The 56520-nt window shown below is 71.9% G+C and carries 50 protein-coding genes, 1 pseudogene and 1 riboswitch; of the genes and pseudogenes, 28 read left to right on the top strand and 23 right to left on the bottom strand.

Annotated elements, in window-relative coordinates:
• Positions 1-72 precede the first annotated feature (72 nt).
• The 4 genes from ABT170_RS24525 to ABT170_RS24510 form a co-directional block, all read right to left on the bottom strand.
• On the bottom strand, positions 73-951 hold the full coding sequence (locus tag ABT170_RS24525) for a carbohydrate ABC transporter permease (RefSeq protein ID WP_351870764.1): 879 nt from the start codon (positions 949-951) through the stop codon (positions 73-75).
• Positions 948-1898: a carbohydrate ABC transporter permease gene (locus ABT170_RS24520; RefSeq protein ID WP_329943136.1), complete on the bottom strand. Its 951-nt coding sequence runs from the start codon at positions 1896-1898 to the stop codon at positions 948-950. Before ABT170_RS24520 ends, ABT170_RS24525 begins: the two co-directional genes overlap by 4 nt.
• Before the next feature lie 7 nt (positions 1899-1905).
• Complete coding sequence (locus ABT170_RS24515; RefSeq protein WP_351870761.1) at positions 1906-3246, bottom strand: ABC transporter substrate-binding protein; 1341 nt, start codon at positions 3244-3246, stop codon at positions 1906-1908.
• A gap of 119 nt (positions 3247-3365) precedes the next feature.
• Positions 3366-4367, bottom strand: a complete 1002-nt coding sequence (locus tag ABT170_RS24510) for a LacI family DNA-binding transcriptional regulator (protein WP_329943138.1) — start codon at positions 4365-4367, stop codon at positions 3366-3368.
• Between the two features lie 233 nt (positions 4368-4600).
• Here ABT170_RS24510 and ABT170_RS24505 point away from each other — a divergent pair, with 233 nt between their 5' ends.
• The 6 genes from ABT170_RS24505 to ABT170_RS24480 all read left to right on the top strand — a co-directional run bounded on the left by ABT170_RS24505 (position 4601) and on the right by ABT170_RS24480 (position 14034).
• Entirely contained in the window at positions 4601-5743 is a 1143-nt protein-coding gene (locus tag ABT170_RS24505; protein WP_329943139.1) for a mandelate racemase/muconate lactonizing enzyme family protein, read from the top strand.
• A gap of 89 nt (positions 5744-5832) precedes the next feature.
• Positions 5833-7995 carry a DUF6351 family protein gene (locus tag ABT170_RS24500; RefSeq protein WP_351870757.1) on the top strand — a complete coding sequence of 721 codons (2163 nt, stop codon included), beginning with the start codon at positions 5833-5835 and terminating at the stop codon, positions 7993-7995.
• A gap of 159 nt (positions 7996-8154) precedes the next feature.
• Positions 8155-8353, top strand: a riboswitch (cobalamin riboswitch).
• Positions 8354-8514: 161 nt separating this feature from the next.
• Positions 8515-10839: a 5-methyltetrahydropteroyltriglutamate--homocysteine S-methyltransferase gene (gene metE / locus ABT170_RS24495; protein WP_351870755.1), complete on the top strand. Its 2325-nt coding sequence runs from the start codon at positions 8515-8517 to the stop codon at positions 10837-10839.
• A gap of 210 nt (positions 10840-11049) precedes the next feature.
• Positions 11050-12048, top strand: coding sequence for an ArsR/SmtB family transcription factor (locus tag ABT170_RS24490; RefSeq protein WP_329943142.1), 999 nt, complete (start codon positions 11050-11052; stop codon positions 12046-12048).
• Positions 12049-12225: 177 nt separating this feature from the next.
• A complete protein-coding gene (locus tag ABT170_RS24485; protein ID WP_266928904.1) occupies positions 12226-12942 on the top strand; it encodes a C39 family peptidase in 717 nt (238 codons plus the stop codon).
• A 93-nt stretch (positions 12943-13035) separates the two neighbouring features.
• Positions 13036-14034, top strand: a complete 999-nt coding sequence (locus ABT170_RS24480) for an alpha/beta hydrolase (RefSeq protein WP_351870750.1) — start codon at positions 13036-13038, stop codon at positions 14032-14034.
• Between the two features lie 46 nt (positions 14035-14080).
• Here ABT170_RS24480 and ABT170_RS24475 read toward each other — a convergent pair whose 3' ends face one another.
• A complete protein-coding gene (locus tag ABT170_RS24475; RefSeq protein ID WP_329943145.1) occupies positions 14081-14494 on the bottom strand; it encodes a DUF6083 domain-containing protein in 414 nt (137 codons plus the stop codon).
• Between the two features lie 344 nt (positions 14495-14838).
• On the opposite strand from ABT170_RS24475, the gene ABT170_RS24470 reads away from it, so the two are divergent.
• The 3 genes from ABT170_RS24470 (at position 14839) to ABT170_RS24460 (ending at position 21400) form a co-directional block, all read left to right on the top strand.
• Positions 14839-16011 carry an MDR family NADP-dependent oxidoreductase gene (locus ABT170_RS24470; protein ID WP_351870746.1) on the top strand — a complete coding sequence of 391 codons (1173 nt, stop codon included), beginning with the start codon at positions 14839-14841 and terminating at the stop codon, positions 16009-16011.
• Positions 16012-16085: 74 nt separating this feature from the next.
• On the top strand, positions 16086-16535 hold the full coding sequence (locus ABT170_RS24465) for a MerR family transcriptional regulator (protein ID WP_329943147.1): 450 nt from the start codon (positions 16086-16088) through the stop codon (positions 16533-16535).
• The gene (locus tag ABT170_RS24460) at positions 16532-21400 is read left to right on the top strand and encodes a HEAT repeat domain-containing protein (protein WP_351870742.1); all 4869 of its coding nucleotides are present in this window, start codon (positions 16532-16534) and stop codon (positions 21398-21400) included. The genes ABT170_RS24465 and ABT170_RS24460 overlap by 4 nt, the downstream gene beginning before the upstream one ends.
• 74 nt (positions 21401-21474) lie before the next feature.
• On the opposite strand, the gene ABT170_RS24455 is transcribed toward ABT170_RS24460, so the two are convergent.
• The gene (locus ABT170_RS24455; protein WP_443034291.1) at positions 21475-21975 is read right to left on the bottom strand and encodes a DNA polymerase ligase N-terminal domain-containing protein; all 501 of its coding nucleotides are present in this window, start codon (positions 21973-21975) and stop codon (positions 21475-21477) included.
• A 331-nt stretch (positions 21976-22306) separates the two neighbouring features.
• On the opposite strand from ABT170_RS24455, the gene ABT170_RS24450 reads away from it, so the two are divergent.
• The 3 genes from ABT170_RS24450 (at position 22307) to ABT170_RS24440 (ending at position 24112) form a co-directional block, all read left to right on the top strand.
• Positions 22307-23218, top strand: coding sequence for a glycoside hydrolase family 16 protein (locus tag ABT170_RS24450; RefSeq protein ID WP_351870739.1), 912 nt, complete (start codon positions 22307-22309; stop codon positions 23216-23218).
• Between the two features lie 202 nt (positions 23219-23420).
• Entirely contained in the window at positions 23421-23723 is a 303-nt protein-coding gene (locus ABT170_RS24445) for an ArsR/SmtB family transcription factor (RefSeq protein WP_329943151.1), read from the top strand.
• The gene (locus tag ABT170_RS24440; protein ID WP_329943152.1) at positions 23720-24112 is read left to right on the top strand and encodes a VOC family protein; all 393 of its coding nucleotides are present in this window, start codon (positions 23720-23722) and stop codon (positions 24110-24112) included. Before ABT170_RS24445 ends, ABT170_RS24440 begins: the two co-directional genes overlap by 4 nt.
• A gap of 53 nt (positions 24113-24165) precedes the next feature.
• Here the strand turns inward: ABT170_RS24440 and ABT170_RS24435 are convergent, their stop codons facing one another.
• Together ABT170_RS24435 and ABT170_RS24430 are read right to left on the bottom strand one after the other, a co-directional pair.
• A complete protein-coding gene (locus ABT170_RS24435) occupies positions 24166-25524 on the bottom strand; it encodes a serine/threonine-protein kinase (RefSeq protein WP_351870735.1) in 1359 nt (452 codons plus the stop codon).
• Positions 25525-25815: 291 nt separating this feature from the next.
• Positions 25816-26298, bottom strand: a complete 483-nt coding sequence (locus ABT170_RS24430) for an Lrp/AsnC family transcriptional regulator (protein WP_329943154.1) — start codon at positions 26296-26298, stop codon at positions 25816-25818.
• 228 nt (positions 26299-26526) lie between these two features.
• Between ABT170_RS24430 and ABT170_RS24425 the strand changes: the two genes are divergently transcribed.
• Both ABT170_RS24425 and ABT170_RS24420 read left to right on the top strand, forming a co-directional pair.
• Entirely contained in the window at positions 26527-28029 is a 1503-nt protein-coding gene (locus ABT170_RS24425) for an FUSC family protein (RefSeq protein WP_351870935.1), read from the top strand.
• A gap of 205 nt (positions 28030-28234) precedes the next feature.
• On the top strand, positions 28235-29302 hold the full coding sequence (locus ABT170_RS24420) for a lactonase family protein (RefSeq protein WP_351870732.1): 1068 nt from the start codon (positions 28235-28237) through the stop codon (positions 29300-29302).
• A gap of 132 nt (positions 29303-29434) precedes the next feature.
• Here the strand turns inward: ABT170_RS24420 and ABT170_RS24415 are convergent, their stop codons facing one another.
• From ABT170_RS24415 to ABT170_RS24400, 4 genes are all read right to left on the bottom strand, one after another.
• On the bottom strand, positions 29435-30358 hold the full coding sequence (locus ABT170_RS24415) for a sirohydrochlorin chelatase (protein ID WP_329943156.1): 924 nt from the start codon (positions 30356-30358) through the stop codon (positions 29435-29437).
• A gap of 166 nt (positions 30359-30524) precedes the next feature.
• Complete coding sequence (locus ABT170_RS24410) at positions 30525-31607, bottom strand: N-acetylglucosamine kinase (RefSeq protein WP_329943157.1); 1083 nt, start codon at positions 31605-31607, stop codon at positions 30525-30527.
• Between the two features lie 65 nt (positions 31608-31672).
• The gene (locus ABT170_RS24405) at positions 31673-32350 is read right to left on the bottom strand and encodes a uracil-DNA glycosylase (RefSeq protein ID WP_329943158.1); all 678 of its coding nucleotides are present in this window, start codon (positions 32348-32350) and stop codon (positions 31673-31675) included.
• Positions 32351-32395: 45 nt separating this feature from the next.
• Complete coding sequence (locus ABT170_RS24400) at positions 32396-33481, bottom strand: WD40/YVTN/BNR-like repeat-containing protein (protein ID WP_329943159.1); 1086 nt, start codon at positions 33479-33481, stop codon at positions 32396-32398.
• 280 nt (positions 33482-33761) lie between these two features.
• Between ABT170_RS24400 and ABT170_RS24395 the strand changes: the two genes are divergently transcribed.
• The 6 genes from ABT170_RS24395 (at position 33762) to ABT170_RS24370 (ending at position 39497) form a co-directional block, all read left to right on the top strand.
• A complete protein-coding gene (locus ABT170_RS24395) occupies positions 33762-34475 on the top strand; it encodes a cupin domain-containing protein (protein ID WP_351870727.1) in 714 nt (237 codons plus the stop codon).
• Between the two features lie 101 nt (positions 34476-34576).
• A complete protein-coding gene (locus ABT170_RS24390; protein WP_351870724.1) occupies positions 34577-34981 on the top strand; it encodes a hypothetical protein in 405 nt (134 codons plus the stop codon).
• 114 nt (positions 34982-35095) lie between these two features.
• Positions 35096-36202, top strand: a complete 1107-nt coding sequence (locus ABT170_RS24385; RefSeq protein ID WP_351870721.1) for an NADH:flavin oxidoreductase/NADH oxidase — start codon at positions 35096-35098, stop codon at positions 36200-36202.
• Between the two features lie 221 nt (positions 36203-36423).
• Positions 36424-38130 (top strand): PHP domain-containing protein, encoded by a 1707-nt coding sequence (locus tag ABT170_RS24380; RefSeq protein WP_329943163.1) that lies wholly within the window; start codon positions 36424-36426, stop codon positions 38128-38130.
• A gap of 38 nt (positions 38131-38168) precedes the next feature.
• Positions 38169-38897, top strand: a complete 729-nt coding sequence (locus ABT170_RS24375; RefSeq protein WP_329943164.1) for a class I SAM-dependent methyltransferase — start codon at positions 38169-38171, stop codon at positions 38895-38897.
• A 252-nt stretch (positions 38898-39149) separates the two neighbouring features.
• Complete coding sequence (locus ABT170_RS24370) at positions 39150-39497, top strand: ArsR/SmtB family transcription factor (RefSeq protein WP_329943185.1); 348 nt, start codon at positions 39150-39152, stop codon at positions 39495-39497.
• A gap of 60 nt (positions 39498-39557) precedes the next feature.
• Here ABT170_RS24370 and ABT170_RS24365 read toward each other — a convergent pair whose 3' ends face one another.
• Positions 39558-40943, bottom strand: a complete 1386-nt coding sequence (locus ABT170_RS24365; RefSeq protein ID WP_329943165.1) for an FAD-dependent oxidoreductase — start codon at positions 40941-40943, stop codon at positions 39558-39560.
• Positions 40944-41176: 233 nt separating this feature from the next.
• Complete coding sequence (locus tag ABT170_RS24360) at positions 41177-41863, bottom strand: DUF305 domain-containing protein (protein WP_329943166.1); 687 nt, start codon at positions 41861-41863, stop codon at positions 41177-41179.
• Positions 41864-42021: 158 nt separating this feature from the next.
• Here ABT170_RS24360 and ABT170_RS24355 point away from each other — a divergent pair, with 158 nt between their 5' ends.
• On the top strand, positions 42022-43512 hold the full coding sequence (locus ABT170_RS24355) for an LVIVD repeat-containing protein (protein ID WP_329943167.1): 1491 nt from the start codon (positions 42022-42024) through the stop codon (positions 43510-43512).
• Between the two features lie 158 nt (positions 43513-43670).
• Here the strand turns inward: ABT170_RS24355 and ABT170_RS24350 are convergent, their stop codons facing one another.
• The 5 genes from ABT170_RS24350 to ABT170_RS24330 all read right to left on the bottom strand — a co-directional run bounded on the left by ABT170_RS24350 (position 43671) and on the right by ABT170_RS24330 (position 46840).
• Entirely contained in the window at positions 43671-43991 is a 321-nt protein-coding gene (locus ABT170_RS24350; protein ID WP_329943186.1) for a GNAT family protein, read from the bottom strand.
• Between the two features lie 65 nt (positions 43992-44056).
• Positions 44057-44254: a hypothetical protein gene (locus tag ABT170_RS24345; protein ID WP_329943168.1), complete on the bottom strand. Its 198-nt coding sequence runs from the start codon at positions 44252-44254 to the stop codon at positions 44057-44059.
• A 199-nt stretch (positions 44255-44453) separates the two neighbouring features.
• A complete protein-coding gene (locus ABT170_RS24340; RefSeq protein WP_351870714.1) occupies positions 44454-45161 on the bottom strand; it encodes a phosphatase PAP2 family protein in 708 nt (235 codons plus the stop codon).
• A 33-nt stretch (positions 45162-45194) separates the two neighbouring features.
• Positions 45195-46130 carry a M56 family metallopeptidase gene (locus tag ABT170_RS24335; protein ID WP_329943170.1) on the bottom strand — a complete coding sequence of 312 codons (936 nt, stop codon included), beginning with the start codon at positions 46128-46130 and terminating at the stop codon, positions 45195-45197.
• A gap of 86 nt (positions 46131-46216) precedes the next feature.
• The gene (locus tag ABT170_RS24330) at positions 46217-46840 is read right to left on the bottom strand and encodes a DUF5134 domain-containing protein (protein ID WP_329943171.1); all 624 of its coding nucleotides are present in this window, start codon (positions 46838-46840) and stop codon (positions 46217-46219) included.
• 242 nt (positions 46841-47082) lie between these two features.
• On the opposite strand from ABT170_RS24330, the gene ABT170_RS24325 reads away from it, so the two are divergent.
• Positions 47083-47631, top strand: coding sequence for a GNAT family N-acetyltransferase (locus ABT170_RS24325; protein ID WP_329943172.1), 549 nt, complete (start codon positions 47083-47085; stop codon positions 47629-47631).
• An 88-nt stretch (positions 47632-47719) separates the two neighbouring features.
• Here the strand turns inward: ABT170_RS24325 and ABT170_RS24320 are convergent, their stop codons facing one another.
• Entirely contained in the window at positions 47720-48403 is a 684-nt protein-coding gene (locus ABT170_RS24320) for a glycerophosphodiester phosphodiesterase (protein ID WP_351870709.1), read from the bottom strand.
• A 295-nt stretch (positions 48404-48698) separates the two neighbouring features.
• Between ABT170_RS24320 and ABT170_RS24315 the strand changes: the two genes are divergently transcribed.
• Genes ABT170_RS24315 through ABT170_RS24305 form a run of 3 tightly spaced genes read left to right on the top strand, consistent with a single transcriptional unit; the run spans position 48699 to position 51963 of the window.
• Positions 48699-50096 (top strand): DUF6421 family protein, encoded by a 1398-nt coding sequence (locus ABT170_RS24315; RefSeq protein ID WP_329943174.1) that lies wholly within the window; start codon positions 48699-48701, stop codon positions 50094-50096.
• Between the two features lie 26 nt (positions 50097-50122).
• The gene (locus ABT170_RS24310; protein WP_329943175.1) at positions 50123-50890 is read left to right on the top strand and encodes an SDR family NAD(P)-dependent oxidoreductase; all 768 of its coding nucleotides are present in this window, start codon (positions 50123-50125) and stop codon (positions 50888-50890) included.
• The gene (locus tag ABT170_RS24305) at positions 50869-51963 is read left to right on the top strand and encodes a threonine aldolase family protein (protein ID WP_329943176.1); all 1095 of its coding nucleotides are present in this window, start codon (positions 50869-50871) and stop codon (positions 51961-51963) included. The genes ABT170_RS24310 and ABT170_RS24305 overlap by 22 nt, the downstream gene beginning before the upstream one ends.
• A gap of 134 nt (positions 51964-52097) precedes the next feature.
• Here the strand turns inward: ABT170_RS24305 and ABT170_RS24300 are convergent, their stop codons facing one another.
• From ABT170_RS24300 to ABT170_RS24290, 3 genes are all read right to left on the bottom strand, one after another.
• Positions 52098-53291 carry an MFS transporter gene (locus ABT170_RS24300; RefSeq protein WP_351870704.1) on the bottom strand — a complete coding sequence of 398 codons (1194 nt, stop codon included), beginning with the start codon at positions 53289-53291 and terminating at the stop codon, positions 52098-52100.
• Between the two features lie 86 nt (positions 53292-53377).
• Positions 53378-53998: a TetR/AcrR family transcriptional regulator gene (locus ABT170_RS24295; RefSeq protein ID WP_351870701.1), complete on the bottom strand. Its 621-nt coding sequence runs from the start codon at positions 53996-53998 to the stop codon at positions 53378-53380.
• 268 nt (positions 53999-54266) lie between these two features.
• Positions 54267-54989: a lysophospholipid acyltransferase family protein gene (locus ABT170_RS24290; RefSeq protein WP_329943179.1), complete on the bottom strand. Its 723-nt coding sequence runs from the start codon at positions 54987-54989 to the stop codon at positions 54267-54269.
• 218 nt (positions 54990-55207) lie between these two features.
• Between ABT170_RS24290 and ABT170_RS24285 the strand changes: the two genes are divergently transcribed.
• The 3 genes and pseudogenes from ABT170_RS24285 to ABT170_RS24275 all read left to right on the top strand — a co-directional run.
• Positions 55208-55534 (top strand): TlpA family protein disulfide reductase, encoded by a 327-nt coding sequence (locus ABT170_RS24285; protein WP_351870698.1) that lies wholly within the window; start codon positions 55208-55210, stop codon positions 55532-55534.
• Between the two features lie 196 nt (positions 55535-55730).
• Positions 55731-56237, top strand: coding sequence for a flavin reductase family protein (locus ABT170_RS24280; protein WP_351870695.1), 507 nt, complete (start codon positions 55731-55733; stop codon positions 56235-56237).
• Between the two features lie 202 nt (positions 56238-56439).
• A pseudogene (locus tag ABT170_RS24275) lies at positions 56440-56520 on the top strand (electron transfer flavoprotein subunit beta); the annotation flags it as partial.

The following is a 56520-nucleotide window of genomic DNA, read 5'->3' as shown; positions in this document are numbered from 1 at the left end:
GATGTTCCGGATGATTCGGAGCGGAAGGTGTGGTGCGGGTGCTGCGGGACCGGCTGCCGGTCCCGGCGGAACTCAGCCCTTGACTCCGGTGAAGCCGAGTCCGGCGACGATGTACTTCTGGCAGACGACGAAGACGAGCACCGGCGGGGCGACGGCGAGCACCATCGCGGCGATCAGCTGGTCCTGCGGGGCCTGTGTGGCGAGCTGGGCGAGAGCGACGCTGATCGGCTGCTTCTCGGGGTCGGTGATGGCCACCAGCGGCCAGATGAAGTCCTTCCAGGAGTGCATCACCGCGAGCAGACTGATCACGGCGATCACCGGCTTGCTCATGGGCAGCACGATCTTGGTCAGCAGTTGCCAGGTGCTCGCCCCGTCGACCCGCGCCGCGTCGAACAGCTCCTTGGGCAGCGCGTCGAAGAACTGTTTGGCGAGCAGCACCGTGAAGGCGTTCGTCCCGGCCGGCAACCAGATCGCCCAGTAGGTGTCGCCCAGGTTGAGGTGCAGGAACGGCACATCGATCACGGTCATGAAGAGGCTGACCATGTTCACCGTGTACGGCACGAACATCGTGGCGAGGATCGCCCCGTAGATGACCTTGCCGAATTTCGGCCTGAGCACCGACAGGGCGAAGCCCGCCGTGGCCGAGACGAAGAGCTGGACGAACCATGATCCGCCGACCACCAGGAAGGTGTTCATCAGATAGCGGCCGACGCTCAGATCGGTGTACGCCGTCGAGAAGTTGCCCAGGGCCGGCCGGTCGGGCCAGAGGGCCAGGGGCTGGGTGGTGAGCTCGGTGGGCGGTGAGACCGCGCCCTTGACCATCCAGTACAGCGGTCCGATGCCGATGAGCAGCAGCAGGATCAGGGTGAGTACCTGGATGGAGCGCACTGCGGCGCGCACGCCGGGGCGCTGGCGGTCGCTGGTGGAGACGAAGGTGGTGAGCGTGGTCATGACGTGCTCCAGCTGCGGGTTGCCCGCAGATAGACCCCGGAGAGCAGGGCGAGGGCGAGCACCATCAGGAAGGAGAGCGCGGCGGCCTGGCCGTACTCGCCGTCCTGGAAGGCGTAGCGGAAGATCAGCAGCAGGACCGTGAGGGTGGAGTTGTCGGGTCCGCCGCCGGTGAAGACGTACGGCTCGGTGAAGACCTGCACCGTGTTGATCAGCTGGACGAGCAGCAACAGGCCGATGACCGACCTCAGCTGGGGGAGCATCACATGCCAGATCCGCCGCCAGATCCCGGCACCGTCCACCTCGGCGGCCTCGTAGAGTTCGCCGGGGATGCCGACCATCGCCGCGAGGTAGATCAGGACGGCGCCGCCCATGCCTGCCCAGGTGGACTCCAGGACCAGCGAGAGCATGGCGCTGTCGGAGGACTCCAGCCATGAGTACGGGCCGAGCCCGACCTTGCCGAGGACGTTGTTGAAGAGCCCGCTCCCGGGATCGTAGAACCACTTCCAGAGGAGGATCGCCACCACCGGCGGGATGACCACCGGCAGATACACCAGGAAGCGGTAGACGCCCGCGCCGCGCCGCACCGTCGACATGATCGCGGCCAGGACCAGCGGCGCCGGGAAGCCGATCAGCAGGCCGAGGCCCACGAAGAACAGGGTGTTCCCGACAGCGGTGGCGAGCAGCGGATCGTCGAACAGGGCACGGAAGTTGTCCAGGCCGACCCAGACCGCGGGATCGACCAGGTTGGTCTTCTGGAAGCTGATCAGCAGGCTGCGCACGATCGGCCACCAGGCGAAGAGCCCGAAGACCAGCAGTGCGGGAACGAGGAACAGCCAGGCCGTGAGCTGCTTGCGGGCGCCGGTGCCGCGCCGCCGCCGCGGCGGGGTCCGCGGCGCGGGTTCCTTGGACGCGGCGGCCGGGTGCCGGGAGGGAGTGAGCAGGGCCATGGGCCGGCTACTTCTGGTCCGCGGCGAGCTTGGCATTGACGTCCTTCTCGGCCGAGGCCAGGAGGGAGTCGATGTCCGCGTCGCGCTTGGTGAGGACCGCCTGGACCACCGGGTCGAGCGCGGTGTACAGCGTCTGCGCCTGGAACGGCGGCTCCGGCTTCAGCTTCAGCGTGGCGAGACCGTCGGTGTACGGCTTGAAGTTCTGGAGCTTCACATTGACGTACGGCTTGATCGCGGCGTCGATCTCGGTCTGCCGCGCCTGGTCGAAGACCGGCAGCGTCGGCACGCCCACCGCGGACTTCGGGTCGGCGGAGAGCGCCTTGGCCTGCTCGGCGGCCATGTCGGTGCTGTACTGCGGCTTGGCGTAGGCGAAGGTCAGCCAGTCGACCGCGGCTGCCGCGTGCTTCTTGTCGGCGGACTTGGGGACCATGTAGATGTCGCCGCCGGTGAGTGTCGCGTTGCCGCCGGACTGCGGCATCGGGGCCACTCCGAAGGCGTCGGTGTTCTCCATGCCGAACTGCATCTTCGCCAGTCGGTACGTCCCCGGGCTGCCCATGAACATGCCGACCTGCCCGGCCGCGAACTGCTTGATCACGTCGTTCTGGTTGTTGAGGAGGGTCTTGCCGAGCGAGTCGTCCTTCCAGCGCATGTCCTTGAGCAGCTCCAGCGCCTTCTTCGTCGGCTCCCCGGTGAGCGTGGCGGTGTAGGTGCCGCCCTCCGCCTTCTGCAGCTCGCCGCCGAAGGCGTACGACAGCATCGTCAGCTGCCAGCCGCCCTGGTTGTCCTTCGACTCGTGGACGAAGCCCGCCCTGCCGGTACTGTCGCTGATCTTCTTGGCGGCGGTACGGACCTGTGCCCAGGTGGCCGGCGGCCGGTCGGGGTCGAGGCCGGCCTTCTCGAAGAGCTCGCGGTTGTAGACCAGGCCCTGGGCGTAAGGATTCTGCGGGACGCCGTACACATCGCCGGCACTGTCCGTGAGCGGCTGGAGGACCTGGGGGTTGAACTCCTTGAAGTGCTCCCACTCCTTGAGCTGCCCGGTGATCGGCTGTACCTGCTTCTGCTGGATGAGCCGCTGCGGCTCGGTCAGCGGCACCTTGATGACGTCCTCGACATTGCCGCCGGACAGCTTCGCGGAGAACGTCAGCGGGTCGAAGACCGTGGTCGAACCCTTGACCTTGATGCCCGGGTTGGCCTTCTCGAAGTCGGCCACCTGCTTCTTGAATAGGGCGACCCCCGGCTTGTCGGTGGCCGGCGGCATGCCCTGCACCCGCAGCACGAGATCGCCTTCCCCGCCGGCGCTGCTCGGGGTGAGGGACGAACAGCCCGCGAGGGTCGCGGTCAGCGCCATGCAGCCAAGTATGGCTGCAGAGCGGGAGTTTCTGGGCATAACGGCTCCAAGAAGGGCAGGAGTGGGCTCGGTGCAGTGCAAGGGGGTGTTCGGCGCGCCGGGGTGGCGCGCGTCGTGGATCAGTGGGCGGGTGCGGGGCCCGTCGAGGCGCGGGGGATCAGGCGGGAGCCGATCTCGACGACGGGGGATGGGGTGCCGGGGCCTCCGCCGGTACGGCCCGTCGCGCTCGCGATCGTCTCGATCAGGAGGTCCCCCGCGCGTGTGGCGATCTCCTCGGGGTCGATCCTGATCGTGGTCAGGCTGGGGGTGGAGACGGAGGCGAGCAGTGTGTCGTCGATGCCGATGACGCTGACGTCGCGCGGCACGTTCATGCCCAGATTGGCCATCTGGTGCAGCACGCCGAGGGCGACCAGGTCATTGTGGGCGATCACGGCCGTCGCCTCGTGGGCGGCGACGAGGGTGGCGGCGTGCACGCCCGTCTCGAACCGCGGCTCGTACGGTCCCAGCTCGGACAGGGACAGGTCGAGGGCCTCGAAGGACTCCTGGATGGACTTGCCGCGGCTCAGCTCGGCGCGGGACGCGTTGATGAACACGCAGCGCCGATGGCCGTACGCCTTCAGCAGCTCGGCGGCCTGCGCGATGCCGGCGGACAGGGAGATCCGGACCTCGGGGATGCCCGGCACATGCCGGTTCACCACCACCAGCGGCATCCGGCCCGCGAGTTCATGGAGCCGGTCCTCGGTGAGGGTGGAGGCCCACAGGATCAGGCCGTCGACCCGCTTCGACACGGCCGCGATGGCGGCCAGCTCGTCCGCCTCGCGCTCGTCGCTGTCGGCCACCAGGACCGTATAGCCCAGATGCCGGGCGCGGGCCTGCATCGCCTTGATGATCGGCGGGAAGAACGGGTTGGCGATGTCCGGGACGATCAGGCCGAGCGTTCCGGTGCCTCCGCCGCGCAGTGAACGGGCAGCCGGGTTGGGGGAGTAGCCGAGCTTGGCCGCGGCGTCGAGGATGCGCTGCCGTGTCGTCGGCTGCACCTGGTCGGGTGCGGTGAACGCACGGGACACCGTCGACACCGAGACACCCGCGGCGCTCGCCACCTCCCGGATCGTTACTGCCACGGACGGCCTCCTCGTCGTCTTGAGCCGGTGACCCGGCCGTCTCGCATCTGGATCCTGCGATTGCGGTTGATGTTTGCGAACGTTCCCACAGCATGTCAAGAGATGTGTCAGGACTATTTCATCCAGGAAAACCTTCTGTATGCATGGGTCTTGCGCTCCGGTTCGACTGCCGTCGATGATGTGCCCTCAAGAACGGCACTGAAATCGCGGGAACGTTTTCATAGAGGAGTGGAATGAAGATCACCGGCCTGGAAGTGCTGACTCTTCCCGACCACGGCGACAGCATGATGCTGGTCGTGGTCGACACCGACGAGGGCATCCACGGCCTGGGCGAGGTCGGCATCAGGTCGCGCCAACGGGCGGTCGCGGGCGGTCTGGAGCACCTCGCGGAGCTGATCGTCGGCGAGGACCCGAGGCGTATCGAGCACCTCTGGCAGGTGATGTTCCGGCGCGGGTTCTTCCCCGCCGACCGCATACTCGGCGCCGCCATCGCCGCGGTCGACGTGGCCCTCTGGGACATCCGCGGCAAGGCGCTCGGCGTACCGGTGCACGAACTGCTCGGCGGCCGGGTGCGTGATCACGTACCCGCCTATGTGCATGTCGGCGACGGCTACGACGACCGCGAGTGGTTCCTGGACCGCTGCCGCGACCTGGTCGCGCAGGGCTGGCGTCATCTGCGGTTCGCCTCGCCGCACGACGCCGACGGCACGCTCGACGCCCGCCGCTGCCTGCGCGACTCGGTCGGCCTCTTCCACCAGGTGCGCGACGCGGTCGGCGATGAGGTGGAGCTGATCCTCGACGTCCACACGCGCCTGGATCCGCCGGAGGCGCTGACCCTGTGCCGGGAGATCGAGGCGGCCCGGCCGTTCTTCGTCGAGGACCCGCTGCGCTGTGAGAACCCGGACAGCTACCGCATGCTGCGGGCCCGCACCGGGGTGCCGCTGGCCGCGGGTGAACAGTACGGCTCCAAATGGGAGTTCAGGACGCTGATCGAGGACGACCTCATCGACTACGCCCGCGTGGACGTGGGCGTGGCCGCCGGCCTGACCGAGGCGAAGAAGATCGCGGCGATGGCGGAGACCCACCACATCAAGCTCGCCACCCACAACCCGCTCGGCCCGGTCACCGCGGCCTCCTCGCTCCAGCTCAACCTGGCCTGCCCCAACGCGGCCATCCAGGAGCACCAGACCGACCCCGAGCCCGCCATCGCCGCACTCTTCACCGCGCGGCCGACGATCCTGCCGGGGCGGGTGGAGCTGAGCGAACTGCCCGGCATCGGCGTCGACATCGACCGGGCGGCGGCGCGCCGGTACCAGGCACACGCGGCCGAGCGCCCGCACCTGCGTACGACGGACGGGGCGTTCACCAACTGGTAGCCCCGGGCAGGGCCGGGCAGAGCCGGCCGCAGCCCGCGTACGCACAGCACACACGATTTCCCACCCCAGGAAGTGAGGCGAGTTCCGTCATGTCGTTCACAGGAGCCGCGAGACCGGTCCGGATGGGCCTGGCCGGCGTGGCGTTCATGGGCGTGCTGGTCGGCGCGTCCGCGACGCCGGCCGGCAGCCAGGAACGCGCGAGCGAGAAGCTGCAGGTGACGGCCGTGTCGTCCCGGCCCGACGTGGTGTCGGGGGACGACGCCCTGATACGTGTCGTGGCGCCCGCGTCCGCGGCGGCCGGCAGCATCCGGGTCGCGGTGGACGGCCGGGACGTGACATCCAGCTTCCGGCCGTCCGGCGACAACGCGCTGATGGGCGTGGTCAAGGAGCTGTCCAAGGGCGAGAACAGGCTCACGGCCACGGCTCAGGGCGCGGACAGCGGAGAGCTGACCCTGAAGAACCACCCCATCACGGGGCCGGTGTTCTCCGGGCCGCACGAGCAGCCGTTCATCTGTGACACGGCCGAGTTCAAGACGGTCACCGGTGCCACCCTCGGGCAGCCGGCCGACGCGAACTGCTCGGTCGAGACCCGCGTCGACTACATGTACCGCACCACGGCCGGCACGTTCGCCGCCCTGCCCGACGTGAACGACCGTCCCGCCGACCTGGCGACCGCCACGACGAGCGCGGGCAGGAAGGTGCCGTACATCGTCCGCGTCGAGACCGGCACCATCAACCGCGGCATCTACGAGACGGCCGTGCTGCACGACCCGCTGTCCCCCGCCCCCGACCCGCTGGAGCGCGGGCCGGGCTGGAACGGACGCCTCGTGTACGGATTCGGCGGGGGCTGCAACGGCGGCTGGTACGTCCAGGGCCGCAAGACCGTCGGCATCATGAACGACACGTATCTGAGCAAGGGCTACGGCGTCGCCTCGTCCTCGCTGAACGTCTTCGGCAACAACTGCAACGACCTGCTGGCCGCCGAGACCATGAGCATGGTCAAGGAACGCTTCGTGGAGACGTACGGCGAGCCGGCCTTCACCATCGGGAACGGCTGCTCCGGCGGCTCGTACCAGACCCACCAGATCGCCGACAACTACCCGGGCCTGCTGGACGGCATCCTCTCCGGCTGCAGCTTCCCCGACGTCGGCTTCGGGACGATCCAGACGCTCAGCGACGCCCAGCTCCTGAACCACTACTTCAAGAATGTCGCGCCGGACGCGTTCACCAAGGAGCAGCAGAGGGCGGTCTCCGGGTTCGGCATGTGGGAGAGCATCGGCAGCCTGGCGCGGGCCGCCGGCCGGATCGACCCCACGGTGTACTGCCCGGCCCAGCTGCCCGTGGCGCAGCGCTACCACCCCCTCACCAACCCGGACGGTGCCCGCTGTGATGTGTACAGCCACGCCGTGAACGTCTACGGCGAGGTACCGGAGACCGGGAAGGCGCGCAGGCCGCTCGACAACACCGGTATCCAGTACGGACTTCAGGCCCTGAACAACGGGACCATCGACATGGACCGGTTCATCGACCTCAACCGGCGCATCGGCGGCCTCGACGACGACGCCAAGCCCACCGCGCAGCGCACCGCCGCCGATCTCAAGGCGGTTCGGCTCGCCTACCGCACCGGCCGCATGCTGAACGGCGGTGCCGGCCTGGCCGACATCCCGATCATCGACTACCGCGACTACACGGACGACGCCGCGACCGGCGACATGCACATGCGCTTCCATTCCTTCTCCACCCGGGCGCGCCTGGACAAGGCCAACGGCACCCACGCCAACCAGGTCATGCTCACCCGCTCCAGCGGACACGGGTTCACCCTCGCCGGGATGGTGGCCGACATGGACCAGTGGCTCACCGCCATCAAGGGGGACCCCGGCACCGACGCCCCCATCGAGAGGATCGCCCGCAACCGGCCGCAGGGACTCACGGACGCCTGCTGGACCCGTGGCATCGGGGCGAAGAAGATCTCGGAACCCCAGGTGGAGGGCATCGGCAACACCGAGTGCAACACCCTCTACCCGGTGTGGACCTCGCCGCGGATGGTCGCCGGAGCCGATGTGGCCAACGACATCGTCAAGTGCCGCAAGCGTCCCGTGGTCCGCACCGACTACCAGGTGCCGGTGACCGACGCCCAGCTCAAGGAGCTGACGGGGATCTTCCCGTACGGGGTCTGCGACTGGTCCGTTCCCGGGGCGGGCCAGCAGGCCCCCATGGGTACCTGGCTCTCCTTCGACGCGGTGACCGGATAGCGACGGGCGAGCACCGAAGGCTGTCCCGACGGGGCCCGGTGTCCGCTCCCGCTCCACCGTGCCCGTCATCTCCCCGCACACCCCCGCCCGTCACGTGTCCCGGTATCCGGGCGGGGGTGTGCGGGCGCCGCCCGTCGCTTAGGGTGGCGGACGCAGCTGGTTCGCCCCCGTCCGCCAGGCGGGACGCGTCGTAAGAGGGAACCCGGTGGGAATCCGGGACTGCCCCGCAGCGGTGAGTGGGAACGAACGCCGTCATACGCACTGGATCCGGCCGGATCCGGGAAGCGACGGCCAGTAGGGATCTGCCCCGGCAGATGTGCCCGCGAGTCCGAAGACCTGCCCGTTGCCCGTACGCGACCGATCGCGTGCGGAGATCCCGGTGACCTCGTGGGCGGGTCGGCGTACATATCGAGCGGCACGTGCGGGAGAACTCCCCGACGTGGTCCGCCCGGTCGGTCGTCCCTTCGCGTCCGCGTCCCGTCACCGGGATCCAGGACACATCTCGCGAAGGAGAGTTCTGTGACAGCGAAGCCCGCAGCCGCGGCAGCACGGGCCACCGTGTACGGCTACCCCCGCCAGGGACAGAACCGTGAACTGAAGAAGGCCGTCGAGGGGTACTGGAAGGGCCGCGTGAGCGCGGACGCCCTCCGGGAGACCGCGGTGGATCTGCGCCGGTCGAACTGGCAGCAGCTGGCCGACGCCGGCATCCACGAAGTGCCGTCCGGCGACTTCTCGTACTACGACCATGTGCTGGACACCAGCGTCATGGTCGGAGCGGTCCCCGAACGGCACCGCGCGGTCGCCGAGGAGGACGCGCTGGACGGCTATTTCGCGATGGCCCGCGGCACCCAGGACATCGCACCGCTGGAAATGACCAAGTGGTTCGACACCAACTACCACTATCTGGTCCCCGAGCTGGGCCCGGACACGGTGTTCACGGCGCACTCCGCCAAGCAGGTCGCCGAGCTGAAGGAAGCCCTCGCGCTCGGACACACCGCCCGCCCGGTCCTCGTCGGCCCCGTCACCTACCTGCTGCTCGCCAAGCCCGCGCCGGGCGTGTCCGGGGACTTCGAGCCCCTGACCCTGCTGGACCGGCTGCTGCCGGTGTACGCCGAGGTGCTCGCCGATCTGCGGGCGGCCGGCGCCGAGTGGGTCCAGGTCGACGAACCCGCTCTCGTCCAGGACCGCACCCCCGCCGAGCTGAACGCCGCCACCCGTGCCTACCGCGAACTCGGTGCCGCCACCGACCGGCCGAAGCTGCTGGTCGCCTCGTACTTCGGGCGGCTCGGTGAGGCACTGGGCGTGCTGGCCAAGGCGCCGGTGGAAGGACTGGCCCTCGACTTCACCGAATCGGGCGGCGCCAACCTCGAAGACCTCGCGGCGGCCGGCGGACTGCCCGGCAAGCGCCTGGTCGCGGGCGTCGTCGACGGACGCAACATCTGGATCAACGACTACGAGAAGTCCCTCGCGACCCTCGGCACCCTCCTCGGCCTCGCCGGCCGGGTGGACGTCTCCGCCTCCTGCTCCCTCCTGCACGTACCGCTGGACGCCACCGCCGAGCGCGACATCGACCCGCAGATCGCCCGTTGGCTCGCCTTCGCCCGGCAGAAGACGCGGGAGATCGCCGTCCTGGCGCGTGGGCTCGCCCGGGGCACCGACACCATCGCCGCCGCACTCGCGGCGAACCGCGCCGACCTCGCCTCCCGCGCCGGATCGGCACTGACCAGGGACCCCGCGGTGCGGGCCCGCACCGCCGCCATCACCGCCGCGGACGGACGGCGCTCGCAGCCCTACCAGGAGCGGACCGCCGCCCAGCGCGCGCACCTCGGGCTCCCGCCGCTGCCGACGACGACCATCGGCTCGTTCCCCCAGACGAATGAGCTGCGCGCCGCTCGCGCCGACCTGCGGGCCGGGCGGATCGACACCGCCGGGTACGAGGAACGGATCAGGGACGAGATCCGGGAAGTCCTCTCCTTCCAGGAGAAGGCGGGGCTCGACGTCCTGGTGCACGGCGAGCCCGAACGCAACGACATGGTGCAGTACTTCGCCGAACGGCTCACCGGCTACCTCGCGACCCAGCACGGCTGGGTCCAGTCGTACGGCACCCGCTACGTCCGGCCGCCGGTGCTCGCGGGCGACATCTCCAGGCCGGAGCCGATGACGGTCCGGTGGACGGCGTACGCCCAGTCGCTGACCGCCCGTCCCGTCAAGGGCATGCTCACCGGCCCGGTCACCATGCTCGCCTGGTCCTTCGTCCGCGACGACCAGCCGCTCGGCGAGACCGCCCGGCAGGTCGCCCTCGCCCTGCGCGACGAGGTCGGCGACCTGGAGGCCGCGGGCACCTCGGTGATCCAGGTCGATGAGCCCGCCCTGCGCGAGACACTGCCGCTGCGCGCCGCCGACCGTGACGCCTACCTGGCCTGGGCCACCGAGGCGTTCCGCCTCACCACGAGCGGTGTACGTCCGGACACCCAGATCCACACCCACATGTGCTACGCCGAGTTCGGTGACATCGTCGAGGCCATCGACGACCTCGACGCCGATGTCATCAGCCTGGAAGCGGCCCGCTCCCACATGCAGGTCGCCCGCGAACTGGCCGCGCACGGCTACCCCCGTGAAGCCGGACCCGGCGTCTACGACATCCACTCCCCGCGCGTCCCGAGCACGGAGGAGGCCGCGGCCCTCCTCCGTACAGGACTTGAGGCCATCCCGGCCGGCCGGCTGTGGGTCAACCCCGACTGCGGCCTGAAGACCCGCGGCTGGCCCGAGACCCGTGCCTCCCTGGAGAACCTCGTCGCCGCCGCCCGCGAGGTCCGCGCGGAGCTGGCCACCGGGAACGGCTGATCCCGCGGAGCCGGGGCGGACACCCGTCGTGTCCGCCCCGGCCCTGCCGCGCCCGCGCTCATCCGCTCCCGCCCGTGCGGCGACCGAACGGCGGTACGCTGCGGGGTGCGGCGGCGTGTCCGGACAACTCCCCGCCTCCGCACGGGGATTGAACCGATGGAAATGACCGCGGTCGGTATCGGCACACCTTCACCTCACGATGGAGCGACCATGCTGCGGGTGCACTTCACGTCCGAGGATCTGGCCCGGGTCCGCGTGGCCCCGGGACCGGACTTCCTCTGGGAGATCAGCAACAGCGTGCAGACCCTGCAACGACGCGACGGGGAAAGGGTCTTCGGCGCCTGGCGCCGCTGGGCCCGGCCACGCCTGTCGGGCGGACGCCGGCTGCTGTCCAGTCTGCTGCCGCCGCGCGGCTACTCACCGGACTTCCTCACCCCCACCTCCGGCGACCGCACCACCATGCAGGCAGCGGTCGACACCCTGATGAGCACTCCGCGCACGCGCCTGCGCGCCGAGCTGGCACAGCTGTCCTCCTCGCACCGGCTCCCGGACTGGACGAGCTCCCTGGCCGGAGGGGACCGCGAAGCCCTCCGTCGGCTCGGTGACGCTCTGCACGCCTACCGGCTGGAGGCACTCGAACCGCACTGGCAGCGCGTGCACGCCCATATCGACGCCGACCGCGCCCTCCGCCTGCACAGCCTGCTGGACGGCGGCACCGAGGGACTGCTCACCGGCCTCGGCCCGCACTTCCGCTGGCGCCCGCCCGTACTGGAGGTCACCTACCCCGTCGATCAGCAACTGCGCCTGGGCGGCAGGGGACTTGTCCTCCAGCCGTCGTTCTTCTGCTGGCCCACACCGATCACGCTCGCGGACGGGGACCTGCCGCCCGTGCTCGTCCACCCCATCCACCACACCGCCGACTGGGCCGGGAGCGCCTCCGACGACCGCGCCACGACAGGCACCGGTCCGCTGGGGCCGCTGCTCGGTCACACCCGGGCGGGGGTTCTGCGCGCGGCCCGCACCGGCTGCTCCACGGTCCAGGCCGCCCGGCTGCTCGATGTGACGCATCCGGCCGTCAGCCAGCACCTCAATGTGCTGCGCGCGGCGGGGCTGATCACCACCGTCCGCAGGGCGGGACGGGCCTTCCACGTCGCGACGGCGGAGGGCCGGGCCCTGCTGGCCACCGAGGAGCGCGCGGTCCGACCGTAGCCCGGCGGGGCCGGGCCGGGCCGTGTCGAGCCGCGGCGGGCCCGGCCGTAAGCCTGGGCTTACGGCGCTTGTGCCCGCGGAGGGTGAGGAACCACGCTGGTCGCGCAGTCGCACACGGCCGGGTGATCCCCGAAGCCGTTTCTTCCCGTAAGGGCCTGTCCCCCTCCAGGAGCCCCCATGCGTAAGAGACTTGTGTCCCTCACGGCCGCCGCGGCCGTCGTCGGAGCCCTCCTTCTTCCCGGTACGGCGGCCCATGCCTCGTCCGCGCCGGGCATCCCGGCCGTGTCCGTGCTCGCCCATGGCACGAAGGCCGGCACGGCCGTCGTCAGTGGGTACGACCGGCCGGGCAGCCGGCTGAGCGTCGACTCCGGACGCACCCGGAGCGCGCACTGGCTGCAGATCGACTACCAGGTCCAGGAGACCGGTTACTGGTGCGGTCCGGCAGCCACCCGCATCGCCCTCTCCGCCCGCACCGCCCCGCCGGCCCAGGGGGAACTCGCCCGGCAGCTCGGCACCACCGAGGCGGGCACCGACCACATCGGCCAGGTGACCGGCGTACTCAACGCGAACCTCGGCGGCGGCTGGTACGAGACCAAGGAAATGCCGAACGACCCGCCCACCCAGGCGCAGCGGGACCTGCTCTGGTCCGACATCGTGTTCGACATCGACCGCAACTACCCGTTGGTGGCCAACATCGTCGCGCCGCCGGGCAATCAGCCGCCCGGGTACCCCTCGGACCAGACGATCTACCACTACTTCACCGTCTTCGGCTACGACGAGGTGGACCGCACCGTCCTCATAGCCGACCCCGCCTCGTTCGGCGGCAACCAGATCTACTGGATCTCCTTCGACCAGCTCGCCACGCTGATCCCTCCGAAGGGGTACTCCGCCTGACTCCCGGCCGAGGACTCTCCCGCACCCGGTGTTCCGGTGCCCCTGCGTCCGGTGAGCGTGATCTCCCCATAACTTCCACTCCAGGAGAACAAGTTGAGTCATCACAGTCCCCACAGCCCCACCCGCAGAAGTGTCATCAGGGCCATCGGCGGAATCACCGCGGCGACGGCCCTGGGCGCGGGCGGGGTCCTGGCGTCGGCCTCCGCGGCCAGTGCGGCGGGCGACGGCTTCGGGCTGCGGATCGTGGACCACAACGAGAACGATCCCCGCATGTGGTACTACCGCTTCGCGACCGACGCGATCGGCTGGGATCCCGGAGTCAACGTCCTGCTTCCCGACGGGTATCACACCGGTGGGCGCCGCTACCCGGTCCTGTACCTCTTCCACGGCGGCGGTACGGACCAGGACTTCATCACCTTCGACCGTATGGGCATCCGTGCCTGGACCGCCGGAAAGCCGGTCATCGTCGTGATGCCCGACGGCGGCCACGCGGGCTGGTACTCCAACCCGGTGAGCTCCAACGTCGGCCCCCGGAACTGGGAGACGTTCCATATCGCGCAGTTGCTCCCGTGGATCGACGCCAACTTCCGCACCTATGCCGAGTACGACGGCCGCGCGGTCTCCGGATTCTCGATGGGCGGCTTCGGCGCGCTGAAGTACGCGGCCAAGTACTACGGTCACTTCGCCTCGGTGAGCGCCCACTCCGGGCCCGCCAGCCTGCGCCGTGACGCGGGTCTCGTCACGCACTGGGCCAATGTCTCCTCCGCGGCCGTGGAACTGGGCGGCGGCACGGTCTACGGCGCGCCGCTGTGGGACGAGGCCAGGGTCAGCGCCGACAACCCCGTGCAGCGCATCGAGAGCTACCGGAACAAGCGGGTCTTCCTGGTCGCGGGCACCAGCCCCGATCCGGTCAACTGGTTCGACCGGATCAACGAGACGCAGGTGCTCGCAGGGCAGCGGGAGTTCCGGGGCGGACTCGGCGCTGCCGGTATCCCGCACGAGTGGCACGAGGTCCCCGGTGGGCACGTCGTCCGCCCCGATCTGTTCCAGCGGGACCTGGACGGCATCGTCGCCCGGCTCCGCAAGGCCTAGGAAAGCCGCTCGCGCTCGTCGGTGACGGGCGCGGGCGGCCCCGGCCTCAGCCCGCGTCCGGCAGGTTGAAGAGCCGCTGCGCCCGGCGCACGTTCTCCTGCCGCAGCGCGGTCGCCCATGGCCAGAGGTCATCGGCTTCGAGCCACGGACAGACCATGCGGTGGGCGATCCGGCACCGCGCGCCCGGGACCGGCTCCGCGTCCCAGGTGTTCCAGGCGACGCCGTCCGTGGTGATGAGCCACCGCCGCCGGGGCGGCACGGTGTGGGAGGGGACGGTGATGCCGGGTTCCAGCAGCACCCACGCCCGCGGATGGAGGGTGGGGTAGCGGTCCTGCGGGAGTTCGCACAGCGGGCAGTCGGGCGGTGCCGGCGGAGAGGGAGCGGTGGCTCCCTCGCGTACGGACTGCGGAGCGTCGTCGGGGTGGTACGGGGCGGGCGCGGCGTTCTCGGTGTACCCCATGGTCTTCAGGGTCCGGACCGCGTGGGGGTTTTGGTAGGACGCGATCCGGCCGTGACACAGGGGACGGAAGTCGACCGGAGTGACGCCACACGCCACATGAGGCGTGTACCTGCGCAGCGGTAGCGAACTCCTTGGCCGGTTCCGTACTGGTACTCGCCGGATCGGCCGGTGAGGAGACGGAAATTCCCGTCCGCCGGACAGCCGGACAGCCGGACAGCCGGACACCACCGGGCCGGGGAGGGCGTGGCGCCCGGTGCTTGCCCTTGACGTACGGGTGAGGGTTTACCGTCCAGGTCCCTCCGGGCCGGACGGCCGGAGGAAAGACGGCAGCCGAGGAGACCGCCATGCCCGCCGACCAGCCGATCCTGCCCGCCCAGCCCCCCGCCACCGATACCCCGCACGACTCCGGCTCCCCGCAGGACCGCCCCGCGCCCCATGCCTCCGCCGCCTCACCGGTCGCCCGTACGTCGAGGGAGGTGCGGCTCGTCTCCGTTCCCGAGGGGCTGCCCCGCCCCGAGCACTTCCGGGTCGCGGAGGCGGCGATCCCGCGGCTGGGCGCGGGTGAAGTGCTGGTGCGGAACCGGTACTTCCAGGTCTTCCCGGCACTTCGCACGGTCATCGCCGGGGGTGTGGAGGGCGCCCCCTTCCCCGGTATCCGGCCCGGTGACGCGCTGTTCGGGGCGGCGGTCGGAGAGGTGGTGGCCACGGGCGCGGGAGAGGGGAACGGGCAGGAGGAACCCGGCGGCGACGGTGCGACGGCGGGGGTCCCCCGGATCGGCGCATGGGTGTCGCACTGGCTGGGCTGGAGGGAGTACGCCGTGGTCCCGGCCGGCGGATACACCCTGCTCGGTGACGAACTGCCCGACCCGGCGGCTCATCTCTCCGAAGGACCCCTCGCGTACGCGGCACTCACGCAGGGCGCCGGACTCCGTTCCGGCGAAACGGTGTTCGTGTCCGGTGGGGCCGGTGCGGTCGGCTCGATGGCGGGACAGCTCGCCGGGCTCCTGGGCGCGGGCCGGGTCATCGGAAGCACCGGTTCGGCGGAGAAGGCGCACCGGATGACGGAGAGCCTCGGCTACGACGCGGTCGTCCTGCGGGAGCCCGGTGCCTCGTTCGCCGACCGGCTGGCCGAGGCGGCGCCCGACGGCATCGACGTGTTCATCGACCTGGTCGGGGGCGAACAGCTCCGGGCCGCCGTCACGGTGGCCCGGCCGGGTGCGCGGTTCGTCCTGGTCGGCGCGCTGTCCGGGCAGTTGGCCGAAGGGAGCAGGGGTGACTCGGCCCCGGCCGAGATCGACTTCTTCGAGGTCATCGTCAAGCGGATCACGATGCGGGGCTTCGGCGGACTCGACCTCCAGGAAACCCGCTCGCAGTGGGACCGTGAATTCGGCCGGTGGCTGCGCTCGGGGAGGATCACCTTCCCCCATGTACGCGTCCAGGGCATGGAAAACGCCGCACGGGCGTTGCACGAGGTGATCGGTGGCCGCCACTTCGGGATGGTGGTCGTCGAGCTGTAGACGTGTGTCTGCACGTACACGTACGCCGGGCGCGTGTGGACGGCCGGTGTCGTCGATACAGTCGGGGGTGGCGGATGCGGATCGGTGACGCGGCGGCAGCGGCGGGGACCACGCCGAGGGCGCTCCGGTTCTACGAGGAACGGGGGCTGCTCCCGCCGCCGCCGCGCACCGCCACGGGCCAGCGCGAGTACGGCACGCGCGACATCGCCAGGATCGCAGTCGTCCGCGAACTGCTGGCCCTCGGGCTGACGGTCGAGGACGTACGCGGCTGTGCCGGCCATCTCGAAACGCTGCTGGACGCCCCCCTGCCGCAGCGGTGCAGCGTTCCCGCGGACGTGGGGGAGGGCGGCGGGAGCGCGGGAGTCGCGGCGCGACGGCTCGCCGCCATCGACGCGGAGATCGCCCGGCTGACGCTGCTGCGTGAGCGGCTGGCGGCCCGAGTCGTCGTGCGTTCCGAGGACGTCCCGGACCGGGAGAATTCCGTTGGTGGCGCCCTGACCGCCCCGCCTAGTATCCGGTCGTGACGACACCTCCGGACGAACAGATCCTGGACGCTCTCCACCGGGCCGACGCCGCCCGGCTGGCCCGTCTCCTCGGAGCGGGAGGCTGCGGGCCCGACATCCTCGGACGCCTCGTCCGGCACGAGAACGCCCGGGTGCGGTATCTGGGGCTCACGCTGCTCGCGGAGCGGGTGACGGCCTCCCCGCACGGCGCGGCGGATCCCGGAGCGGTCGAACGGGACGGCCTGGTGGCGCTGTTGCCCCGGGTCCTGTCCGGTTCTCCGGAGGAGTCGCTCGTCCTGGCCGGACTGTGCGCCCACCTCGGGCCGCGGCTGCCCCGGGACCGCCGGCCGGACTGGCGGAGCGCGGGTCTGCCGGTGCGGGCGCGGGTCGCCTGGCTCCGGGCCGAGGTTCTCACCGACCCCGCCGTCATCCGCGACGGCACCCCCGGAGAGCTGCTCTACCAGGCCGTGCGCGGCAGCGACCTCATGGCCGCCCACAGGCCCGCGCACCTCGTGGCCGAGCTGGTCAGCAGCCGGGACCCGGTGCTCCAGGCGGAGGCCCTGCGGCTGGCCCGGCAGGGGCTGCACACCGGACTGCTCGCTCCCGCGACCGTACGCGCCCGGCTGGTCCAGCTGCTCGACGCGGCCGATGCCGGGGTCGCGGCGGGCGCACTGAACGAACTCGCCGAGCCCTGGGCGGCGATGCTGCCGCTGGAGCGGTCGCTCCTGGCTCCGTCGCTCACCGCTGATGCCGCCACCGGAAGGCCCGAGGCCGCGGCGGCCGCGCTCACCACCGCGGCCCGGCACGGGCACGGCGGCCTCCTGCGACAGGTGGCCGAGGACCCGGATCAGCCACCCGTCCTGCGCCGACGTGCCCTGGAACTCCTGGGCGCGTGCGCGCAACGCGAGGACATCAGCGGGCTCCTGGAGGTGGCCGCGCGGGATCCCCTGCTGCTCGCCGGACCGCTGCTCATCTGTCTGCGCGGGCTGCACCGGCGCGGGCACTTCCCCACGGAACGGGATGTCCGGCCCCTCGTCGCCCTGGCCCTCACCGACCATTCGATCCCGGCGCGTGAGGTCGCCACCGTCCTCTACACCTGCCGCCGGGCGATGTACGAGGCCCTGGCCGACGCGCCGGACGGAGACCCGGACTGGCCCCGCCGGCTCGACCTCCTCGTCGCCCTGGCCGGTCAGGGGGCACCGGAGCTGCCGATCGGGGAGACCATCACCGGACGGCTCCCGGCGGCTCCCGCGCCCGGACCGTTTCTCGACGCCATTCGTACGCTGCGCCACGCGGAGGCCGAGGAGGCGGTGATCGCGCTCCTGCCCACCGCGCCCCTGGCGGCTCTCGGCGTACTGGAGGCCATCGGCGGCAGCCGTACGGTCCGGGTGCTCGCCGAAGGCCTGGGCCTGCGCCCCGTCGGGGGAGGCGGCGACGGCGAGGTCACCGTCACGCCTGGGGAGGCGGGCACCATCGCGGCGCCGCTGCGGGGCGTCCGGCACCGGGCCCTGGAGATCCTGTGGCATCTGAGCGAGGAACCGGAGGACCGCGAGCGCATCCTCGTACGGCTCGACCCCACCGACCTGCCCGGCCGCATCGCGGCCGACCTGGGCGGGCCCGACGAGGCGGAACTGGCACTCCTGCGCTCCCGGCCCGCCCCGGACGAGCCCGTGGCGGCACTGTGCCGGCTGGCGGACCACGGCGGCGCGGGAACCGGAACCCTGCCCGTCATCGCCGACCTGCTCCTGCGCGTGGTGCGCGACCTCGCCTCACCCCCGGCCGAGGGCTCCGGCCCGTCCGGCCCGGACGCGGCCCGTCCGCCCGGCGAACCCGAGGTGCCGCAGGAGGTCCTGGACGCGGTGCAGGCCCTGGGGCGCCGCCTCCACCGGCGGCAGCGCATCCGGCCCGTCTGTCTGCTCGACGCGGTGGACGAGCGGGCGGCGGGCCACGGTCTCGTCGCCACGATGGCACTGGACCTGCTGGACCGCCCCGCGCTCTCCGGCGCTGAGCAGGCGGTTCTGCTGAGATCGCTGCTCCGGGTGCCGGACGTGGTGAATGTCCGGCCGCGGGTGCACCCCTTGCTGCGCAGCCGGGACCCGGACGTACGCAAACACGTGATCGCGCTGCTGGCACGCGATGCCCAGGGGGACGACGCACAGGCTCTGTCGGCGACGCTGACCGTGCTGACCGGGTCCGGGGACATCCGTACCGTCCGCCAGGCGCTGCTGGCCCTCGGGCACGCACGGGCGCGCTGGGCGGACGTCCCGGTCGCCGCCTGTCTCGACCACCCGAACATGAACATCAAGAAGACCGCCGCCTCCGTCCTGGTCCGCGCGGGCGGGCCGGCGGCCGTGCCCCGGCTGCTCCACCGGCTGGGCAGGCACGACAACCCGGGCCTGCGTACCGCACTCGTGGAGGCGCTGCGCACGATCCTGGGGGACGCCTACGCGGCCACCCTGCTGGCCGCCGCCGAACAGTGCGAGGACCGGCGCGCCCGCGGGCTCCTGCTGGCGGGCCTCGACGGCGCACTGACCGGGCGAGCGGTCCTGGCCCTGGACGCCCAGGTGTCGGCGGTCGTTCCGGCGTTGCTCGCCCTGGTGGCCTCGGGCGGTGTCCGTCTGGCATCGGGATCCGCCGGGGAACTGGCGGAGCCCATGTCGAGGCACGGCGTCACGCCCCCTGCCGCGCGCACCCCCGGGGACCCCGCCGCGCGCGCTTCCGGGCCGGGCGACGGAGCCGACTTCGAGGTCGCCGTCCTGCTGACCGGGGGGTGGAACGCCTCGGCCGCCCTCCGTATCGCGGCGCGGCCCGAACCACTGGACGCGCACCGCCCGGAGGAGCTGCGGAAGCTGCGGCCCCTGCTGGAGGACTGGCTCGGGCTGACCGCCCGCGCGCGTTCCGCCGACGCCCGGCTGCGGCTGCTGCGCTGTGTGCTCCGGCTCTGCCCCGCCCCGTGGACATCCGGCGAAGTGGCCGCGTTCGCCCGGTTCGGCGGGGTGCTGATCACCGTGCTCGACGAGGTCGCGGGCGGGAGGTCGGGGACGGCGGCGGGGGAGTTCGCCGCGGAACTCATGGCCCCTCTGGCCGCCGTGGCGCCGCGGCTGTCGGATGCCGAGCGGTTCGCCGTCGTGGAGTCGGTACGCGCGCTGCCCGCCGGAGCGGGGGGCGGCACGGCCGTTCTGGGCCTGCTCCGGCAGTGCGGCGCGGTGCTGGTCCGGGCCGATCTGGACCGGGCGCTCGCCGCCGCCCACCTCGGAGCCGACCCCTGGCGGGCCGGGCCCGCGGTGCTGCGTGAGGCATTCGGTGTGCCGGAGCGTGCCGTTGCCCCCGCCGGCCGGGCCGACTCCGTCGAACTGTCCGCCTGGCAGGCCGCGTTGAGCGCCGCCGTACGCACGCCCCGGGACTTCGAGGAGTTTCGCCGCGCCGCCCTCCCCGCTCCGGACTCCAGGGATTGCCTCGACGCGCTGATCGTCGCCCACCCGGACGCCGACCCCGAGGTGCGCGACCGCCTCGTCGACTGGATGCAGCGGCTTCAGCCCCTCGACGCACCGGCATGGACGATCGCCGAGAAGGCCGGGATCGCCGGGACGGCCGGGATCGCACGGACAGCCGGGAATGCAGGGACGGCCGGGAACGCCGGGACGGGGCGGGCAGCGGTGGGCCCGGGGGCGGCCACGCCTCCGGCCGCCGCCAGGTCCGTACACTCCGACGATCTCGACCAGCCGCGCTCGGCCGCCCTGCGCGCCCGGTTGCTGACCATGCTGGACGGCCCCGATCCGGACCGGCGCAACGCCGCGGCGAAGGCCCTGCGGGCCTGGCCCGAGCCCGGGACCGCCCGCGCCGTGCTCCGCGCCTTCCTGCGCGGCCGGGTGGACGAAGAGACCGGCGGAGCCGGCCTCGCCCGCACATTCGCCACGGTCGGCGAGGCGGAGCTGCGCGGCGACGGGGTCCGCCCGGACCGGGTGCTCCGCATGGCCGGGTGGCTGGACCCCTGGGATCTGCCACCGCTCGTCCCGCTGGTGGTGGAGTGGTGGGAGAGCGGGCCGCCCGGCCTCCGCACGGAGGCCCGGAACGTACTGGGCAGAGTCCCCGGCGACGTACTGGCGCAGCTCCTCGGCGCGCGCGTCGACGCGGGATCCCCGGGCGTCCTGGAACTGCTGTCCGGACAGCCGCTGCTGCGTACCCCCGCCCTGGTACGGGCCCGGCGAAACCTGCGCAGCGACGGACGCGACGCCCTGGCAGACCGGCTCCTGCTCGTCGAAGGGCCCCTGCGCGGGCCCGAAGCCGCGGGGGAGGACGCCGCCGCGCTCGAAGCCCTGCGCTCCGCGGCCCCGGCGGCGACGGAAGGAGCCGGGGCCGCTCCCACTCCGCGGGAACTGCTCGGCCGGGCCCGCGGCGGTACCCCCGAGGAGATACGCCGGGCCCTCACACTGCTCGCCGAGCGGTACGGCCGACGGCCGGTGGGCGAGGGGCGGCCGGGGCCGTACGACGCCCGGGAGCAGGAGCTGAGCGGCCTGATCGACGACTTGCTGCGCCACCCGAAGGCCGGTGTGCGTCTGCACGCCCACCGGACCTCGCGCGCTCTCCTGGACCGTTCCACCCACGCGCGGCAGACGATGTTGCTGCTCGACGACCCCCAGCCCGATGTGGTGCGCATGGCCGTCCGGACACTCGCCCACGCGGGCTGGGAACCGGCGGTCCCCGCGCTGACCGGACTGCTGGGCCACGCGCAGCCCACCGTCCGCAGCGCGGCCGTCGAGGCCCTGACACGCTTCGGGGCCGCGGCCGTCCCCGCGCTCCGGCGGGCCGCCGCCCACGCACGCCCCGACCGGCGCTCCCGCTACACGGACGTCCTGGCACGGCTCATGAGCGCCGACGACGCGTAGACGCTCCGTGCGATCCACCGCCCCGCGCGCCGCGCCCCTCCACCGCCATGTCCCTCCGCGTCCGGGTGAGCGCTTCAGCCGTCATGCCCCCGCGCGGCGGCAGCGACCTGGTGCAGCGTCCGCCCGGTGCGCGCCGACCGGGCGTGGTACGGGTCGGGCGAGCCGGGCCTGTCGCGCACGGCCAGCCGGTCGTTGGCCTTGATCAGGAGCCATGCCTCCTGGCCCGCCGCGTCCGGTTCGTCGCCCAACCGGAACCGGGTGAGGGCGAACTCGCCGTGCAGTTTGGCGCCGTACAGCCAGAACGTGGCGTGACCGAGGGCCAGCGACTCCTCGAACGGTACGGAGGTGCCCTCCCGGTCGTGGCTGAGCGGGCGGTACGTGCCCTGGTCCCACACGATCACGGTGCCGCTGCCGGACTCGCCCTGCGGGATGACCCCTTCGAACTCGCGGTACTCCAGCGGGTGGTCCTCCGTCGGAACGGCCAGCCGCCGGTCGCTCGGGTTCTCCGACGGGCCCCGGGGAACCGCCCACGACTTCAGCACGCCGCCGACCTCCAGCCGGAAGTCGAAGTGCATGCGCCGTGCGTCGTGGATCTGCACCACGAAGCGGGGCCGAAGTGTGCCGTCGCCGTCCACGCCGTGCTCCCTCCGCCCGCGCCGCCCCTTCCTTCCACTGTGCCGCCGCGGGCCGTGGACCGCACGACGGACGGGGCCGAGGAGGCGCCGGGTTCAGACGCACATGCCAGGGGCGTACTCCGTTCCCGTTCCGGTCTGGACCAGGCCATTGACGCTCCTTCGAGCGCTCCCTTACAACAAGTAGTGAAAAGTACGCCCGAGGTGATCCCTCAGATCGTTCACCTCTCGGCGTGTGTCTGTCATGCGCATACCCCCACACCAAAGTGATGTGATGACTGTGCACCTCTCGCGCCATACCGTGCGGCACACCTCCGGGCGCCGCCGCACCACGCTGTACGCGCTCTCCCTGCTCTGTGTCTCCGCGCTGGTGACGGCCCTGCCCGCCGGAGCCGCACCCGGACCCGCGGGTCACCCAGCCGCCCCCCACCCGGCTGCGGCGCCTTCGGCGGTCACCTTCTCCGACGACTTCGACGGCCCGGCCGGGTCCGCCGTGGACGGCGGCAGGTGGCAGATCGAGACCGGGGACAACGTCAACAACCACGAGCGGCAGTTCTACACCGCGGGCAACAGCAACGCCGCGCTCGACGGTCAGGGCAATCTCGTCATCACGGCCCGCAAGGAGAATCCCGCCGACTACCAGTGCTGGTACGGCACCTGCCAGTACACCTCGGCCCGGCTCAACACCTCCGGCAGGTTCACCACGGCGTACGGCCATGTCGAGGCCAGGATGAAGGTGCCGCGCGGTCAGGGCATGTGGCCCGCGTTCTGGATGCTCGGCGACGACATCGGCAGTGTCGGCTGGCCCAACAGCGGTGAGATCGACGTCATGGAGAACGTCGGCTTCGAACCGGGCACGGTCCACGGCACCCTGCATGGCCCCGGCTACTCCGGCTCGGGCGGCATCGGCGCCGGCTACACCCTCCCGGGCGGGGCCGCCTTCGCCGACGACTTCCACACCTTCGCCGTCGACTGGGCCCCGGACTCCGTGACCTGGTCCGTCGACGGCACGGTGTACCAGCGGCGCACGCCGGCCGACCTCGGCGGAAAGCAGTGGGTGTTCAACAAACCGTTCTTCCTGATCCTCAATCTCGCGGTCGGCGGCTACTGGCCCGGCGACCCCGACGGGAACACCACGTTCCCGCAGCGACTCGTCGTCGACTACGTCCGGGTCACCACCGGCTGAGTCACGTTCGGGCGGCCGGCAGGCCGGTCCCTGCCGCCGCCCGAACGGCGTCCCCGGTGTTCCCGGTGTTCCCGGTGTTCCCGGTGTTCCCGGTGTTCCCGGTGTTCCCGGTGTTCCCGGTGTGAGCGTTGCCGGAGGGCCGGCTCGGGGCGCGGTGTCCCCCGATTTGATAGGCAAGTGAACGTTTGCCTATTCTGGGGTCGTGGCCGACGACATATTCAAAGCCCTGGCCGACCCCACCCGCCGCACCATCCTGGACGAGCTCGCGGAGAAGTCCGGGCAGACGCTGTTCGAGATCTGTGCGCGCCTGAGCATGAAGCACCAGCTCGGGATATCGCGCCAGGGCGTCTCCCAGCACCTCGCCGTACTGGAGGCCGCCGGTCTCGTCGGGACCAGGCGGGAGGGCCGCTGCAAGTTCCATGACCTGAACACTGCCCCGCTGCGGCAGATCGCCGAGCGTTGGCCCGTGCCCGACACACCCGGACCGGAGAAGAGCACCCCATGAAGATCCACCTGACCAGCGTCTTCGTCGACGATCAGGCCGAGGCCCTGCGCTTCTACACCGAGATCCTCGGCTTCGTGAAGAAGCACGACGTCCCGCTGGGGGAGAAGGACCGGTGGCTGACCGTCGTCTCGCCCGAGGAGCCCGGCGGTACCGAGCTTCTGCTGGAGCCCGCCGGCCACCCGGCGGCCAGGACCTACCGCGACGCACTCGTCGAGGACGGCATCCCGCTCGCCCAGTTCGCCGTCGACGACGTGCGGGCGGAGTACGAGCGGCTGAGCGGCCTCGGTGTCCGCTTCACCCAGGAGCCCCTGGAGATGGGCCCCGTCACCACCGCCGTCCTCGACGACACCTGCGGCAACCTGATCCAGATCGCGACACAGCCGCAGTAGGCGTCCGGCCGTACGCCCTACGGCGCGGCGGGCCCGGCGGTGCGCGCCGGACTTCAGTCCTCCCAGTCCTCCTCGTCCCCGTCGTGCCCGTTCTTCCGTTCGCCCTGCTTCTGCCCGTGGCCCTGGCCCTGCTGCCCGGCGCCCTGTTGCTGCCCGCCGTCCTGTTGCTCTCCGCCGTCCCCGGCCGACGCGTCCTGCGGGGCCTGGCTCTGCGGGGCCTGGCTCTGCTGGTTCTGCGCCGGACCACTCCCGCTGGAGCCGTCGCCGTCCGCGTCGCCCTGTGCCGGTGCGTCGGTGCCCGCGGTCGGGGCCGTGCCGGAACCGGGCCCGGAGTCAGGTGTGCCGGCCGAACTGGAGTCCGGTGAGAACAGGATCATCCCCAGGTACACCGCGGCCAGGAACGTCGCCGTTCCCGCGATGGCGCTCGCCACCCGGGGACGCCGCTTGATCGCCTCACGCGCGCTGCGCCGACGAGCGGGAGCGGCTCTGTTGGAGGTGCTGCGTCTCCTGCCCGTGGGCTGCGGGAGCCGGTACGTCGCGGGGCCCGCGGGAGCGGCCGGCGCCGCGGCCGGAGCCGCCTGCGGCGGCGCGGCCGGGGCGGGCCGGGAGGTCGGCGGGGCGAGCGGTGTCTGCATCGGCAGGGGCTCGGGGTGGCCGCGCCAGGCATCGGTGCGGAACCAGTCGGAGACCTGCTGGGCGCTCGGCCGGTCCTCGGGCTGCTTCGCGAGCAGCCCCAGCAGGAACGAGTCGAACGCGGCGGAGATGTCCACGCCCCGCTGTCTGAGCGGCACCGGCGCCGTGTCGACGTGCTGGTAGAGCGTCGCGGTCGCGGTGTCGGAGCGGAACGGCGGCTGCCCCAGGAGGAGTTGGTAGATGACGCAGCCGAGGGAGTACATGTCGGAGGCGGAGTCGGCCGTGCGGCCCAGCGCGCGCTCCGGCGCCAAGTAGAGGCTGGTTCCCACGATGTGACCGGCCGTCGTCAACGCGGTGGAGGGATCGTCGACGAACTGGGCTATCCCGAAGTCGCCGATCTTCACCGACCCTTCCGCGTCCAGCATCAGGTTGCCGGGCTTGATGTCCCGGTGGACGATGCCCTGGCGGTGTGCGGCGGCCAGCCCCGCCGCCGCCTGACCCGCGATCAGGGCCACCTGCTCGGGGTGGACGGTCTCCTGTGCGGCGAGCACGTCGCTCAGGCTCCGGCCCTCGACGAGCTCCATCACCAGATAGAAGCGGTCCTCCCACGCGCCGAAGTCGAACACGGCGACCAGGTGAGGGTGGCTCAGCCGGGCGGCGGTCTGCGCCTCCATGCGGAAGCGAGCCGTCGACGAGGCGTCCGCGTGGTCTCCCAGCAGCAGCTTCACGGCCACGGCCCGGCCCAGCACCTCGTCCGTGGCACGCCATACCTCGCCCATGCCGCCACGACCGATGGGGGATACCAACCGGTACCGACCAGCTACCAGCACCTGTGCACCAATCTCGAATTGTGGCCCGCTCCGACTGCCGTGGGACCCGCCCCTCTTCGCACTCTTCGGGAGCGGGACAGGGGTGGGGCGCGCGACCCGGTCAGGATATCGGTCTGTAGGACCGCGAATGCCCCGGCGGTCGCTCCGGCCGTCCCCAGGCGTGGCCGGAGGATGACGGATCGGCAGATCGTGGACGGCACGGCCCCGGTCCCGGGCGGCGCCCAGGGCCGCGACCTCCGGTCAGCCGGCGGTCGAGGCCGCCCGGCCCACGGCTTCCACCAGCGGCAGCACCCGGTGCGCCACCCGCTCGCGCAGCGCCACATCGGTCCGTGTCCGGACCACTCCGGGGAGCTGGATCAGCTGCTGGATCACATCCTCCAGGTGCCCGTTGTCCCGGGCCACGACCCGGGTCAGCAGATCCCCGCCCCCGGTGGTGGAGAACGCTTCGATGATCTCGGGGACGGCGGCGAGCGCGTCACCCACATCGTCCAGATGCCCCTGGGTGACCTCCAGATGGACGAAGGCCAGGACCGGGTGGCCGAGCGCCGCCGGGGAGAGGGCCGGGCCGGTGCCCGTGATCACCCCGTCCCGTTCCAGCCGGTCGAGCCGTGCCTGCAGAGTGCCGCGGGCCACCCCGAGGACGCGCGCGTACTCGCGCACGCTGGTGCGTGGCTGCTCGATGAGCAGCCGCAGGATGCGGGTGTCGAGGGCGTCCACTGCCATGGTCCGTTGGCTTCTTCCTGGTTGATCGATACCGGCCCCGACTGTACCAATGGCCCAGTGCTAACCGGTCGATTTGGGCCACTGTCCCGACAAGTGCTTTCCTTTGCCGATAGATGGCGCCGCGCAGCGCCGGACGGCGACGAAGCCGCTTCCGGTTCCGCGGCGCCTTTGCCATGCACAAGAGGGTGTTCACCAGCCGGAGGGGGCGGTCCGACCGTCGTGAAGAGGATGTTCGTGGCCCCGGATCCGGGGCTTGTGCGACTGCGGGTCTCCCTGCGCGCCGTGCTCGGCATCGGCCTGGCCGTGGCCGCGGCCGAACTGGCCGGCCTGTCCCTCACCGCCTCCATCACCGGAGGACTCGCCGCACTTCTGGCGCTGTTCACGGTCGGTGACCCCACCGTCCGCGGGCAGGCGGTCACCACCCTGCTGCTGCCCGTGGCCGGCTTCCCGGTCCTCGCCCTGGCGAGCACCCTGCACGGGCAGCCCCTGCTGCGGGCCGTCTGCTGGCTGGCCGTCGTCTTCGCCGGGGTGTACGCACGCCGCTGGGGCCCACGCGGCCACGCGCTGGGCGTCTTCGGCTTCATGATGTTCTTCAGCACCCAGTTCCTGCACGCCGTCCCGGGCCAGCTGCCCGAGCTGTACGGAGCGGTGGCGCTGGCCGTCGCGGCCTCCTGCGCGGTCCGGTTCGGCCTCTGGTGCGTCGAGCGCCGCACCCCGCCGCCCGCCCAGCCCGCGCCTCTCACCGGGCGCGGCCTCGCCAGGCCCACCACCCGGCAGGCCCTCCAGGCCACCGCGGCCTGCGGGATCGCGCTCGTGGTGGGGCTGCTGCTCTCCCCGGACCGCTGGTACTGGGCGGTCGGCACCGCCTGGTGGATCTTCGTCAACACCGCCTCGCGCGGCGAGACGCTGGTCCGGGGCTTCCGCCGGGTCATCGGCACCGTCGCGGGCATCGGCGTCGGGCTGCTCGTCGCCGTACCCCTGCACGGGGCACCCGCGCCCACCGCCGCCCTCGTCGCCGTCTGCGTCTTCGGGATCTTCTACACGGCGGCCCCCTCGTACAGCTGGATGACCTTCTTCGTCACCGTCATGGCCGGCCTGCTCTACGGACTCCTCGGTGTCCTGGACCCCGCGCTGCTGTGGCTCCGCTTCGAGGAGACCGCCGCCGGGGCCCTCGGCGCGGCCCTCGGGGTCGCGCTGATCCTGCCCGTCACCACGCATGCCACCACCGAGGCCTGGATACAGCGGGCCCTGAACTGCGTGCACCGCTGCACCGGCGCGGCGGCGCTGCGGCTGGCCGGTGACCAGCACTCCGACCCGGCACCGCTCGCCGCCGAACTGGAACTGCTGCTGGGCCGGGCCAGGCTCTCCCTCGCCCCGCTCGTCCACCCCCTCAGCCCCCTGCGCGCCCGCAAGACGCGCGCCCGCCAGGTTCTGGACCTGCTCGACTCGTGCGCCCGCGAGGTGCGCGGCCTCGCCTCCGTGGCCGCCGACCCGGACGCCTCCCACGACGCGCGCCTCACCGCCGCCTGCCACCGGGTGGAGGCCGCCGTGCTGGCCCTGGCGCCGCCCGGACAGCCCCGTACGGACAAGTCGGCCGTACCGCTCCAGGCGCCGCACCACCACCCGGGGGCCGAGGCCGCGCTCGTCCATCTGCATGCGCTGGAGCGCGCGCTGGCGGAGCTCGCCGCGCCGCTGCGCAGCTCACCCAGGGCGCCGCTCGTCTCCGCCTGACCCTGCCCTCTGCCTCTGCCTTCTGCCCCTTGCCCCTGCCCCTGATCCGGCTCTGACCGGGAGCGAGCCGGGTACGGAAGCGGTGGCGTGCGCCGCGGAGCCCGCGCCCCCTGGTTCGGTCCCTGATTGGTCCAGACCGGGGCGGGGTGCTGCCTGCTACCGTCGGCCGTGAAGATCGCGACGAACGGTGAAAAGGGGTAGCGCGATGGGCGGCGACAGCGCCGGGCGGGCATTCATAGGGTCGTTCACCTCGAACGGCGGGCCGGGCATCACCGCCGTCGCCGTGGACCGCGACACCGGCGCACTGAGCGTCCTCGGGTCCACGGACGCCGTGCCGGACCCCTCGTTCCTCGCCGTCGGGCTGGGCCCGGGTCCGGGCGGCAGCACCCTGTACGCGGTCGGTGAGACGGCCCGGGGCACGGCCGCCGCCCTGGACATCAGCGGCGACGTACCGCGGCTTCTCGGCGGGATCCGGGCGGTGAACGGTGAGGCTCCCACCCACCTCGCGCTCGCCGGCGGTCACCTGGTCACCGCCAACTACGGCTCGGGCAGTGTCACCGCCCTGCCGGTACGGGCCGACGGATCGCTCGGGGAGGCGGCTTCCGTACTCCAGCACGAGGGCAGCGGTCCGGACGCCGGCCGTCAGGCGGCCCCGCACGCCCATCAGGTGCTCACCGACCCCTCGGGCGCATGGGTGCTCAGTGTGGACCTCGGCACCGACTCCGTACGCGTCTGCGCCCTGGATCCCGGGACCGGGGCCCTGAGCCTGCGCGGTGAGACGGCGCTGCGGCCGGGCACCGGGCCTCGCCATATGGCCTTCCACCCCGGGGGAGCCCACGCCTATGTGCTCAACGAGCTGGAGCCGACCGTCACGGTGTGCCGCTGGGACGCGGCTGCCGGGGTCCTCGAACCGACCGGTGAGATCGCGGTCCTCCCCGAGGGCCCGTCCTCGGGCGACACGGTGCGTACCTACCCGTCCGAAGTGGTGGTCTCGCACGACGGACGGTTCCTGTGGACCGCCAACCGGGGGCACGACAGCATCTCGGTCGTGACCCTCGACGAGACGGGCGGGAGCGCGGCCCTGGCCGCTACCGTGAGCTGTGGTGGCCGCTGGCCGCGCGACCTCACCCTCGACCCCACGGGACAGTGGCTGTACGCGGCCAACGAGCACTCCGGGGACGTGAGCTGGTTCGGCGTGGACGCGGAGACCGGAGTCCCGCGGTTCGCGGGTTCCATCGAGGCCCCTGCGGCCTCCTGCGTCGTCTTCGCCTGATCCCGCACCCGTATCCCCCGGACCCCGGACCGGGGGATGGCGGACGCGGTACGAGCGGTGGGGCGCGGACCGGTCGTACGGTCCGCGCCCCACCGCTCTCCCCTCGCCCGGAGAAGCCCGGTGAGGGCCGGATCAGTGCGCCTGCGCGCCCTGCGGTGTGGCAGGAGTGATCCCCAGGGTCGTGGCGTACAGCGACAGCACGAGCTTGCCGATCGCCGGGTACGCGCCCAGCGGCTCGGCGACCGCGCAGCCGGCCTCCTTCGCCGCCGCGTCCAGCAGGCCCGCGTCGATCTCGGGGCCCACCAGGTAGGGCGCCAGCGCGAGCTGCGCCGACCCGGAACTCTGCAGCTGCTCGGCGACCGACGCCACCGAACCCTCCACGTCGAGCGCGGCGGCCATCACCGGCACCGCGAGGCGGGCGGCGAGGAGCATTCCGGTGATTCCGGCCGCCCTCACGGCCTCGTCGCCGCCCACCGTGGCCAGCACGATGCCGTCGGCGGCGGTCGCCACGGTGAACAGCCTCGCACGGTCGGCGCGCGCCAGCCCGGCCTCCGACAGCCGTACGTGCAGCGCCTCGGCGAGCAGCGGGTGCGGGCCCAGCACATCGGTCAGCTCGACCGGGGTGCCGCTGTCCATGATCGCCTGCCGTATGCGCCGGATCAGGGCGCTGTCCGGCCCCGCGAGCAGCGGCACCACGACGGCGGGCGGGCCCGAGGGCTCGGCGACCTCGCGGCCCACGGCCCTGGCCTGCTCGTAGCGCGCGACGCGCTCCGCGGCGGCGTGGGTGAGAACGGTGGTCAAGGTGGGGTACTCGGCGTCGTCGCCGTCGAGGTAGCCGATCTGCGCATTGAGACCGGGAAGCTCGGAACGGGCGATGCTGATCACCTCTTCGGCCAGACTGCGCGTGGCCGAGGAGGGGGTACCGGGAACGGCGAGAACGAGCGCGGCAGCGCCCTCGGGCGCGACCACGGGCTCCGGGCGGCGGTGCCGTCCGGACTGGCGAGGTCGCGGCATTCGTACAGGCAGGCCGGAAGCGGGCCCAGTGGGGGTGCTCATGGCGCCGCATGCTACTGGTTTTGGATGCTCCTCTGTTCGGGGAGGGTCCAGTCAGGCGTTATCTGTCCGCTTATGTCTGATGAGTGATGTACCGGGCAACTGCCCTGCTCTGTCGGTCCGGTTTCGGACAGGGGCGCGCAACCGGGCGTGGGTGTGCGCGGGGGCGTCAGGGGCGCTCCGGCGCGGGTGGGGACTCCCGTACGGGCGACGGCGCGGACGCCGGTACGCACAACAGCGTCGGATGGAGCGGCAGTCGCAGCCCGCCTTCCGCCAGCGCCCGCGCGATCCCCAGCGCACCGTCCAGCGGATCACCCGACGCGGGGACCACGACAGCCTGCGGCACCTGCCGGGCCAGTTCCTCGCGCAGTGGTACGAGAAGGGCCTCGCCCATCCGGAACAGGCCCCCGGTCAGGGCCACTTCGCAGCCGGGCCCGTCGTCGGTGCCTCCGCCGGAAGCCGCCCCGGGGCACACCGCTGCCGCCGCCTCGGCGATATGGCCGGCGGCCCGGCGCAGAATGTCCGCGGCGACCGGGTCGTCACCGGCGCACGCCGCCACCTCGGGGGCGAACGACGCGAGCAGCGCGGGGCGGTCGGTCCGCGGGTAGAGCAGGCCCGGCAGTCCCGCCGCGGGACCGAACACGGCGATGAGCCGGGCGAGCAGCGCGGCGGATCCCCCGCGTCGTCCGTCATGGGCGCGCATCGCCGCGTCGAGACCGGCTCGGCCGATCCACGCGCCGCCGCCGGTGTCACCCAGAAGATGTCCCCAGCCATCGGCCCTGCGCCATGTCGTCAGGTCCGTGCCGAGCGCGATCAGGCCCGTTCCGCCGGCGACGACCGCTCCCGGCCGCTGGCCCACCGCGCCCGCGTACGCGGTCACCGCGTCGGCCGCCAGGGCCAGCCGGCGCACGCCCAGTGCCTCCGCGAGCGCCGCGGGCAGCTCGGCACGCAGCTGATCGCCGAGCGTCGCCATCCCGGCGGCCCCGACGGCCACGGCGGCGATCCGCTCCCGGGTCCCCTCCGGGCCCGGCCCGGAGCCCTGTGCGGCCTCCGGCCGCTCCAGCAGCGTCCGTACGGCGGGCAGCAGTTGTTCCAGCAGATGGGCGGCGTCGATGCCCGCCGGCCCCGTCCGCACCGGCTCGGCGCAGACGAGGGTTGCGAGCGGGCTCGGTGAGCCGGGCGTCCCGAGCGCCACGCGCAGCCCGGACCCGCCCGAGTCCACACCGATCACGTACGGGCCGACGGCCGGCACTCCCGAAGTCCGGGACCCCGTTGCCGTATCCACGCCGCGGGCCGCGCCGCGCGACGGCGCGTCCGTCACGGCAGCCGCCAGTCGACCGGTTGCGCGCCCTGGCGCTCCAGCAGTTCGTTGACCCGGCTGAAGGGGCGTGAGCCGAAGAACCCGCGGTCCGCCGACATGGGGGAGGGGTGCGAGGACTCGATGGCCGGGAAATTGCCCAACTGGGGCCGCAGATTGCGGGCGTCACGCCCCCACAGGACCGACACCAGCGGCGTGCCACGTGCCACCAGCGCCCGGATGGCCTGCTCGGTGACCTCTTCCCAGCCCTTGCCGCGATGTGCGGCGGGCCGTCGTGGCGCCGTCGTCAACGCCCTGTTGAGCAACAGCACCCCCTGTTCCGTCCAGGGTGTGAGATCGCCGTTGGACGGCCGGGGGAGGCCCAGGTCCGTGTGCAGCTCCCGGAAGATGTTCTCCAGGCTGCCGGGCAACGGCCGGACATCGGGTGCCACGGCGAAACTCAACCCGATCGCATGACCCGGGGTCGGATAGGGGTCCTGACCGACGACGAGGACCCGCACCTCGTCGAACGGCTGCTGGAACGCCCGCAGTACATGGGCCCCGGCGGGCAGGTAGGTGCGCCCCGCGGCGATCTCGGTGCGGAGGAAGTCGCCCATCGCGGCGATGCGGTCGGCCACGGGTCCGAGGGCCTGCGCCCACCCCGGCTCTACGATTTCTTTCAACGGTCGTGCTGCCACGAGCCGCACTCTACTGGTGATACGACCACTCCGATCAACTGCCGGTCAGGCGAGCACCACCGCCCGTACGCACAGCACATCGGGCAGATGGGACGCGAGCTGCCGCCAGCTGTCCCCGTCGTCCGCGCTCGCGTACAACTCGCCGTTGCGATTGCCGAAGTAGACCCCGGCGGGATCCGCGTCGTCCGTGCAGAGCGCGTCGCGCAGCACCGTGCCGTAGTGCGCCCCCGCGGGCAGGCCCGTCGACAGGGGTTCCCAGGTCCGTCCCGCGTCGCTCGTGCGGAAGACCCGGCAGCGGTGCTCGGCGGGGACGCGGTCGGCGTCGGCGTTGATCGGGAAGATGTACGCCGTCTCGCCGCGGTGCGGGTGCGCGGCGGCGGCGAAACCGAAGTCGGACGGCAGTCCCCCGCCGATGTCGGTCCAGTGGTCCCCGGAGTCGTCGCTGCGGAACACGCCCCAGTGGTTCTGGAGGTAGAGCCGGTCGGGATCGGCCGCGTCCCGGGTGACCTTGTGGACGCACTGGCCGAACTCCGGGTCCGGGTCGGGCAGGAAGACCGCCGAGACGCCCTTGTTGGACGGAGCCCAGCTCTCCCCGCCGTCCTTGGTCCGGAACACCCCGGCGGTGGAGACCGCGACGGTCACCGCCCGCGGGTCCCGCGGGTCGGTCAGAATGGTGTGCAGGCCCTCGCCGCCACCGCCGGGCACCCACTTCGAGCGGGTGGGGTGCTCCCACAGCGGACGGACGAGCTCGAAGCTCTCGCCGCGGTCCTCGGAACGGAACAGCGCCGCCGGCTCGGTCCCCGCGTAGACCACGCCGGGAGCCTCGGGGCCGGCCGGCTGCAACTGCCACACCCGCTCCAGCGATGCCCCGGTGAACGTGGGGAACTTGACCGCGGGCCGCCGGGGCTCGACCCAGCCGGCGCCGAGGTCGTCGGAGTGGAACACGGACGGGCCCCAGTGCGAACTGTCGCCGCCGACCAGGATCCGGGGAGCCGGTCCGCGGGTGTCGACGCCCACCGAGTAGATCGCCTGGGCGCGGAAGTGCGGATCGCCGAACTCCCAGGTCCCGCCGCGCCTGCGGCCGATGAAGAGTCCCTTGCGGGTGCCTACCGTGAGCAGTACCTCGGTCATGACCACGACCTCCCGAAACGCCGTTGTGCCGGATACCGGACAGTTTGCACCCGACCGCGGACAGCGGCTCGCGCGGAGCGGTCCGTGCGGACCGGCGCGGCGAGGGCGGTGACGCCCGGAGAGGGGCGACGGGCCGGGGCGGTGGCGGGGCGGTGACGGGACCGGGGGTGGCCGGCCCTTGACCCGTGTCCGGCGGTCGACCTAGCGTGCAGCTGCCGATGGAAAGCGCTTGCCCACGCGGTCGCGGCGGCCGGGCGCCCGAACCCCAGGAGTACCCGCAGTGACCTTCGAAGGACTGCCCGGCGCCGTCGCCGTCTCGCATCTGAGCGTCTACGACTGGCCCACCGAGGACGGCTTGCGCGGTGGCACCCCGCACATCCATCTCACCTGCTCGGAGGGGTACGTGGTGGTCGGAGGCAGGGGCTCCGTGCAGACGCTCACCGCCTCCGGGTTCCGGCGGACGCCGCTGGAGCCCGGAGCCCTCGTCTGGTTCACCCCCGGTACCGTCCACCGGCTCGTCAACGAGGACGGTCTGCGCATCGTCGTCCTGATGCAGAACAGCGGGCTTCCCGAAGCCGGTGACGCCGTGCTCACCCTGCCGCCGCGCTTCCTCGCCGACCCGGACCTCTACCGCGCGGCCGTCACGCTCCCCGCGGACGGCACCGAGGCGGAGCAGGAGCGGGCCGCCCGCACGCGCCGCGACCTCGCCGTCGAGGGCTTCCTCGCGCTGCGCGGCGCGGCCGAGGCGGGCGACCCCGAGCCGCTGGCCGCGTTCCACCGTGCCGCCGCCGCGCTCGTACGTCCCCGGGTCGACGACTGGCGCGAGCGCTGGCGGCGGGGGGCCGCCGCCGCGTCCGAGGCGACCGGTGAGCAGCTCGACGCGCTGGCCCGGGGCGGCGGCGGTCATCTCGCCGATGCCTGCCTGTACGCCGAACAGCCCTCCGTGCGCGGCAGGTTCGGTATGTGCGGTCGGCTGGACGTCTACCCGGGCTGACCGCCGGACGGTGGCCCGTGCCGGGCGTGTGCTCCAATTCCGGACAGGAGGCCGGTCCCGGACGGGGCGGTCCGCGGCGAGGCGATGAGGAGCGGGCGGCGATGGGTGTCGAGATCATGGACGAGGGCGGCCGGGAGGCGCCGGTGGAGGTGATCGCCGGTGCGGCCGGCGGCCCGTCGCTGGTCGCCCTCCGGATCGGAACCCCGGCGGGCCGGTCCGACTGGACCTGCACCCCGGAGGCGGCCAGGGCGCTGGCGGCGGCACTCCTGCGGGCGGCCGAGGAGACGGAGGACGCCCGGTCGGCGCGGCCCGTCACGGTCAAGGCGCGTGAACTGCTCCGCGGCGATGTGCGGGACGGTGACCGGGCGATGACGGTGGTGGGCGTCAAGGCCGACGGGGGCGCCGTCCAGGTCACCTGGACATCGGGTGCCGGGCGCACCTGGACCCAGGGCTACGACGCCGATGCCGATATCGCGCTGAGGCGTCGCCGGACGGAGGACCGGTGAAGTACGAGAGCCTTCGTAATTCGATGGGTGTCGTAGTACGATCATTCTCGTACTAGTCGCGGGCTCTGTCACCCGCGCCTCCATTCGGTCCTTCCCGGTGAAACGGAGTCCGGCGTGAGCGCCCTTTTCGAGCCCTGCGTCCTGCGGTCGCTGACCATTCCCAACCGTGTCTGGATGGCGCCCATGTGTCAGTACAGCGCGGCGGCGTCCGGGCCGGAGGCAGGCGTCGCGCACGACTGGCACTTCTCCCACTACGCCGCCCGCGCGGCGGGCGGCACCGGCCTGATCCTGGTGGAGGCCACCGCGGTCAGTGCCGAGGGCCGGATCAGTCCGGCGGACCTCGGCATCTGGAACGACCGGCAGGTGACGGCGCTGCGCCGCATCACCGACTTCCTGGCCGAGCAGGGCACGGTGGCCGGTATCCAGCTCGCCCACGCCGGCCGCAAGGGCTCGACCGACCGCCCGTGGCGCGGCGGCGGTCCGATCGGGGCCGACGCGCCGAGTGGCGAGGGGTGGCAGCCGCTGGGGCCGAGCCCGCTGCCGTTCGACGAGGGCCACCCGGTCCCGGCGGAGCTGACCGTCGGACGGATCCAGGAAGTGGTCTCCGAGTTCGCCGACGCCGCGCGGCGGGCGCTGGCCGCGGGCTTCCGGGTCGTGGAGATCCACGGCGCGCACGGCTATCTGATCGGCGAATTCCTCTCCCCGCACAGCAACCGCCGCACCGACTCCTACGGCGGTTCCTTCGAGAACCGCACCCGCTTCGCCCTGGAGGTCGTGGACGCGGTGCGTGCGGTGTGGCCCGAGGAACTCCCGCTGTTCTTCCGGATCTCCGCCACCGACTGGCTGACCGAGAACGAGGACGACGAACGGGACGGCTGGACCGCCGACGACACCGTCCGCTTCGCCCGCGAGCTGCGGGCGCACGGCGTCGACCTGCTGGACGTCTCGACCGGCGGGCTCGCCCCGAGGGCGCACATTCCGGCGGCCCCCGGTTTCCAGGTGCCGTTCGCCGAGCGGGTACGCACCGAGGCGGGACTGCCCGTCGCCGCGGTCGGCCTGATCACCGAACCGGTCCAGGCCGAGAAGATTCTCGCCGAGGGCCGGGCGGACGCCGTGCTGCTCGGCCGGGAACTGCTCCGCAACCCCTACTTCGCCCGCAGCGCCGCACGCGAACTGGGCGTTGAGGTGTCCGTGCCCCCGCAGTACGGCCGCGCGGCCTGAGGGCGGCGCCGTACGTGCTGTGGAGCGGGCCCGAGACGGCACCCGCCATGTGGGCACCACCCCACCTTGGTGCCTGGTTCACCTGCGGTTTCCAATGTCACGCCACTCTGTGACGAGGGGCCGGCGGCAGCCCCGGGGGCTGCCCGTCATGGATGCGTACGCACATCGATGCGACGATCCCGCCGTGCCGGCCCTTTCCGTACAGAGGAGAGCACGCCGTCATGCGCCAGCCCCTGCCCGAATGGGCCGACCCGAAGGTCCCCGCGGAATCGCTCGACGCCCAAGGGCTCAGCCGCCGGGGGGTACTGCGCCGCGCAGGCCTCTTCAGCGCCGCTTTCGCCGCCGCGTCGCTGGCGTCACCGGCTCAGGCATCGGGCCGGGGCGGAGGTCACGGCGGCGGTCATGGCGGGGGGCACGGGAACGGCCACGGCCACGGCGGCAGTGATCCGGAACTGGCCTACCTGGTCGGTGACCATCACAACCACTCCGTCTACAGCCACGACGCCAAGTACACCTTCTCCCAGCTGGCCACCGCCGGGCGGAGGTTCGGGCTCGACTGGATGGTCTTCACCGAGCACAGCAACATCGGGCACGCCGAGTTCGGCGCACAGCGGGAACACCGCGAGATCCTGAAGGCCCGGGCGCGGAACAAGCGCATGCTGATCTTCCAGGGGCTGGAGTGGTACATCCCCGGTGCCGAACACTGCACCGTCTTCTCCCCGCCCGGCCGGCACGAGGTCGACCTGCTCACCCGCTTCGAGGCCGCGTACGACGGAAAGCTGCTCGGCTACACCGCCGGCGGGCCCACACACCCCGACACGCCCCGCAACGAGGCGCACGCGGTCAAGGCCCTCCAGTGGCTCGCCGAACAGCGCCGTACCGGCTACGTCGACGACGTACTCGTCCTGGCCAACCACCCGATGCGACTGGGCATCGACTCCCCGCACGAACTGCGCGGCTGGCGCGACGCGGCACCCGGAATCATGATCGGGATGGAGGGCGCACCCGGTGCGCAGGCCGGAGCGATCCCCGGCTGGCACCCGCCGGCCAACGTCCGCGGCGAGTACACCAACCAGCCGTCCGCCGACTCCTGGCCGGGCTACCCGCGCGAGGCCTACGTCACCCACGGCGGCTTCGACTGGGCGACGGCGACGGTCGGCGGACTCTGGGACGCGATGCTGGCCGAGGGCAAGCTCTTCACCATCACCTCCAACTCCGATGTCCACCGCGTCGCCCAGGACACCTGGGTCAACGGAGCCTGGCCGCCCGGCGAGACGTTCGACAGCACCGGCCGCCTCCCGGACCCGTACAACACCACCGAGCCGCAGCCCGGCGGCGACTTCTGGCCCGGCCAGTTCAGCCGCACGCATGTGGGCGTCACCCGGTACGGCTACCGCGACGTGATGGCGGGGCTCCGGGCCGGCCGGGTCTGGGTCGACCACGGTCACCTCCTGGACGCCGTCGATGTCCGGCTGCGCGGCGAACACGGCCGTGGCGTCACCCTCGGCGGCCGGCTGCGCGCCCGGCGCGGCGAGAAGCTCACGCTGGACGTCACGGTGACCACGGCATCCCGCCGCAACCCGCACGGCCTGCTCCCGAAGCTCACCCATGTCGACGTCATCCGCGGCGCCGTCACCGGCCCGGCCGCCGACCGCGACGCGTGGCGGGCGCCCGACACCCGGGTCGCCCATACGGCGGACGTCTCCGGGCGCCGTGGAACGTACACACTGCGCATCCCCGTCGGACGCGCCGACGAGCCGTTCTACCTGCGGCTGCGCGGCAGCGACGGAAAGCGCCACGGGACGGGACCGCTCGGCGGGTCCGTCGACCCGCACGGCCCGCTCCCGCACGAGCCCGGACAGGGCAACCCGTGGCTGGACACCTGGTTCTACACCAACCCGGTCTTCGTGGACGTATCCGGGCGATGACCCCGGACAGGGTCCGCCGGTCGGTACGCTGACCGGCAATGTTCACACAAAAGGGCCCCACGTTGCGCGAGCTGGCCGTCCAGGCGCTCTCCTCCACCGAGCGTGGATACGACCTGCTCGCCCCGAAGTTCGACCACACGCCCTACCGGACACCCGGCCGGGTTCTCGACGCCGTCACCCGCGCCGTGCGCCCGCTGGGACCGTTCGACTCCGGGCTCGACGTCTGCTGCGGCACCGGGGCAGGTGTGGGCGTGCTCAGGCAGCTGTGCCGGGAGCGGGTCACCGGGGTCGACTTCAGCGCGGGCATGCTCGCCGAGGCCCGGTCGGCGCTGCCGGACACGGCCGGGGGACCGGTGGTGGACTGGGTACGGGCCGACGCGCGGGCACTGCCCTTCACGCGGTCCTTCGACCTGGCGCTGAGCTTCGGCGCGTTCGGGCACTTCCTGCCGAAGGAGCGCCCCGGGCTGTTCGCCCAGGTGTACGGGTCGCTGAGGCCGGGCGGACGGTTCGTCTTCCCGCTGGGCGCGCCGCCCGCGGTGGGATCCCGGGACTACTGGGCGCTGTTCGGATTCGACGTCGCGATGCGGGTGCGCAACGCGCTCTGGCGCCCGCGATTCATCATGTACTACCGCACGTTCAGGCTCCCCGACGTCCTGGACGACCTGACCCGGACGGGCTTCTCCGTGCGGCTCCTGCCGCTGACGGAGCTGGGAACGCGGGCCGACGGCAGCCCGCGCGCCCGGCTGGTGGTGGCGACCCGGGAATGACGCCGGGGATCCCCCGGGGAACGGCTGCGGGGGCGGCTCCGGGCACTGGCCCGGCGGCGGGGCGGCCTGCGGCAGCCGCGCCGGGGCGGTGATCTGGATGACTCTCGTACCATGGAGTTCCCCGGACGAAGTGGAGTCACCGTGACCCCCGCAAGCGCCACCACCGCGGTCCCCGATGCCCCGGCCCCCGCCGCCGGTACCGGTGTCCCGTCGGCGCCCGCGGACCCGGCCGCTGCGACGGGGCCCCGTGCGCTGGCCCATCCCGCGCGCGAGGAGATCCGGATCGAGGACGTGCTGCACGCGCTGGCCGACCCGATACGGCTGCGCATCGTCCGCCGGCTGTCGGGCGCGGGCGAGGAACTGGCCTGTTCGCGGTTCGACCTTCCGGTGTCCAAGTCCACCTCCACCCACCACTTCCGGGTGCTGCGCGAGAGCGGCGTCATCCACCAGATCTACCGGGGCACCGCGAAGGTCAGCGGCCTGCGCCAGGAAGATCTGGACGCGCTCTTCCCCGGGCTGCTCGACAGCGTTCTCCGGGCCGCGGACCACCAGGCCCGACGCCTCGGCGAGGACGGGCACGTACGACGGATCGCGGGCTGACCGCACCGAGAGCCGGCCGCGAGGCCGAGTCGGCCGGGCCGCCGTGCGGTGGGCCGCCGTTCAGTGGTCCTCGCCCCGCGCCGCGTCGAGCAGCCCGCTCCAGTCCGGGATCTTCACCGGTCCGCGTCCCAGCGACTGCCCGAGCGCCGCTTCCGCCCGTTCGATCGACAGCCAGCCGTCCCACTCCACCGGCCGCAGCCCCCACGCCCGCAGCACGGTCAGGGGATCGTCCGCCACCCGCCGCCGCACCAGCCGCGGCGCGTCCTCGATCAGCGAGGCGACCGTCTCCTTGGCGCACGAGCGGTTCGAGCCGATCACCCCGGTCGGCCCGCGCTTGATCCAGCCCGCCACGTACTCGCCGGGCGACGGCGCCCCGTCCCGCAGGACCCGCCCCGCCAGATGCGGCACGGTGCCGTGCGCCGGGTCGAACGGCAGACCGGGCAGGGGCAGGCCCCGGTAGCCGACCGCCCGCAGTACGAGCTGGGCCTCGATGTCCTCGTACGTCCCGGAGTCCCGTACCCCGCCGGTGCCGTCCGGGACCGTGCGGGCGAACCGCACCCCGGCGACCCGGCCGCCCCGCTCCAGCAGCTCCACCGGCCGCAGGAAGAACCGCAGACGGACCAGGCGCTCCCGGGCCCCGGCGACGGGCGGTGGGCCCGCCGCCCAGCCCCGCAGCACCTCCAGATTGCGCCGCACCGCCGCCGGCAGGGGAGGCGCCCCTGTCCCCGGACTGTCCGCCGGGGCCGCGTACGCCGGGTCGAGGGCCAGCTCCGCGGGGTCGACGACGACGCGTGCCCGGGGGAGGGCGCCGAGTTCCCGCAGCTCCTTCGTGGTGAACCTGGCCTGGGACGGGCCGCGCCTGCCCGCGATGTGCACCTGGCGGACCCGGCTCCCGAAGAGCGCGCGGAGCGCCGCGTGGGGCACATCGGTGGCGCGCAGCTCATCCGCGCCGCGTGCCAGGATCCGGGCCACGTCGACCGCCACATTGCCGACCCCGATCACCACCGCCGAGCGGGCGTGCAGCGCGAAGCCCTCGGCGGGGGCGTCCGGGTGGGCGCTGTACCAGGAGACGAACTCCGTGGCGGAGAAGCTGCCCGGCAGATCCTCGCCGGGCACGGAGAGCGGCCGGTCGGTCGCCGCGCCGACGCAGTAGACGACCGCGTGATAGAGCTGACTGAGCCGTGCGGGTGAAAGCCCGTCGGGGCCGCCCACCTCGACATGGCCGACGAAGGTGATCCGCTCGTCCTCCAGGACCGCGCGCAGGCTGCTCTGGAGCGACTTGATCTTCTCGTGGTCGGGGGCGACCCCGTAGCGCACCAGGCCGTACGGGGCGGGCAGCCGGTCCAGCACGTGCACCCGCACATCGGGCACCAGCGACTGCTGGAGCAGGGACTGGGCGGTGTAGACCCCGCTGGGGCCCGAACCGACCACGGCGACACGGAGCACGGCGCACCTCTTCCCGAGGGTCCCTCCAGCATCGCACCGTGCGGAGGCGCGGGGGAGCGGAGCGCGAGAGGAACTCCGGTCCGGTCGGGCCGAGCGGGGCCGGGCCGGGCCGGAACCAAAAACCAAACCAAAACCGAACCGGGACCTGGGACAGGGGGGGGACAGGCCGGGATCGGGACAGGCCGGGACCGGGGCAGGCCGGGACCGGGGCAGGCCGGTACTGTGCCAGCCCGTCAGCCCATCAGTCCGCGCATCCGGTCGATCTCCACCGTCTGCTGGGCGACGACATCGCCCGCCATCTCCTCGACCAGCACGTTGTTCCCTTCCGAGAGCGCCTCGGTGGCCATCGTGATCGCCCCCTGATGATGGGTGATCATCAGTTTCAGGAACAGCTCGTCGAACGCCTTGCCCCGCGCACCGCGCAACTCCTTCACCTGTGCGTCGGTCGCCATGCCGGGCATCGCCGAGTGGTCGTGCGTCTCCTTGCGGCTGTCTCCGCCGTTGCTTTTCAGCCATCCTTCCATCGCGCCGATCTCCGGCTTCTGGCCTGCGGATATGCGCTCGGCCAGCCGTTTGACGGAGGTGGAGGAGGCACGGTCCGGGACGAGTCGCGTCATGACGAGGGCCTGGCCGTGGTGCTGGATCATCATCCGCGCATAGCGGAAGTCGGCGGAGTTCGCGGTGTCCTGGCCGGCGGCCTTCACGGCCTCCTCGGCGGAGAGCGTCCTGGCCGGCTCTCCCGGCTTGCCGGGCGCCACGACCGACGAACCCGGGTCCGACCCGGCCTTCGGGCTTCCGCCGCCCTCTGCCGCGTCACAGGCGGTCAGGGCCAGGGCCGCGGCAACGGCCGCTGCGATGAGGGCGGTTGCGCGCACACGCGTGGACTGACGGTGGATCAACACGGCGACCTCCTGTGCCACAAGGGTTTGTTGCAGACCGTCCTAGCACGCTTCCGGGCGGTGATGATCAGAAGTTTTCATTACGTCTGTGTTGCCACCTGTTGGTGTGTACATGAGAAGGACGATACTGCCGGGGTCCGTAAGCCGTTCAACTTCGAACGGATACAAGGGAGGACGCAGTGACCTCGTTGCCCACCACCCGTGTGCGGCGCAGACGTCTGGGCGTGGCGGCAGCCGCGGCCGGGCTCTTCGCCACTCTGCTGACGGCCACCACCGCAGCCGCGACGCCCGACCCCGGCGACACCCCGGCACAGCGCGGCGGCATCTCCGCGAGCCAGGAGGCGGAAGCCGCAGCCGCCATCAAGAGCGGCGAGATACCCGGTGTGGACGAGATCGTCCACAGCGACAACATCAAGCACCTCGCCAACATCCCCAAGGACGCCCTCAAGGGCACCAACACGGATCTGGCCTTCCAGGGCAAGTACGCCTTCTCCGGCAACTATGACGGCTTCCGCATCTTCGACATCAGCAACCCGAAGAAGCCGAAGACCGTCTCCCAGGTCCTCTGCCCCGGCTCGCAGAACGACATCTCGGTCTCCGGGGACCTGCTGTTCCTGTCCACCGACTCCTCGCGCAACGACAACTCCTGTGCCAGCACCACCCAGCCCGCCACGGAGAAGTCCTCCTGGGAGGGCATGAAGGTCTTCGACATCAGCGACAAGCGCAACCCGAAGTACGTCGCCGCCGTCGAGACCGCGTGCGGTTCGCACACCCACACGCTGGTGCCCGAGCGCAGGAACGTCTACGTGTACGTCTCCTCGTACTCGCCCAGCGAGGCGTTCCCCGACTGCCGGCCGCCGCACGACGGCATCTCGGTCATCAAGGTGCCGCGCAGCGCGCCCGAGAAGGCCGCGATCGTGAACTTCCCGGTGCTCTTCCCGGACGGCGGAAACCCGGGTGCGCCCGAGAACCCCGGTGTCTCCAGGACGACCGGCTGCCACGACATCACCGTTCTGCCGTCGAAGGACCTGGCCGCCGGCGCCTGCATGGGTGACGGCCTGCTGTTCTCCATCAAGGACCCGGAGAACCCGAAGATCATCGACAGGGTCCAGGACAACGTGAACTTCGCGTTCTGGCACTCGGCGACGTTCAACCAGGACGCCGACAAGGTCGTCTTCACCGACGAGCTCGGCGGTGGCGGCGCGGCCACCTGCAACGAGGAGATCGGCCCGGACCGCGGCGCCGACGGCATCTACGACATCGTGGGCCGCGGCGACCACCGCAAGCTCGTCTTCCGCAGCTACTTCAAGATCGACCGTCACCAGGCCGACGTCGAGGTCTGCGTGGCCCACAACGGTTCGATCATCCCGGTCGAGGGCCGTGACCTGATGGTCCAGGCCTGGTACCAGGGCGGCATATCCGTCTGGGACTTCACCAACTCCTCGAAGCCCAAGGAGATCGCCTACTTCGAGCGCGGTCCCGTCACGCTCGACGGGGTCACCACGGCCGGTTCGTGGTCGGCGTACTACTACAACGGCTACATCTACTCCAACGACATCGCCAAGGGCTTCGACGTCCTGAAGCTCGACGACCGGCGCACCGACCCGGCGAAGAGGGTCCGGCTGAAGGAGCTCAACGTGCAGACGCAGCCGGACTACTTCGACCGCTGAGCCGTCCCTGCGTCACGCATCCGGGCATTCCGGGGCGAGACCGGGGTACGCCGGGCGGTTCACCCGCCGGGCGTACCCCGCCCGGCGGGGCTTCACCGTGATAATTCATTGACCGATGAGTCGCACGGGGACATGCTGTATCCCTGTGCCGACGCCCTTCAGCTCCTCGGTCGTCGGCGTGGCCCGCGGCCGTACCCCTCAGGGACCGGGCCGCGGGTGCGCGCCTGGGTCCGGCGACGCGGGGGATCGCCGGAATCAGGCGTGCTCCATGCATACGAGCCCGTCCCGGGCGTCCAGGACCCGGCCGCGGTGAATCCGGCCCGCGCCCGTGCGGCGCGATGACGCCGGTGCCGGCTCCACACCGAGGGCCGCAGCCGATGGCCCCCACCGGACCGCGCCGCGTGGGCCGGCGCCCCTTCGACGAGGGCGGAGGCGACACCACGTCCCCGTACCGGGGGATCCACCCAGAGCCTCTTGATCTCCGCGGTGCCGTCGGCCGCCCTTCACGCCGGGGTCCGCTCCGCCACCCGCGCCGGGGTCCGCTTCAGGCCGCGTCCCGGGCGCTGCCGCCGGTGGCCGCCGCCCACTCCACCAGCAACCGCTGATACTCCGCCTCGCCCTCGGGGGACAGCAGCCCACCGGAGCGCTGCCACAGGTCGCGAATCTCTTCATTCACCACTGCTGCGGAACGCGCGGGGCGCATCGGACGCACGGAACGGGACGAGGACGGAATGGGGGACATGCGTACAAGGCTACGACCCCTGTCCGACAATCCGACCCATTGTGCGGCAGGGACATCGCTCACATGCCCGCCTGCCGGGTGCCACCACGGGATGTGAGGTGTGTCGCCCGGCGTGTTCGAACGGCCTCTGCCGGCTTTCTCCGGCCCGCTCCGGACGGCTCTGGCCGCGAGCCTCCTCCCCGGCCCTTGCCCACGGGGCTCAGCCGTCGTGGCGGGGGGCGGCAGCCCCTGTTGTCGTACGGGCCGTCCACGCGTGGTGTCCGGCGATCGAGAACGCCACGGCGGCCACTCCCAGCAGTACGCCCTCCAGCACATCGGTCATCCAGTGCACGCCCAGATAGATCCGGGTGAACCCCACGCCGGCCACGGAGACTCCCGCCACGACGAGTGCGCCCCGCCACACGCGCGGCCCCGCTCCGAACACGCGCAGCAGCCACAGGAACAGCCCGCAGGTCACGACCGCCGTCATGACGTGACCGGACGGGAACGCCGCGTAATGGGCCGAGTCCACCGGATCGGGCCACTCGGGGCGCTCCCGCCCGACCGCGGCCTTCAGGCCCTGCTGTACGAGGGTGGAGACCAGACTCGTCGCCGCCACCCATCCGGCGAGCAGCCGCGCGCCGTGCCACCACAGGCCGATCACGACGACAGCGACGAGCGCGCGCATCGTCCAGGGATCCCACACCCAGTCCGTCAGCACCCGGTTGAGGTGGACCAGACCCGGTTCGCCCACGGCATGCCGGTGCAGTTCCCCGGCGACCGTGCGGTCCAGCGACATCAGCGGGGACCAGTGCGTGACCACGAGAACCATCAGCAGTGCGGCGAGGCAGGCGCTGATGCCGGCCACCCGAAGGGCACGCGGGGCGGTACGGGGTCGGTCGGGCCGGTACGAGGGTGGGGTGCGCATGGAGTGATCCTCGCGGACGCCCCCGTTCACCGGCTATCCCAGGGCACTGAGCCCGGGAATGAACGCCACCAGCAGCGGAACGACCGGCACCAGCGCGGCCGCGGCGGTCAGCCGCAGCCGACGGCCGGCCGTGAGTCGCTCCACCGGGGACAGCAACCGGTTCACCCGCAGCGGCACTTCCGCCTGCGGCGTCGGGCAGGGGCCGAACACCCCGCGGTCCTCGTTGAGTTCGACCAGCGCGAGCGCGATCGTGAGACGGCCGAAACGACGCGACGCCACATCGTCGGCGGCCAGCTCGACCAGCCGGTGCATCTCGTCGCGGAACGCGGCGAACACGGGGATCTGCGGGAAGCCGGTCGCCAGCGCCGAGGAGCAGTTCAGCAGCCAGTCGTGCCGAGCCTGGGCGTGCCCCTGCTCATGGGCGAGCACCGCATCCAGCTGACGGCCCTTCAGGCGCCCCAGTGCGGCGGTGGTGATGACCAGTTGGGGGGCGGCGCCGGGAAGCCACCAGGCGTCGGGGCGCTCGCCCTCCAGCACCACGAGCCGCCCGCTGCCGGGCTCCTCGCCGGGCAACAGCGGGGAACGGACCAGCAGTTCGGCGCGGCGCTGCCGCCGGCGGCGCCGCGCGCGGCGGATCTCCCGGAAGAGCATGGCGCCGCTCCAGACGCCCCCGAGGGCCAGCAGCACCGCGATGACGGCGGACCACGGTCCGTACGCCGCCAGTGCGTAGGCCTCCACGACGGCGTGCGGCGCGGGGGCGAAGACATGGCCGCGGACGGCCTGCCACGCGGCGGCCGCGCTGAAGGTCATCGACAGGCCGAACGACAGCAGCACCGCCGCCACCACGCACTGCCACACCCACAGCGCCACCACGGGCTCGCGCTCCGGCCACCGGGCCCGCGCCATCAGTCGCGGGGTCACCAGGGCGGCCAGCGCACCGAGCAACAGCAGCACGAGGGAGACCAACATGGGCGTCAGCCTATGAGGGCGGGGTTCCCGCGGGTATGGATGCGACCGCCAAGTGACGTACGACACTGTTTGAAGGGTGTGCTGTCTCACAGGGTGAGCAGCATCGCGAACATCGCCATCCCCATCGTGAGCCGGCAGGCCAGCGTGAGCTCGGGCCGGTCGCCCCAGCCGCCGTCCGCACCGCCCGCGCCGCGAGCGGGCCCCGTACCTCCGACGCCTCCCGGGCCGCCCGCGGGGACGGCCACGGGTATCAGGCGCCCGGCGGACCGCAGCACATAGAACGCGAAATACACCAGCAGGGCACCGGTCAGCAGGGGTATCCCTCCGGCCTCCGGGGCGGCGGGGCCCGGGGCGCCGTGCCCGGTGTGCCCACCGCTCCCCCCGATGCCCGGGGCCATCATCAGGGCCATGTAGACCATGGCCAGCGAACCGACCAGATGATGCAGATGGTGCCCGCCTCGCCGGACGAACCACAGGGCCCGCAGCGCGGCACCGCCGAACAGCGCCGCGTACACCGCCCAGGCCCACGCCGGGGGCGTGAGCACGGCGGCCGGTACGGCCATCGCCGCCATACCGAATCCCATGAACGCCTCCGCGCGCGCGGTGCTGCGCTCCTGCGGGCCGACGCTGCGCGTGCGCAGCAGGCAGTACGCGCCGGTCACCGCGCACAGCGCCATCAGCAGCCAGCCGGACAGGGCCGGTCCGTGCACGGCGCACCTCCCCTGGGCCAGTCGCTCTGGCCATCGACACCGGTGTCGGGTCGACTGATCGATGCCCACGCCGCGCCGGTCATACCCGGCGCATTGGAGCGTTGGGGGAGTGCGCCGGGGCCTGCGAGAGACGGTCCCGGCCGGGTTAGTGTCGTGAGGAGCGCTCGGCGGTATGCGGTATGAAGAGCGATCGGCACGGACAAACGCATCGGAAGCACAGACAGACACAGGAGAGCTCCGCCATGGACACCGCCCCGCCCCTCGAATCGGACCGGCTCACCTTCCGCGACGCGGCCGAGGACGACATCCCGGCGCTCGTGGCACTGATCGAGTCGGCCTACCGCGGCGACTCCAGCCGGGCCGGCTGGACCACGGAGGCGGACATCCTCCAGGGGCAGCGCACCGATGAGGACGGGGTGCGCGCCGTGGTCACCGCGCCCTCCGGCCGGCTGCTCGTGGTCGAGCGGGACGGCACGCTGGTCGCCTGCTGCCAGCTCGAACACCGGGGCGAGGCCGCGTACTTCGGCATGTTCGCGGTGCGGCCCGGTCTCCAGGGCGCCGGTCTCGGCAAGAAGATCATCGCCGAGGCGGAGCGCACGGTCCGGGAGGACTGGGGCGTGGGCGAGATGCATATGACGGTGATATCCGTGCGTGACGAACTGATCGCCTGGTACGAGCGCCGCGGCTACCGCCGTACGGGAGAGCTCACCCCGTTCCCGTACGGCGAGGAGCGCTTCGGTATCCCGCAGCGCCCGGACCTGGCCTTCGAGCTGCTGGTGAAGACCCTGTAGCCCCCCGCTCCCCGCGCCGACGGCGCCCGCGCCGGGGCCAGTGGCGGGGACGGGCATGCGGAGCGGCGCGGGGCGCGGCCGGGAGCGCTCAGGCGGTGAACCGTCCGGCGCGGCGGATCTCCGGGAAGTCGGTCGTCGCGCTGTCCAGGCCCAGCGCGCGCACCAGCCGCAGATGGTCCTGGGTGTTCACCACCCAGCCGATCACCTTCAGACCCTCGCGGTGCGCCTCCTCGACGACCTCCAGGGTGAGGCGCCGGATGTTCAGCGCGAGCGTCGCCGCGCCCACGGCCTTGGCCCGTTCCACCACATCGCCGCCCCAGCGGCCGGCGATGAGAACCGTCCGTACACCGGGGACGAGCCGGGCGATCTCGGCCACCGCCTCGTCATGGAACGAGGACACCTCCACCCGGCCGACGAGTCCACGCCGCACCATCACCCCCGCCAGCGCACGCGCGGCCGCGGCGTCCTTGATCTCCGCCTGGAGCGGTGAGGCGACGGTGTCGAGGACCTCCTCGAAGACGGGCACCCGCTCTCCCTCTCCGGCGTCCAGCTCGCGCAGTTCGGCGAGGGTCTTCCCGGCGATCGGCCCGGTGCCGTCCGTCGTGCGGGCCACGTCGGCGTCGTGCATCACGGCGAGCGCGCCGTCCTTGCTCAGATGGAGATCCAGCTCGATGGCGTCCATCCCGGCCTGTTCGGCGCGGACGAAGGACCGCAGGGTGTTCTCCGGTTCCACTCCCATGACCCCGCGGTGGCCGATGGTGAGAAAAGTCAAGGCGATCTCGCTTCCGTGGTCGGCTGCCCCGCGGGCTGCTTCTGCCCAGGAGGCTGTAGGGCATTCCGGCACTGCGGAGGGTAATGGCCCGCGGCACGGCTGTCTTGCGCCGCGAGGGGGCGGCCCTCCCCGTCCCGCCCCGGCGAAGCGAACTGACCGCCATGGCGGTGCACGGCAGGAAAAACAGCGGTGACCATGGGGGGTACGCAGGATATTTTTCGGCTCCACACTTGTCCGATGGAACCGCGCGCGGTTACGGTGGCTTTACGCGAGGTTCTCCCGTGGAGGAAGTGTGATGACGGAAATTCTTGTGCACGAAGCCACCGAAGGTGCGATAACTGCTGCCCAGCGGGTGATCGAGCACCCGGCCTGGCCCGCGCTCAAGGACGCCGTGGAGGAGATCCGGCCCTGGCAGTCCAAGGACGGTTCCATCGACTTCGAGGCCGAGGGCGCCCCGGCACCCGACGCCGTCGCGGCCGTCGTCGACCGGGTGGTCACCGCGGTCGAGGAGCTCTCCCCGCTGCTGCCGCACGACGCCGAGTACCACCGCGCCCTCGCCGCGGACCTGCGCCGCTGGGCGGCGGACGGTTTCCGGGTGCCGGACTTCCTCGACTCGCTGCTCGCCTTCCAGCCCGCCAAGGACCGTGTGGACGGCCTCCAGCACCTGGTCGTCTTCGCGATGTACACGCAGAACGGCAACCCCGACCGCAACCTCGAAGCGGTCGTGCTGAGGATGGTCTGGCCCGAGTGGCTCGCCGACCTCGAAGCCACCCGCTACGACAACCCCCTCTTCTGCGGCATCACCTTCGAGGACTTCACCGCCGGCTACGACACCAACTCCGCGGTGCTCTTCCCGGAGACCATCGCCGTGCGCGAGGCCCCCGAGCGCTTCAGCTGGGGCGGCATCTTCTGCGACCGCGAGGCCGCCCGCTTCCGCCGGGTGACCGAGGCGTCCGTCGATCTCCTCGGCCTGGAGCTGCCGGAGGACATCCGCGAGATGGTCGGCGACCAGGAGCGCTGCGAGCAGGCCTTCGTGCTCTGGGACATGGTCCACGACCGCACCCACAGCCATGGCGACCTGCCGTTCGACCCCTTCATGATCAAGCAGCGCCAGCCGTTCTGGATGTACGGCCTGGAGGAGCTGCGCTGTGACCTCACCGCCTTCAAGGAGGCCGTGAAGCTGGAGGCCGACGGCATCGGCCAGGGCCGGGACGTGCAGTACGCCGTACTGTTCGACCGGATGTTCCGCTTCCCCGTCACCGGCGAGCGCGTCCGCAACTACGACGGCCTCGGCGGTCAGCTCCTCTTCGCCTACCTCCACAAGCACGATGTCGTCCGCTGGACCGACAACACGCTGAAGATCGACTGGGAGCGTGCCCCGCAGGTCACCAACCAGCTCTGCGCCGAGATCGAGAAGCTCTACCGCGACGGCATCGACCGTCCCAAACTGGTCCACTGGTTCGCCGCGTACGACCTGGTCGCGACCTATCTCTCTCCGCACCCCGGCTCGCGCTGGGCCAAGGGTCCGGACGCCCTGGACCTCAGTCTGCCCCCGCGCAAGCTCGTCGACGACGTGCTTCCGGACGAGTTTCCCCTGAGCATGTTCTATGAGGCGCTGTCCAAGAAGCTGAAGAACGTGATCGCCTCCACCAAGGGGATCACCGCGACGAATGCCGAGCGGGCAGCCGCGTGAGCGCTGGTGCCAAGGAGACGGTGGCCATGAACGGAATCGGTAGGGGCAACGGAACCGGGACGCTCGAAGGCGCGGTGATCGCGGTGGCCGGAGCGGCGGGCCCGGCCGGCCGGGCGACACTGCTCCGGCTCGCCGAGGCCGGTGCGACCGTCGTCGCGTCCGACGCCAACCCCGAGCGACTGGCCGAAGCGGTCGACGCGGCGCGGTACGCCCACGGCGGCGCGACCGTCACCGGCGACATCGTCGATCTGCTCGACCTTTCGGCGGCCCGGGACTGGGCGGTCAAGACGGAGAAGGAATTCGGCCGGATCGACGGCCTGGTCCACCTCGTCGGCGGCTGGCGCGGCAGCGCCACCTTCGAGGAGACCGATCTGGCCGACTGGGACGTGTTGGAGAAGCTGCTGATCCGCACGGTGCAGTCCACCTCGCTCGCCTTCCAGGGCGGCCTGCAGCGCAGCGACCGGGGCCGCTATGTGCTGATCAGCGCCGCCGGGGCGAGCAAGCCCACGGCGGGCAACGCGGCCTACGCGTCCGCCAAGGCCGCGGCCGAGGCCTGGACGCTCGCGCTCGGCGACGCCTTCCGTAAAGCGGGGGGCGACGAGGGGCCGAGGACGGCGGCTGCGATCCTGGTCATCAAGGCACTGGTGCACGACGCGATGCGCGCCGAGCGCCCGAATGCGAAGTTCGCGGGCTTCACCGACGTCAAGGAGCTGGCCGAGGCCATCGCCGGCGTCTGGGACAAGCCCGCCGCAGAAGTGAACGGAAAGCGCCTGTGGCTGACCCCGCAACCGTAAGGACCGACGCTCGACGTCACCATGACCCGCAGGCACGTGGCCTCGCCAGCGACAACTACGCGGGCGCGCACCCGGAGGTCCTGGCCGCCCTCGCCCTCGCCAACGGCGGCCATCAGGTCGCCTACGGGGAGGACAACTACACCGGTCACCTCCAGCGGGTCATGCACAGCCACTTCGGATCCACCGCCGAGGCCTTCCCGGTCTTCAACGGCACCGGGGCCAACGTCGTCGCCCTCCAGGCGCTGACCGACCGCTGGGGCGCCGTGATCTGCGCCGAGTCCGCACACATCAATGTGGACGAGGGCGGCGCCCCGGAGCGGATGGGCGGGCTGAAGCTGCTCACCGTGCCGACCCCGGACGGCAAGCTGACACCCGAGCTCATCGACCGGCAGGCGTACGGCTGGGACGACGAGCACCGGGCGATGCCGCAGGTCGTCTCGATCGCCCAGAACACCGAGCTGGGCACGGTCTACACGCCGGACGAGATCCGCGCGATCTGCGACCACGCCCATGAGCGGGGCATGAAGGTCCACCTCGACGGCGCCCGGATAGCCAACGCCGCCGCGTCGTTGGACGTACCGATGCGTACGTTCACCAACACGGTCGGTGTCGATGCGCTGTCCCTCGGCGGCACGAAGAACGGCGCCCTCTTCGGCGAGGCCGTCGTCGTGCTCAACCCCGACGCGGTCCGGGCGATGAAGCACCTGCGCAAGCTGTCGATGCAGCTCGCCTCCAAGATGCGCTTCGTCTCCGTCCAGCTGGAGGCCCTGCTCGCGCGTGACCTGTGGCTGCGCAACGCCCGCCAGGCCAACGCCATGGCGCAGCGGCTCGCCGAGGGGGTCCGGGCGGTCGACGGGGTGGAGATCCTGTACCCCGTGCAGGCCAACGCCGTCTTCGCGCGACTGCCGCACGGCGTCGGTGAACGTCTGCGGAAGCGCTTCCGGTTCTACTTCTGGGACGAGGCGGCCGGGGACGTCCGCTGGATGTGTTCCTTCGACACGACCGAGGACGATGTCGACGCGTTCATCCAGGCGCTCAAGGAAGAAATGGCGAACACCTCGGCGGCGAAGTAGCGCCCCTCGCCCGGGACCCATGTGAACAGGCGGCCGGCGGGAGATCAACTGATTCCCGTCGGCCGCCCGTTCGTGCCGGTGCGCCGTCCGTCGTGCCGGCGCTCCGACTGCCGGGGATCACGGCTGCCCGGGAATCAGGGCTCCACGACGGCTGCCCTGCCGCTCGGTGATTTCTTCGAGGCGCCGACAGCGAGTGCCAGCAGCGCCAGCGCGCCCAGCCCGAGGGCAGCCGCGATGGCCGGCAGCAGTCCGGCCCCCAGGGTGCTCAGGGTCAGGCCCCCGACGACTCCGCCGAGCGAGACTCCGAGATAGGTGCCCGAGGTGTTGAGCGCCATGGCCTGCGCGGCGGCCGGACCGGCGAGCAGATAGAGGCGTGCCTGGATCGCCGGGGAGTTCCAGAAGGCGATGCCGCCCCAGACCGTGCCCACCACGAGGAGCACGGAGAACGGCACCGGACGGACGGACCACAGCACCCCCAGTGCCGCCATGACACAGGTGAACGCGCTGATTCCGGCGATCAGCGTGCGGTCCGGTCCCCACCTGTCGGTGGCCTTCCCACCCGCCCAGATACAGATGATGCCGGCGACCCCGGACAGGCTGAAGGACAGTGCGCGCTGATCCACGTCGGCCCGGCTCACGGCGGTGAGGAAGGGAGCCATGTACGTCAGCATCATCATCGAACCGGTCATGAGCACGCAGTTCGCCAGCAGTCCCAGCGCCACCGGCGCGTGGGCGAGGGCGCGCAGCTGGTCGGGGACGCCGAGCGCCTCACCGGCCGCCTCCCGCTCACGGGGCAGGGTCAGGAGCAGGAGGACCAGCGCTCCGGCCCCCGCCACCGCCATCGAGAGGAACGTCGCGCGCCAGCCGTAGTGGCCGCCGATCCAGGTGCCGATCGGAACCCCGGCGGCGATCGACCCCGTGACACCGAGCGACACCACCGCCACATACCCGCCGATCCGGCCTGCCGGAGCCCGACCGGCGGCGTACGCGAACACCGCCGGTGTGGAGGCCGCCGCCGCGAGCGCGGCCACGATCCGCAGGGCCACCAGAAGGCCGAAGCCGGTTGCCGAGGCGGCTGCCAGGTTCGCCACGACGAAGATCGCGAACGAGACGGTGAACAGGCGGCGGCGTGGTACCCGGGCCAAGGTGAACGCGGCGACCGGTGCGGCCAGCGCGACAGTGAGGGAGAAGACGGTGACCAGCTGACCGGCGTGCGCCTCGCTGACCTCCAGATCCTTCGCGAGTTCCGGCAGAACCCCCGCGATCACATAGTCATCCGTATAGAACACGAAAGCCGCGACGAGCAGAGCGAAAAGCCATGCGGGCACAACCGATCTCCTTTTGTGCTTCGAAGAAGCCTGAAAGTGAGCGGATCAGGTCAATGGGCGGGATCGGATCAAGGAGCGGGATCGGATCAAGGGGCGGCCGGTGCGGCGCCGGGGGACTTCAGCAGGATCGAGCACAGGTGCGTCCGCAGCGTTCGGCGCAGCCGCTCGACGCCGATCGATCCGTGCGGCGTCACCGAATCGAGGATCAGACCACCCAGGACCGCGACGAGCCGCTCGGCCTCCTCGGCCGGCTCGTCCACATCGAGAACGCCCAGGGCGTCCGTGATGACCTGACGCATGTCGGCGGCCATCTGTTCGGTCACCGGGCGGAAGATCGGGTTCACCCGGGCGGCAACGATGAACTCCGTCAGGACGATCGACTCGACGCGGCGTTCCTCGTCGATCGGCAGGAGTTCCTCGACCAGTTCCTGCAGGGCGTCGACGGCGGATTCGCCTGTGAGCCCGGACAGGGCCTCGGCCGGATACCGGGTGAGTCTTCGTCCCATGCGGGCGCCGACCTCGCTCGCGGCCGCCATGAGAAGACCGCGGTGGTCGTCGAAGTAATGGCGTACCGATCCGATGTTCCATCCCGATTCGGCGGCGACCTTCCGCAGCGACAAACCGCTGAAGCCCTCGTCGACCAGGAGGCGGAAGGCAGCCTCGACGACATCCGCGCGGCGCTGTTCGAGGTCGATCCGAGCTGGCATCGCCGAACATTATCACGGGTGTGACAAATAAAAGGGGCGGATCTGCGGGGGCGTTGTCGTCCGGTGCGGCGACGGGGGCGTCACCGAGAGGTACATGAAGGGGACCCTCCCGCCGGTGGGCCTCGCGCCCACGACGGACCGGCGAGCCCGGAGCCACGGGCTCCGGACTCGCCGGTCAAGGGGAGGTGCCGGTCCCCGGCGCGCGGATCACCCTCCGCGCCCGGAGTGACGTTTCCGCCCGAGCGCCCGGCCGGGCGGTGCGGGCCGGTCAGCCGAGCTCGCGCACCTCGGCGGGTGTCGGGGCCGTGCCTCCGAGGTGGGCGGGCACCCACCAGGTGTCGCTCGCGTCCCTGGGGCGCACCGGATAGGCGCGCTGCGCGGCCTCGAGGAGTTCCTGCACCCGCTCCCGCAGCCGCCGGGTGATGGCACCGGCGTACTGGTCGGTGGGCGCCTCCACGGGCTCGCCGACCCGGATGGTGATCGGGATGTGGCTGCGCTTGAAATTGCGCGGGCGTCCCTTGGTCCAGATCCGCTGCGTGCCCCACAGGGCCATCGGGATCAGCGGTACGCCGGCTTCCTGGGCCAGCCGGGCGGCCCCCGACTTGAAGCTCTTGAGCGTGAACGACTGCGAGATGGTCGCTTCCGGGAACACCCCGACGATCTCACCGGAGCGCAGTGATTCGAGCGCGTGCGCGTACGCGTCCTCGCCCTGGTTGCGGTCGACCGGGATGTGCTTCATCCCGCGCATCAGGGGGCCGGAGATCCGGTGCCGGAAGACCGATTCCTTCGCCATGAACCGGACGAGCCGCTTCTGCGGCAGGGCGCCGAGGCCGGTGAAGATGAAGTCCAGATAGCTGATGTGGTTGCTGACCAGTACCGCACCGCCGGTCTTCGGGATGTGCTCCGAACCCTGAGTGTCGATCTTCAGGTCGAGCGCCTTGAACAGAGTGCGAGCGGCGCCGATGACCGGCCGATAGACGAGTTCTGCCATCTGGGGAAGACCCTTCTTCAGCGCCTGAGGAGGGTTCTCCCGGCGGAAGTTACGCAGCCGTAGGTTTTCGGCATTGTGGCGATGGTGCCCCATGCGCGACGCGCTGGCCAGTCCCGGTGGGTGCGGGGCGCGAGATTCTCGTCACGTGGGAACTGCGGGAATGTCCCGCCGCCGGCCGGTGCTGAGTCTTTGCGTAGAGCTCTGACAGGAGGCCGGAAGTGGACGGGCAAACACGCAAGGACAGGCTCGACGCGTCCCAACTCGGCGCGGAACTGGGGGATCGGGCCACCCTCGTCCAGTTCTCCAGCGCCTTCTGCCAGCCCTGCCGGGCCACCCGGCGCACGCTCGTGGAGGTGGCCGGGATGGTCGAAGGGGTCGCCCACATCGAGATCGACGCAGAGGCGCATCTCACTCTCGTGAGGCAGCTGGACATCAGCAGTACGCCGACCGTGCTGGTGCTCGACGCCCGGGGGGACGTCGTCCGCCGGGCATCGGGGCAGCCGCGCACCGTGGACGTCGTCGCGGCACTGGGGCGGGCCATATGACGGACCGTGACACATCTCCCACATTGCGGAACGCCCTTGACCGCACCCGCCTCGCATCGTCAGTCTGACGCTATGCCGACAGAACTCCTTCTCTACGGCCGGGTCCACGTGGACCTCGCACGCAACGCGAGTGCGCGCTGTCCGGGTGCCTGAGCACCTACGGCCACGTACGCCACTCACGCAGAAGGACACCTCCATGACGGCTTCGCCCGATCTCGCCACCGCCCGCACCGCCTCGCCCGACCTTCTCCGCGCCGTCTTCAGGCAGCACGCCGCGGGCGTCGCCGTGATCACCGCGGCCGGCGACTCCCCGGTCGGTTTCACCGCCACGTCGCTCAACTCCGTCGCCGCCGAACCGCCGCTCGTCTCCTTCGGCGTGGGCGTCTCCTCCTCCAGCTGGCCGGTGATCGCCGAGGCCGAGTACGTCGGCGTCCACATACTCGGTGAGCACCAGGAGGAGCTGGCCGCCAGGTTCGCGCGGAGCGGGGCCGACCGGTTCGGCCCGTCCACCGACTGGCGCAGCGGCCCCGAAGGCGTACCCGTGCTGGGCGGGGTGTCGGCCTGGCTGGTGTGCCGTGTGGTCGCCCGTGTCCCCGCCGGGGACCACCGCATCGTGATCGCTCGGGCGGAAGCCGGTGACCCGGCCGGGGGCGGCCGTCCGCTGGTCTACCACCAGGGGCGTTTCACGGCTCTGCGAGACTGAGAACGCGCAGGCGGCGCAGGGGGCGCACCGCGTTGGCAACGTCACAGTGCGGAGCGCTTGCCTGTGCGTGGAACACTGGGTGTACTGGCGAGTAATATTTCGTTCGGAGCGTCGGTCGCCCCGACCGGAAACCGCCCCAAAAGGCGCCTATGCTGCGTGCAACAAGGCAGCCCGGGAAAGACGATGCAGTAGGAGAGCCGGCGTGAGCTTGAGGATCGTTGTCTGTGTGAAGTATGTGCCCGACGCGACCGGTGACCGGCGTTTCGCCGATGACCTGACGGTG

The sequence above is a fragment of the Streptomyces sp. NPDC001787 genome, from assembly GCF_040297465.1.
Classification (GTDB): domain Bacteria; phylum Actinomycetota; class Actinomycetes; order Streptomycetales; family Streptomycetaceae; genus Streptomyces.
Note: the sequence above shows the minus strand (reverse complement) of the source record. Positions and strands in the feature narration are given on the sequence as shown.

What these genes read in the sequence shown, in the direction of transcription:
- ABT170_RS24450 (WP_351870739.1), top strand. Translation starts at nt 22,307, where the DNA reads ATGACTGTGCACCTCTCGCGCCATACCGTGCGGCACACCTCCGGGCGC.
- ABT170_RS24290 (WP_329943179.1), bottom strand. Translation starts at nt 54,989, where the DNA reads ATGGCAGAACTCGTCTATCGGCCGGTCATCGGCGCCGCTCGCACTCTG.
- ABT170_RS24280 (WP_351870695.1), top strand. Translation starts at nt 55,731, where the DNA reads ATGACGGCTTCGCCCGATCTCGCCACCGCCCGCACCGCCTCGCCCGAC.
- ABT170_RS24520 (WP_329943136.1), bottom strand. Translation starts at nt 1,898, where the DNA reads ATGGCCCTGCTCACTCCCTCCCGGCACCCGGCCGCCGCGTCCAAGGAA.
- ABT170_RS24485 (WP_266928904.1), top strand. Translation starts at nt 12,226, where the DNA reads ATGCGTAAGAGACTTGTGTCCCTCACGGCCGCCGCGGCCGTCGTCGGA.
- ABT170_RS24515 (WP_351870761.1), bottom strand. Translation starts at nt 3,246, where the DNA reads ATGGCGCTGACCGCGACCCTCGCGGGCTGTTCGTCCCTCACCCCGAGC.
- ABT170_RS24400 (WP_329943159.1), bottom strand. Translation starts at nt 33,481, where the DNA reads ATGACCGAGGTACTGCTCACGGTAGGCACCCGCAAGGGACTCTTCATC.
- ABT170_RS24375 (WP_329943164.1), top strand. Translation starts at nt 38,169, where the DNA reads ATGTTCACACAAAAGGGCCCCACGTTGCGCGAGCTGGCCGTCCAGGCG.
- ABT170_RS24505 (WP_329943139.1), top strand. Translation starts at nt 4,601, where the DNA reads ATGAAGATCACCGGCCTGGAAGTGCTGACTCTTCCCGACCACGGCGAC.
- ABT170_RS24430 (WP_329943154.1), bottom strand. Translation starts at nt 26,298, where the DNA reads ATGGCAGTGGACGCCCTCGACACCCGCATCCTGCGGCTGCTCATCGAG.
- ABT170_RS24425 (WP_351870935.1), top strand. Translation starts at nt 26,527, where the DNA reads ATGTTCGTGGCCCCGGATCCGGGGCTTGTGCGACTGCGGGTCTCCCTG.
- ABT170_RS24295 (WP_351870701.1), bottom strand. Translation starts at nt 53,998, where the DNA reads ATGCCAGCTCGGATCGACCTCGAACAGCGCCGCGCGGATGTCGTCGAG.
- ABT170_RS24335 (WP_329943170.1), bottom strand. Translation starts at nt 46,130, where the DNA reads ATGTTGGTCTCCCTCGTGCTGCTGTTGCTCGGTGCGCTGGCCGCCCTG.
- ABT170_RS24490 (WP_329943142.1), top strand. Translation starts at nt 11,050, where the DNA reads ATGCTGCGGGTGCACTTCACGTCCGAGGATCTGGCCCGGGTCCGCGTG.
- ABT170_RS24465 (WP_329943147.1), top strand. Translation starts at nt 16,086, where the DNA reads ATGCGGATCGGTGACGCGGCGGCAGCGGCGGGGACCACGCCGAGGGCG.
- ABT170_RS24325 (WP_329943172.1), top strand. Translation starts at nt 47,083, where the DNA reads ATGGACACCGCCCCGCCCCTCGAATCGGACCGGCTCACCTTCCGCGAC.
- ABT170_RS24315 (WP_329943174.1), top strand. Translation starts at nt 48,699, where the DNA reads ATGACGGAAATTCTTGTGCACGAAGCCACCGAAGGTGCGATAACTGCT.
- ABT170_RS24380 (WP_329943163.1), top strand. Translation starts at nt 36,424, where the DNA reads ATGCGCCAGCCCCTGCCCGAATGGGCCGACCCGAAGGTCCCCGCGGAA.
- ABT170_RS24415 (WP_329943156.1), bottom strand. Translation starts at nt 30,358, where the DNA reads ATGAGCACCCCCACTGGGCCCGCTTCCGGCCTGCCTGTACGAATGCCG.
- ABT170_RS24470 (WP_351870746.1), top strand. Translation starts at nt 14,839, where the DNA reads ATGCCCGCCGACCAGCCGATCCTGCCCGCCCAGCCCCCCGCCACCGAT.
- ABT170_RS24475 (WP_329943145.1), bottom strand. Translation starts at nt 14,494, where the DNA reads ATGGGGTACACCGAGAACGCCGCGCCCGCCCCGTACCACCCCGACGAC.
- ABT170_RS24500 (WP_351870757.1), top strand. Translation starts at nt 5,833, where the DNA reads ATGTCGTTCACAGGAGCCGCGAGACCGGTCCGGATGGGCCTGGCCGGC.
- ABT170_RS24310 (WP_329943175.1), top strand. Translation starts at nt 50,123, where the DNA reads ATGAACGGAATCGGTAGGGGCAACGGAACCGGGACGCTCGAAGGCGCG.
- ABT170_RS24420 (WP_351870732.1), top strand. Translation starts at nt 28,235, where the DNA reads ATGGGCGGCGACAGCGCCGGGCGGGCATTCATAGGGTCGTTCACCTCG.
- ABT170_RS24390 (WP_351870724.1), top strand. Translation starts at nt 34,577, where the DNA reads ATGGGTGTCGAGATCATGGACGAGGGCGGCCGGGAGGCGCCGGTGGAG.
- ABT170_RS24440 (WP_329943152.1), top strand. Translation starts at nt 23,720, where the DNA reads ATGAAGATCCACCTGACCAGCGTCTTCGTCGACGATCAGGCCGAGGCC.
- ABT170_RS24340 (WP_351870714.1), bottom strand. Translation starts at nt 45,161, where the DNA reads ATGCGCACCCCACCCTCGTACCGGCCCGACCGACCCCGTACCGCCCCG.
- ABT170_RS24345 (WP_329943168.1), bottom strand. Translation starts at nt 44,254, where the DNA reads ATGTCCCCCATTCCGTCCTCGTCCCGTTCCGTGCGTCCGATGCGCCCC.
- ABT170_RS24435 (WP_351870735.1), bottom strand. Translation starts at nt 25,524, where the DNA reads ATGGGCGAGGTATGGCGTGCCACGGACGAGGTGCTGGGCCGGGCCGTG.
- ABT170_RS24455 (WP_443034291.1), bottom strand. Translation starts at nt 21,975, where the DNA reads ATGCACTTCGACTTCCGGCTGGAGGTCGGCGGCGTGCTGAAGTCGTGG.
- ABT170_RS24525 (WP_351870764.1), bottom strand. Translation starts at nt 951, where the DNA reads ATGACCACGCTCACCACCTTCGTCTCCACCAGCGACCGCCAGCGCCCC.